54 protein-coding genes (1 of these 54 only partly in view) are annotated in these 56,880 nt (G+C 63.6%); 36 read left to right on the forward strand and 18 right to left on the reverse strand.

What is annotated here, in order from left to right:
• From GC162_05315 to GC162_05330, 4 genes are all read right to left on the reverse strand, one after another.
• The coding region (locus tag GC162_05315; protein MBI1368055.1) for a sulfatase-like hydrolase/transferase at window positions 1-631 on the reverse strand (631 nt) is incomplete at its 3' end.
• Window positions 632-637: 6 nt separating this feature from the next.
• Complete coding sequence (locus GC162_05320) at window positions 638-1,441, reverse strand: alpha/beta fold hydrolase (protein ID MBI1368056.1); 804 nt, start codon at window positions 1,439-1,441, stop codon at window positions 638-640.
• Between the two features lie 123 nt (window positions 1,442-1,564).
• On the reverse strand, window positions 1,565-1,915 hold the full coding sequence (locus tag GC162_05325; GenBank protein ID MBI1368057.1) for an RNA-binding protein: 351 nt from the start codon (window positions 1,913-1,915) through the stop codon (window positions 1,565-1,567).
• A gap of 349 nt (window positions 1,916-2,264) precedes the next feature.
• Window positions 2,265-2,480, reverse strand: coding sequence for a hypothetical protein (locus tag GC162_05330; protein ID MBI1368058.1), 216 nt, complete (start codon window positions 2,478-2,480; stop codon window positions 2,265-2,267).
• A gap of 145 nt (window positions 2,481-2,625) precedes the next feature.
• On the opposite strand from GC162_05330, the gene GC162_05335 reads away from it, so the two are divergent.
• Together GC162_05335 and xerD are read left to right on the forward strand one after the other, a co-directional pair.
• Complete coding sequence (locus GC162_05335; GenBank protein ID MBI1368059.1) at window positions 2,626-2,850, forward strand: hypothetical protein; 225 nt, start codon at window positions 2,626-2,628, stop codon at window positions 2,848-2,850.
• Entirely contained in the window at window positions 2,819-3,718 is a 900-nt protein-coding gene (xerD, locus tag GC162_05340) for a site-specific tyrosine recombinase XerD (protein ID MBI1368060.1), read from the forward strand. The genes GC162_05335 and xerD overlap by 32 nt, the downstream gene beginning before the upstream one ends.
• Before the next feature lie 6 nt (window positions 3,719-3,724).
• On the opposite strand, the gene GC162_05345 is transcribed toward xerD, so the two are convergent.
• Window positions 3,725-4,060: a hypothetical protein gene (locus GC162_05345; protein MBI1368061.1), complete on the reverse strand. Its 336-nt coding sequence runs from the start codon at window positions 4,058-4,060 to the stop codon at window positions 3,725-3,727.
• Window positions 4,061-4,423: 363 nt separating this feature from the next.
• On the opposite strand from GC162_05345, the gene GC162_05350 reads away from it, so the two are divergent.
• The 4 genes from GC162_05350 to GC162_05365 all read left to right on the forward strand — a co-directional run bounded on the left by GC162_05350 (window position 4,424) and on the right by GC162_05365 (window position 7,499).
• Window positions 4,424-5,152: a hypothetical protein gene (locus GC162_05350; protein ID MBI1368062.1), complete on the forward strand. Its 729-nt coding sequence runs from the start codon at window positions 4,424-4,426 to the stop codon at window positions 5,150-5,152.
• A 57-nt stretch (window positions 5,153-5,209) separates the two neighbouring features.
• Entirely contained in the window at window positions 5,210-6,082 is an 873-nt protein-coding gene (locus tag GC162_05355; GenBank protein MBI1368063.1) for a prepilin-type N-terminal cleavage/methylation domain-containing protein, read from the forward strand.
• Between the two features lie 24 nt (window positions 6,083-6,106).
• On the forward strand, window positions 6,107-6,340 hold the full coding sequence (locus GC162_05360) for a hypothetical protein (GenBank protein MBI1368064.1): 234 nt from the start codon (window positions 6,107-6,109) through the stop codon (window positions 6,338-6,340).
• Between the two features lie 196 nt (window positions 6,341-6,536).
• Complete coding sequence (locus tag GC162_05365; protein ID MBI1368065.1) at window positions 6,537-7,499, forward strand: hypothetical protein; 963 nt, start codon at window positions 6,537-6,539, stop codon at window positions 7,497-7,499.
• A 240-nt stretch (window positions 7,500-7,739) separates the two neighbouring features.
• Here GC162_05365 and GC162_05370 read toward each other — a convergent pair whose 3' ends face one another.
• The gene (locus GC162_05370; protein ID MBI1368066.1) at window positions 7,740-8,792 is read right to left on the reverse strand and encodes a M42 family peptidase; all 1,053 of its coding nucleotides are present in this window, start codon (window positions 8,790-8,792) and stop codon (window positions 7,740-7,742) included.
• A 135-nt stretch (window positions 8,793-8,927) separates the two neighbouring features.
• Between GC162_05370 and GC162_05375 the strand changes: the two genes are divergently transcribed.
• From GC162_05375 to GC162_05395, 5 genes are all read left to right on the forward strand, one after another.
• Window positions 8,928-10,751, forward strand: coding sequence for a CBS domain-containing protein (locus GC162_05375; protein ID MBI1368067.1), 1,824 nt, complete (start codon window positions 8,928-8,930; stop codon window positions 10,749-10,751).
• A complete protein-coding gene (locus GC162_05380) occupies window positions 10,751-12,655 on the forward strand; it encodes a CBS domain-containing protein (GenBank protein MBI1368068.1) in 1,905 nt (634 codons plus the stop codon). Before GC162_05375 ends, GC162_05380 begins: the two co-directional genes overlap by 1 nt.
• A 3-nt stretch (window positions 12,656-12,658) precedes the next feature.
• Window positions 12,659-13,030 (forward strand): ribonuclease P protein component, encoded by a 372-nt coding sequence (gene rnpA / locus GC162_05385; protein MBI1368069.1) that lies wholly within the window; start codon window positions 12,659-12,661, stop codon window positions 13,028-13,030.
• 95 nt (window positions 13,031-13,125) lie between these two features.
• Entirely contained in the window at window positions 13,126-13,338 is a 213-nt protein-coding gene (gene yidD, locus GC162_05390; protein ID MBI1368070.1) for a membrane protein insertion efficiency factor YidD, read from the forward strand.
• A gap of 52 nt (window positions 13,339-13,390) precedes the next feature.
• Complete coding sequence (locus GC162_05395; GenBank protein MBI1368071.1) at window positions 13,391-14,776, forward strand: YihY family inner membrane protein; 1,386 nt, start codon at window positions 13,391-13,393, stop codon at window positions 14,774-14,776.
• A 220-nt stretch (window positions 14,777-14,996) separates the two neighbouring features.
• On the opposite strand, the gene GC162_05400 is transcribed toward GC162_05395, so the two are convergent.
• Window positions 14,997-16,169 carry a tRNA-dihydrouridine synthase family protein gene (locus GC162_05400; protein MBI1368072.1) on the reverse strand — a complete coding sequence of 391 codons (1,173 nt, stop codon included), beginning with the start codon at window positions 16,167-16,169 and terminating at the stop codon, window positions 14,997-14,999.
• Between the two features lie 26 nt (window positions 16,170-16,195).
• Between GC162_05400 and GC162_05405 the strand changes: the two genes are divergently transcribed.
• Genes GC162_05405 through recG form a run of 3 tightly spaced genes read left to right on the forward strand, consistent with a single transcriptional unit; the run spans window position 16,196 to window position 19,332 of the window.
• Complete coding sequence (locus GC162_05405) at window positions 16,196-16,672, forward strand: hypothetical protein (GenBank protein MBI1368073.1); 477 nt, start codon at window positions 16,196-16,198, stop codon at window positions 16,670-16,672.
• A 48-nt stretch (window positions 16,673-16,720) separates the two neighbouring features.
• Window positions 16,721-17,164: an arsenate reductase ArsC gene (locus GC162_05410; protein MBI1368074.1), complete on the forward strand. Its 444-nt coding sequence runs from the start codon at window positions 16,721-16,723 to the stop codon at window positions 17,162-17,164.
• A 32-nt stretch (window positions 17,165-17,196) separates the two neighbouring features.
• Window positions 17,197-19,332, forward strand: coding sequence for an ATP-dependent DNA helicase RecG (gene recG / locus GC162_05415; GenBank protein MBI1368075.1), 2,136 nt, complete (start codon window positions 17,197-17,199; stop codon window positions 19,330-19,332).
• A gap of 80 nt (window positions 19,333-19,412) precedes the next feature.
• On the opposite strand, the gene GC162_05420 is transcribed toward recG, so the two are convergent.
• Window positions 19,413-19,751 carry a hypothetical protein gene (locus GC162_05420; GenBank protein MBI1368076.1) on the reverse strand — a complete coding sequence of 113 codons (339 nt, stop codon included), beginning with the start codon at window positions 19,749-19,751 and terminating at the stop codon, window positions 19,413-19,415.
• A 30-nt stretch (window positions 19,752-19,781) separates the two neighbouring features.
• Window positions 19,782-20,729, reverse strand: a complete 948-nt coding sequence (locus GC162_05425) for a hypothetical protein (protein MBI1368077.1) — start codon at window positions 20,727-20,729, stop codon at window positions 19,782-19,784.
• Between the two features lie 87 nt (window positions 20,730-20,816).
• On the opposite strand from GC162_05425, the gene polX reads away from it, so the two are divergent.
• Genes polX through GC162_05460 form a run of 7 tightly spaced genes read left to right on the forward strand, consistent with a single transcriptional unit; the run spans window position 20,817 to window position 27,326 of the window.
• A complete protein-coding gene (gene polX / locus GC162_05430; protein ID MBI1368078.1) occupies window positions 20,817-22,580 on the forward strand; it encodes a DNA polymerase/3'-5' exonuclease PolX in 1,764 nt (587 codons plus the stop codon).
• Window positions 22,581-22,617: 37 nt separating this feature from the next.
• Window positions 22,618-24,018, forward strand: coding sequence for a hypothetical protein (locus GC162_05435; GenBank protein ID MBI1368079.1), 1,401 nt, complete (start codon window positions 22,618-22,620; stop codon window positions 24,016-24,018).
• Window positions 24,019-24,073: 55 nt separating this feature from the next.
• Window positions 24,074-24,664 (forward strand): hypothetical protein, encoded by a 591-nt coding sequence (locus tag GC162_05440; GenBank protein ID MBI1368080.1) that lies wholly within the window; start codon window positions 24,074-24,076, stop codon window positions 24,662-24,664.
• Window positions 24,665-24,691: 27 nt separating this feature from the next.
• A complete protein-coding gene (acpS, locus tag GC162_05445) occupies window positions 24,692-25,075 on the forward strand; it encodes a holo-[acyl-carrier-protein] synthase (protein ID MBI1368081.1) in 384 nt (127 codons plus the stop codon).
• 26 nt (window positions 25,076-25,101) lie between these two features.
• Window positions 25,102-25,875 carry a hypothetical protein gene (locus tag GC162_05450; GenBank protein MBI1368082.1) on the forward strand — a complete coding sequence of 258 codons (774 nt, stop codon included), beginning with the start codon at window positions 25,102-25,104 and terminating at the stop codon, window positions 25,873-25,875.
• Window positions 25,876-25,895: 20 nt separating this feature from the next.
• Window positions 25,896-26,123 carry a small basic protein gene (locus GC162_05455; GenBank protein MBI1368083.1) on the forward strand — a complete coding sequence of 76 codons (228 nt, stop codon included), beginning with the start codon at window positions 25,896-25,898 and terminating at the stop codon, window positions 26,121-26,123.
• 57 nt (window positions 26,124-26,180) lie between these two features.
• Window positions 26,181-27,326: an aminotransferase class I/II-fold pyridoxal phosphate-dependent enzyme gene (locus GC162_05460; protein ID MBI1368084.1), complete on the forward strand. Its 1,146-nt coding sequence runs from the start codon at window positions 26,181-26,183 to the stop codon at window positions 27,324-27,326.
• Window positions 27,327-27,357: 31 nt separating this feature from the next.
• Here the strand turns inward: GC162_05460 and mgtE are convergent, their stop codons facing one another.
• On the reverse strand, window positions 27,358-28,737 hold the full coding sequence (gene mgtE / locus GC162_05465; protein MBI1368085.1) for a magnesium transporter: 1,380 nt from the start codon (window positions 28,735-28,737) through the stop codon (window positions 27,358-27,360).
• Between the two features lie 165 nt (window positions 28,738-28,902).
• On the opposite strand from mgtE, the gene carA reads away from it, so the two are divergent.
• From carA to GC162_05490, 5 genes are all read left to right on the forward strand, one after another.
• Window positions 28,903-30,117, forward strand: coding sequence for a glutamine-hydrolyzing carbamoyl-phosphate synthase small subunit (gene carA, locus GC162_05470; GenBank protein MBI1368086.1), 1,215 nt, complete (start codon window positions 28,903-28,905; stop codon window positions 30,115-30,117).
• A gap of 388 nt (window positions 30,118-30,505) precedes the next feature.
• Window positions 30,506-33,595, forward strand: coding sequence for a hypothetical protein (locus GC162_05475; GenBank protein MBI1368087.1), 3,090 nt, complete (start codon window positions 30,506-30,508; stop codon window positions 33,593-33,595).
• Between the two features lie 106 nt (window positions 33,596-33,701).
• Window positions 33,702-34,061: an STAS domain-containing protein gene (locus tag GC162_05480; protein ID MBI1368088.1), complete on the forward strand. Its 360-nt coding sequence runs from the start codon at window positions 33,702-33,704 to the stop codon at window positions 34,059-34,061.
• 61 nt (window positions 34,062-34,122) lie between these two features.
• On the forward strand, window positions 34,123-34,533 hold the full coding sequence (locus GC162_05485; protein ID MBI1368089.1) for an ATP-binding protein: 411 nt from the start codon (window positions 34,123-34,125) through the stop codon (window positions 34,531-34,533).
• 35 nt (window positions 34,534-34,568) lie between these two features.
• Window positions 34,569-34,910, forward strand: coding sequence for an anti-sigma factor antagonist (locus GC162_05490; protein ID MBI1368090.1), 342 nt, complete (start codon window positions 34,569-34,571; stop codon window positions 34,908-34,910).
• 15 nt (window positions 34,911-34,925) lie between these two features.
• Here the strand turns inward: GC162_05490 and argS are convergent, their stop codons facing one another.
• Window positions 34,926-36,686 (reverse strand): arginine--tRNA ligase, encoded by a 1,761-nt coding sequence (gene argS, locus GC162_05495; protein ID MBI1368091.1) that lies wholly within the window; start codon window positions 36,684-36,686, stop codon window positions 34,926-34,928.
• Between the two features lie 312 nt (window positions 36,687-36,998).
• Here argS and pilM point away from each other — a divergent pair, with 312 nt between their 5' ends.
• The 3 genes from pilM to GC162_05510 are packed head-to-tail and all read left to right on the forward strand — an operon-like array spanning window position 36,999 to window position 42,779.
• Window positions 36,999-39,245 (forward strand): type IV pilus assembly protein PilM, encoded by a 2,247-nt coding sequence (pilM, locus tag GC162_05500; GenBank protein ID MBI1368092.1) that lies wholly within the window; start codon window positions 36,999-37,001, stop codon window positions 39,243-39,245.
• Window position 39,246: 1 nt separating this feature from the next.
• The gene (locus tag GC162_05505; protein ID MBI1368093.1) at window positions 39,247-40,677 is read left to right on the forward strand and encodes a hypothetical protein; all 1,431 of its coding nucleotides are present in this window, start codon (window positions 39,247-39,249) and stop codon (window positions 40,675-40,677) included.
• Window positions 40,678-40,736: 59 nt separating this feature from the next.
• On the forward strand, window positions 40,737-42,779 hold the full coding sequence (locus GC162_05510; protein MBI1368094.1) for a hypothetical protein: 2,043 nt from the start codon (window positions 40,737-40,739) through the stop codon (window positions 42,777-42,779).
• Between the two features lie 15 nt (window positions 42,780-42,794).
• Here GC162_05510 and GC162_05515 read toward each other — a convergent pair whose 3' ends face one another.
• Window positions 42,795-43,211, reverse strand: coding sequence for a hypothetical protein (locus GC162_05515; protein ID MBI1368095.1), 417 nt, complete (start codon window positions 43,209-43,211; stop codon window positions 42,795-42,797).
• Window positions 43,208-45,118 carry a hypothetical protein gene (locus tag GC162_05520; GenBank protein MBI1368096.1) on the reverse strand — a complete coding sequence of 637 codons (1,911 nt, stop codon included), beginning with the start codon at window positions 45,116-45,118 and terminating at the stop codon, window positions 43,208-43,210. Before GC162_05520 ends, GC162_05515 begins: the two co-directional genes overlap by 4 nt.
• Before the next feature lie 320 nt (window positions 45,119-45,438).
• Here GC162_05520 and GC162_05525 point away from each other — a divergent pair, with 320 nt between their 5' ends.
• The 4 genes from GC162_05525 (at window position 45,439) to GC162_05540 (ending at window position 48,071) form a co-directional block, all read left to right on the forward strand.
• On the forward strand, window positions 45,439-45,843 hold the full coding sequence (locus GC162_05525; GenBank protein ID MBI1368097.1) for a hypothetical protein: 405 nt from the start codon (window positions 45,439-45,441) through the stop codon (window positions 45,841-45,843).
• Between the two features lie 16 nt (window positions 45,844-45,859).
• The gene (gene eda, locus GC162_05530) at window positions 45,860-46,507 is read left to right on the forward strand and encodes a bifunctional 4-hydroxy-2-oxoglutarate aldolase/2-dehydro-3-deoxy-phosphogluconate aldolase (GenBank protein MBI1368098.1); all 648 of its coding nucleotides are present in this window, start codon (window positions 45,860-45,862) and stop codon (window positions 46,505-46,507) included.
• A 68-nt stretch (window positions 46,508-46,575) separates the two neighbouring features.
• Window positions 46,576-47,220, forward strand: coding sequence for a hypothetical protein (locus GC162_05535; protein ID MBI1368099.1), 645 nt, complete (start codon window positions 46,576-46,578; stop codon window positions 47,218-47,220).
• A complete protein-coding gene (locus GC162_05540; protein ID MBI1368100.1) occupies window positions 47,217-48,071 on the forward strand; it encodes an acetyl-CoA carboxylase carboxyltransferase subunit beta in 855 nt (284 codons plus the stop codon). Before GC162_05535 ends, GC162_05540 begins: the two co-directional genes overlap by 4 nt.
• Before the next feature lie 27 nt (window positions 48,072-48,098).
• Here the strand turns inward: GC162_05540 and GC162_05545 are convergent, their stop codons facing one another.
• The 3 genes from GC162_05545 to alr form a co-directional block, all read right to left on the reverse strand.
• A complete protein-coding gene (locus GC162_05545) occupies window positions 48,099-48,800 on the reverse strand; it encodes a hypothetical protein (protein MBI1368101.1) in 702 nt (233 codons plus the stop codon).
• Window positions 48,801-48,858: 58 nt separating this feature from the next.
• Window positions 48,859-50,319, reverse strand: a complete 1,461-nt coding sequence (locus GC162_05550; GenBank protein ID MBI1368102.1) for a gfo/Idh/MocA family oxidoreductase — start codon at window positions 50,317-50,319, stop codon at window positions 48,859-48,861.
• Between the two features lie 178 nt (window positions 50,320-50,497).
• Window positions 50,498-51,691 (reverse strand): alanine racemase, encoded by a 1,194-nt coding sequence (alr, locus tag GC162_05555; GenBank protein MBI1368103.1) that lies wholly within the window; start codon window positions 51,689-51,691, stop codon window positions 50,498-50,500.
• Window positions 51,692-51,911: 220 nt separating this feature from the next.
• Between alr and GC162_05560 the strand changes: the two genes are divergently transcribed.
• Window positions 51,912-53,267: a DEAD/DEAH box helicase gene (locus GC162_05560; protein ID MBI1368104.1), complete on the forward strand. Its 1,356-nt coding sequence runs from the start codon at window positions 51,912-51,914 to the stop codon at window positions 53,265-53,267.
• Window positions 53,268-53,330: 63 nt separating this feature from the next.
• Window positions 53,331-54,491 (forward strand): hypothetical protein, encoded by a 1,161-nt coding sequence (locus GC162_05565; GenBank protein MBI1368105.1) that lies wholly within the window; start codon window positions 53,331-53,333, stop codon window positions 54,489-54,491.
• A gap of 404 nt (window positions 54,492-54,895) precedes the next feature.
• Here GC162_05565 and GC162_05570 read toward each other — a convergent pair whose 3' ends face one another.
• Together GC162_05570 and GC162_05575 are read right to left on the reverse strand one after the other, a co-directional pair.
• Window positions 54,896-55,861 carry a glucosamine-6-phosphate isomerase gene (locus GC162_05570; protein ID MBI1368106.1) on the reverse strand — a complete coding sequence of 322 codons (966 nt, stop codon included), beginning with the start codon at window positions 55,859-55,861 and terminating at the stop codon, window positions 54,896-54,898.
• A gap of 16 nt (window positions 55,862-55,877) precedes the next feature.
• A complete protein-coding gene (locus GC162_05575; protein ID MBI1368107.1) occupies window positions 55,878-56,657 on the reverse strand; it encodes a PIG-L family deacetylase in 780 nt (259 codons plus the stop codon).
• 141 nt (window positions 56,658-56,798) lie between these two features.
• On the opposite strand from GC162_05575, the gene GC162_05580 reads away from it, so the two are divergent.
• On the forward strand, window positions 56,799-56,880 hold the 5' portion of the coding sequence (locus tag GC162_05580; protein MBI1368108.1) for a hypothetical protein. It continues 620 nt past the right edge of the window; only the first 82 of its 702 coding nucleotides appear in the window; its start codon is at window positions 56,799-56,801; its stop codon lies off the right edge, out of view.

Here is a 56,880-nt window from a genome sequence, read left to right on the forward strand (position 1 = left end):
CGTTGTACGGCCCGTGCGGCGCATTCGTCGCCAGGTACACGAAAAACGGCTCGGCCTTGTGCTTGCCGATGTACTTGAGCGCCTCGCGGAACCACACATCCGTGCAGTATCCCTCGAACTTCTCGGGCTTGTCATTGCGGTAGTAGGTGTCGTCGAAGTAATCGTTGCCCCACCAGTCCGGGCCCTGTCCGTCGCCGCCGCCGCGGATGTGCAGCGTATCTTCAAAGCCCTGATCCTCCGGGCGGAGCGGATACGTGTCGCCGAGGTGCCATTTGCCGAACATCGCCGTGCGATAGCCCGCCGCCCGAAGCGACTCGGCGATAGTGATTTCGTTCGTACTCATCAGCGACCGGCCCATGATGGTGTGCCAGACGCCGGTGCGCGTCGAGTACCGCCCGCTCATCAGGGCCGACCGCGTCTCGGCACACGTCGGATCAACGTGAAAATTGGTGAATCGCACGGAGTGATCGTGCAGCGTGTCCATGTTGGGCGTGTGAATGATCGGATTGCCGTTGGCGTGAATGTCGCCGTAGCCCTGGTCGTCGGTGATGATGAGGATCACATTGGGCCGCTCGGCGGCTTGAACGATCGGAGCGAGAATCACGATCAGAGCGCACAACAACTTCTTCATGGATCATTACCTCGGCAGATGTTCGATGAGCAGGTCGGCCAGCGCCTGCGGGTTGTCGACGTTGAGCCAGTGTCCGCCTTCCACGTGATGCAGATGCACACGACCGTGGACGGACTTCGCCGCGGCGATCCGCTCACACGCCGCATCGGTCAGTAAGGATGAACGCGTCGCCTTCACCAGATGCACCTCGACCCCCTCCGGCGGTGCGTCAATCAGCGGCCAGAGGTCCGCCTGATAGAACCCCATCAGCAGATGTTCTATTGCGTCCAGATCGATGCGCCATGTGAACCGCCCCCCGTCATTGTGCAGATTCATTGCCATCCACTGCGCGATCGGCTCGCTGAGCCCGCGCTCGGCCAGACCGGCGACCGCCTCCGCGCGTGTGTCGAACGCATCGGGCAGCGCGCGAAGATGATGGAGCATCGTCCATGCCTCCCCCGCCGGTTCGCGCACGGCCGGGGTCGAGTCGATGACCCATACCTGCCGCAAACCCGGCGGTTTGCTCTGTGCGTATTGCATGGCGACCTTGCCGCCGAAGGAATGACCGAGCACCGCGTCGAAACGGCCCAGTGCGTACAGGTCCGCCGCGGTGCGGTCGAACGTCGGCTCACCAGGAAGATCGGTCGAACGCCCGTGTCCGCGCAAATCGACGAGCACGGCGGCGTAGTCGTGCCGGGCTTCGACGACCGGGCGCATCACGCCCATCCAGTTGCGCCCCGAACCAAACGCGCCATGCAGCACGCCCAGCCGCGCGATCGGCCGGGCGTGGTCGGCGTGAAACACATGATGATGCGGCTGGTCCGCGTGCACCGAATGTTTGTAACCCGGCGCTCCGCATTTCACAATCCGCGCCCATCAAAGAACGCACCCTCGGGATGAACCGAGGGTGCGTCGCGCGTGCTGAATGTTGTATGGCAAAAGACAGACTGGCGATTACCAGCGATCGCGGTCGCGACCACCGCCGCCGCCGCCATGACCACCGCGTCCCCCGCCGTAGCCGCCGCGACCGCCGCCGCCGCCACCGCCGCCGCCGCGTTCCTGACGCGGGCGCGCTTCGTTGACGGTCAGCGTGCGACCTTCCAGATCCTTGCCGTTGAGTTCTTCGATCGCGCGCTTCGCTTCGTCATCGTTGGCCATTTCGACGAAGGCGAAACCGCGCGGCCGACCCGTCTCGCGATCAGTGATCAGATTCACCCGATCGACCTGCCCGTATTGGCCGAAGGCGGCTTCGAGCGATTCCTGTGTGGTTTTGAAGTTGAGGTTACCGACGTAGATGTTAGCCATGGAGAGAACTCCGGTGCCGGGAGCTGGCGCCGGTTCGGCTGAGGAACTGAGGCGGAGCGAACCCAAGCAAGCAGGAACAATATATCTGATCGACCGATTCGATCAGCGTGTCGGATCGATTCTATCCCTCGTTTTTTTTCCGGGCCACTGAAAAGTCCGATGTTGTACGCACATGGCGCAGACGCATCGAATATGAGGATTGTCAGGGCGGTCGAGGAGGCCAGGCCGAAGACCGCCCCAACTTTCGTTTGCGGCGATGCCCATTGAATCGTAAATTCCATTGGAACGATGACGCTCGACGTTTCCCTCCCGCCCGAACCGGCGTCACGCACGCCGGAAATCCGATGACTCATGATTTTTGTGGGACGAACCATTTGTTGAATCCGAGGTGGATGACCATGCGTATCCGTTGTTCGATGCGGAAGCGATTGCAGTTTGTAGCCGCGGCGAGTTGGATCGTCGCCAGCGCGTACGGCTCGCCGGGCGAACCGATTGACGAACCGGACAATGGCGGCAAATTGATCCACGAAACTTGCGAGTTTGGAGCGATCATCGCCCGCAACATCCCTTCGTTCGTCCTGCCGGCTCATCAACCGCCCTCTGACCCCGCGCCGCCGTCCCAATAACCGCGACGGCGGCCGGGAAGATTCATGTCGCCTTCACGCGGCCGCCGATACTTGCCATGGAGCGGACCCGTCGGAGGCGTCACCTTGGCCGTACCCGATCGCGTGCATACGGATGATTGCCCGTTCATCGACGACGACGATGCACGTTGCCGCTCGCACTTTACATTGGATCATCTCAACGAGGCGCTGAGCGTCTGCATGGGTGGGTATCACGGATGCGCCACCTACTGGCGACTCCGCCGCGAACACCCCCAGCGACTCATCGCACTGACCGCCCATGGACAGCCGCTTCAACCAACCGGTTCGTGACTTCCTCGCTTACTTGCGGGTCGAATGCGGGCTGGCGGCCAACACGATCGTCAGTTATGAGCTGGACCTCAAGAAGCTTGAATCCTTCCTCGCACAGCGCGGCCGGGACGACCCGGCAACGCTCGACGCCCCGATTCTGATCGCGCATCTGCGCCAGCTTCGTGCGGCGGGCATGGCGTCCTCCTCCATCGCGCGACACCTTGCGACGATCCGCGCGTTCGGGCGATTCCTCGTCGCATACGAATACTGCGAGCATGATCCGGCGGAGCTTTTGGAGCGGCCGACGATGTGGAAGCGCTTGCCGCAGAGCATGCACACGCAGCAGATCGATAAGCTGCTCGCCGCCCCGCTGCCGTCAGACAAGCTTTATCTGCGCGATGTGGCGATTCTCGAAACACTCTACGCCACCGGCTGCCGCGCTTCGGAACTGGGCACGATGAGTCTACGCGATTTTCACAACGACGTCGGTGTCGTGAAGATCACCGGCAAAGGCAATCGCCAGCGCATCGTGCCCGTCGGGAAAAAAGCCGTCGAAGCGATTCGACAATACGTGGCGGACCTGCGGCCGAAACTGCTGCGGGCGGGCAAGCCCAATGACGCGCTGTTTCTGACGACGCGCGGGACGGCGGTGGACCGGTACATCATCTGGTCCATGATCAAAAAGCACGCCCGTCGCGCCGGCCTGCGCGGCATCCACCCCCACACGCTCCGCCACACCTTCGCCACCCACATGCTCGGCGGCGGGGCCGACCTGCGCGTCGTGCAGGAACTGCTCGGCCACGCCCGCGTCACCACCACGCAGATCTACACGCACGTCGATCAGTCACGCCTCAAAGCCGTGATCGCCAACCATCATCCCCGGCCGTGATGTGAATCAAAGCAGCCCGTGCGTCCGCGCCGTCAGCATCGACAGCGCGAGAATCACCGGCAGCGCATTGAGCGCCACCGCCCACGTCGCCACACGCCGACCCGACGCCGCGTTTCGCCGGCCGACGTATTCGCAGGCGAAAAGCACCAGGGTCACGACCAGGAATTTGAACGCGATCATGCCCCAGAGGCCGCCCAGATGAATGATCCATTGGGCGAGGAAGTTGACCTCCGCCCCGCCGAATTTGAGCACGATCCATGTACACATCACATCCAGGGCGGACAGAAAGACGAACCACGTGTAAAGGTCAGGGTAGCGCACGGATCGGCCGGCTGAACGCATGGCAGATACTCCCGGGGCCTGAACGCATCATACCGTGCTGACGGGGTTTGGGTAGGCCCATTTTGGCGGCGCGCCACGATTGTGCGCACCGGTTGACAAACGCGGGGGTCGTGCTACACTCTGCACATGTTGAGACTGAGTCTCAATTGCGTCGCGTGACGCAAAAAATGGCGGCCTGTCTATCCCTGGTAAGAGCGACAGGCCGCCGAGTGTGACATCACCGCGAGGGCGACGTCGCGGGCATTATTCAGCCCGGACCGGCCGATGGCAACTCCCTCGCGTGGTGGCGGCAAACCATGCTTGCCGACTGGGCGCGCGATTCACAAGCCGCGCGGGCGCCCTTCGGTCTGAAGGAGAACTGCCATGATCGGCAGGCCCTCGAAGTTCCGTTCGGCCGCGTTGTGCGCGGCGGCGGCGGTGTTGATGCTGGGCACGAGCGCCCGCGCCACGTTCCTGACCCCCAACGTCTGGGCGACCGGCTGGTCGCGCGGCGACGCCGACACGCTCTATGCCGAGTGGGATGCATTCCAATCCCTGACCGGCAACGCGCCCGACGTGGGCGTGTTCCATCCCCCCGCCGGCAACCCGACCCTCTCCGCCACCAACGCCGTCACCGCCTTCGTGACCGGCGGCGGAAGCGGCGGCAACATCTACAGCTTCTTCGATGACGCCCTGAACATCGAAGCCCTCGTCCCCAACGACGCCTCCGCCGGCAAGCTCACCACCGTCGTCGTGCAGATCGCCACGCTCGGCACCCCCTTCCTTCTCGACTCGCTGCGCGTCAACGGCGAAGCGCCCGTCTTCTACGGCGAGCTGTCGAAGGTGTTCGGCAACATCCCCGGGTTCGGCGACACGACCGACATCGAAGCGTGGGCGCTGTTCCACATCGACGGCACGCCGGACCTGACCCTCTCGCTCACCGCGGGCGGTCAGCACATGTCGCTGGATCGCGTGGCGATCGACGCCATCGTGACGGACGCCTCGGCCGGCTTCTTCAGTGTCGTGCCGCAGGGCACGTCCGTGCCGGAGCCGACTTCGGCGATGGTGATGGGCGCGATGACGCTGCTCACGCTCCGCCGACCCCGCCGCTGAACTTCGAAAGCTCAGGGATCGCCATCCCTGAGCTTTCCTTTCCTGAAAGATTCACCGATGTTTCGACGCGCTTTTACGTTGGTTGAATTGCTGGTCGTCATCGCCATCATCGCCCTGCTGATCGGCATTCTGATGCCGTCGCTGAGCCGGGCGCGGGCGGTGGCGCGGGATGTGGTGAGCACCGCCGGGTGCAAGCAGATGATGCAGGGCTACGCCGCTTACGCCGACGATCACAAGGGTCATTTTCTATTCGGCTACGCGCCGAAATTCGTCAACGGCGTGCCCATCACCGTCAACGTCGTCGGCCGCACGCTCGGGTATCCGCTTTCGGATCGTTACCCGTGGCGGCTGGCGCCGTATGTCGCCGGTCTGTGGCCCCTGATTCATCATCACGACGGCGTGCCCGAGGCGCCGCTCGCCTCCGATTCCGACACCGAAGTGTTCAACAAGGCGTACACGCTTTCGCTGGGCCCGACGTTCGGCATCAATTCGCTGTTCGTCGGCGGACACAAAGGGACCGTCGGATTCACGCAGATTTCCGGCGAAAACTACCGGCCCAACTACGCGAGTCCGACCGTGTTCTATCAGCACGACGTGAAGCGGCCGGGCGGGCTGATCGTGCTGGCCAACAGCCGCACGAACATGAACTTCTTCTCTCCCGACGGCTCGAACCTTCCGGCGGGCTCGGCGCTGAATTATCTGTCCGCGCCGATCAGCAACGGGCGCAACTGGTCCGTCGATGCGCAGGGCGAATTCGTCGGCCATAAGAGCGGCGTGCTGATGGGCTATCCGCGCGGCTGGTTCACCGAACGCACCGTCACCGGCTTCGCCGACACGCATGCGGAGCGACTGCTGCCCGCTGAATTGGACAACATGACGCTTTGGGCCAACAAGGCCGCGAGCACCACCTACGACCTGGCTTCGCCCTGATTCTTTTCCCGCAAGGAGCATCGCATGTGCGCCGACGGCCCCGAACTGACGAACGTCAAAATCACCCGCTGCGTTCACGGCCATTATCACGTCTACCTGGGCAAGCAGACGCTGCATCTGAGCGTGCGCGAACTGTTGCTTCTGGCGTGCGAACTCAATCGTGTGCTGGGCGTCGTCGAAGCGTGCGATGAAAACGAGCCGGAAGCGCCGCCGCTGCCGGAAGCCGGACCAAGCTCGGATCGCTGGCCGGCGAATTGATCTCTCTGGAAACCTCTCCCCCCGGGAGAGGTCGGCCCGACCCGCAGTCGGGCCGGGTGAGGGTGCGTCCAAACACTGACTGCGCACGTTGCGGCACGCGCCCCGATTCGGAGCCACCCTCACCCCAACCCTCTCCCGGAGGGAGAGGGGGAACAACGGTTCATCCTCAAACCCTTTTTTGATCAAGGAATCCGATATGTTTCGACACGCGTTTTTGTCCGCATCGTTGGTGATGGCCTTCGGGATCTTCGCCGTGGCTGCATCTTCCCGTCCTGACGCTGAACCGGCGCCGGCGGCGGATCGGGAGGCGATCAAGGCGATGGCGGGGACGTTCGAGATCACGTTCGATTTCCGCGAGACGTTGGCGCTGGCGCCGGGATATGAATTTCATCCGCCGTATCAGGAGAAGGCGTTGGAGTGGGTGAAGGTCATCGTCGACGAACCCCGCCGCATCGCGCTGCAGCATCTTCTGGTGACGGAGGACGGCGAAGTGATCAAGCACTGGCGTCAGGAATGGACGTACGAGCCGGCGATGATTCACGATTTCGTGGGCAATGACACATGGGAGGCGCGTCAGCTTTCGCCGACGGAAGCGCGGGGGATGTGGTCGCAGCAGGTGACGAGCGTGGACGACAGCCCGCGGTATCAGTCGATCGGGAAGTGGACGCATGCGGAGGGCGTGAGCTGTTGGGAGTCGCAGCGGACGGGGCGGCCCCTGCCGCGGCGGGAGTACACCAAGCGTCACGATTATCAGGTGCTCGTGGCGATCAATCGTCAGACGATCACGCCGACGGGTTGGGCGCTGGAGGAGGACAACGCGAAGCTGGTGCTTGATGCGTCGGGCAAGCCGGATCATCTATTAGTGCGCGAGGCGGGGATCAACACGTACCGGCGCGTGGACGAATCGCGCGGCGAGCCGGCGCGGCAATGGTGGGCGGCGCAGGGACGGTTCTGGACGGATGTGCAGGCGGTGTGGAGCGAACTGGATGCGCATCCCCGATCGATCACGCTCAAGGACAAGGTCGACAACCGTTCGCTGGCCGCGGCGCTGCGGGCGCTGAACGTCGAAGCGGACCGGGCGGGCGACAAGTACGAGTCCGATGACTTCCGCACGAAAATCCGCGAAGTGATCGCCCGCTATCAGTCAACCGCAAGCTGATTCACCTCACACAGTGAATCGCAACGCGCAGGAACCCCGTCATGACTCCCAAGGGTGGCGGGGTTCTTGTGTATCCGCCTTCGGTCCTACTTGACCGATGACAAATGCCTAATGCCTAATGATCAATGCATTGGTCATTAGGCATTAGGCATTTGTCAATTGTCATTGCAAGGCGCGATGCGGGCGCGGGCTCGACGGATGCGTGCCCTCACCCCAACCCTCTCCCGGAGGGAGAGGGGGTCAGAGCTGCTCGAGGTACGCGGTGAGCAACTGGTGGTAGCTGGCCAGGTCGTCTTTGTGGGACATTTCGGTGACGGTGTGGATGTATTTGACGGGGCAGGCGAAGACGGCGATGCGGACGCCGGCGCGGGTGCGCTGGATGATGCCGCCGTCCTGTCCGCCGCGGGGGAGGACGCCGCGCTGGTGCTTGATGCGTTTCTTTTTGGCGACGGCTTCGATGTCTTCGATGAGGCCGATGTCGGCGATGGCGGAGCCGTCCATGACCTTGATGCAGACGCCCTTGCCGAATTTGGTGACATGCTGCTCGGGCGCGACGCCGGGGACTTCGCAGCAGAGAGTCGTGTCACAGGAGAGCGCGATGTCGGGATCGACGGAGAAGGAGGCGGGGCCGGCGCCGCGGAGGCCGACTTCCTCCTGCACGGTCCAGACGGCGTGGATTTCGCAGTCGTGATGCTTGAGGTTTTCGATGGCGCGGACGACGGCCCAGCAGCCGACGCGGTTGTCCATGCACTGGCTGACGATGGTGGAGCCGATGTCATGGAACGGGCCGTCGAGGACGACCATGTCGCCGATCTTGACTTTGCGGCTGACCTGACCGGGGGGGAGCCCGAGGTCGATGAAGAACTCGCCGACGTCGGGGATTTTCTTGCGCTCTTCCTCGGAGGCGATATGGACGGGTTTGCCGGAGGGGTTCATCACGCCGGGCAGGTCGCCGGAGGCGGTGCAGACGCGGACGGTGCGGGCGAAGAGATTGCGTGTGTCGAACCCGCCGACGGGGTTGACGCGGATGGAGCCGTTGTCTTCGTTGACGTAGCTGACGAGGAAGCCGATCTGGTCCATGTGCGCGGCGAGCATGACCTTGAGGGGCTTTTTGGGCGCGGCGGACTTTTTGGCGGGTCGGGGTTTGCGGACGGCGATGAGCGAGCCCATGGCGTCGACGCGGATGTCGTCGAAGAGTTTGGCCTTGGTGATGTGGTCACGGATGACCTTGCGGATGCGGTCTTCGCGGCCGGGGACGGAGGGGGTCTGAGTGAGTTTGGCAAGCAAATCCATATCGAATCCTTTCGCAAAGGCGGGTCCGACACTTTACCACAGCGGCGGGCGGCGTCGAGTCGATAAAGAGCGAAGGCACTTGCGGTCGTGCGCCCAAGCCGTACATTAGTCGATTCCGCCTCGACTGGATGAGCTATGGAACTGACGAAAATCAAGATGCGGGCGGTCCGGCTGCTTCGGCAGATCGGGTTCTCCCGCGACTGGTATCTGATTCCGCTGGCGGCGGTGATCGGGTCGATGTCGGGCGTGGTGGCGCTGGGCTTCGGTAATCTCGTGCGCTTTTCCGAGACGTTCTTCTACGAGAATCTGGGGGGAAGGAATCTTCGGGCGGAGCACGTTTGGCTGCTGCTGGCGTTGCCGGCGGTGGGCGGATTGGCGGTCGGGCTCATCAAGAGCGCGTTCGAGTTGCCGATGGTCAGCCACGGGATTCCGGACGTGATGGAGTCGCTGGCGCGGCAGAGCGGGCGGATGAAGGCGCGCGGGGGATTCTTCACGGCGATCAACTCGGCGCTGACGCTCGGGTCGGGCGGCTCGACGGGGCAGGAAGGTCCGATCGTGCAGATCGGGTCGGTGCTCGGTTCGATCGCGGGGCAACTGCTGCGCGTCAACAAGGAGCACATGAGCACGCTGGTGGGCTGCGGCGCGGCGGCGGGATTGGCGGCGATCTTCAATGCGCCGATCGCGGGCGTGCTGTTGGTGCTGGAGGTCATGCTGCGCGACTTTTCGCTCAAGACTTTTCAGCCGGTCGTTGTGGCGACGGTTTTCGGGACGGTGACGTTTCAGGCAATCGCGGGGGACAATCAGGCGCTGTTTCATTTAAGCACGGAGATGCAGGCGTATCAGTTTCAGTTCTGGGAGATTTTGCCGTGCCTTGTGCTGGGCGTGTTGTGCGGGATGACGGGATGGGGATTCACGCGGGCGCTGTTTTCGATGGAGGGGTTGTGGGGGCAGTGGCGATGGAAGAAGCTGGTTTGGCTGCGGCCGGCGCTGGGGGGACTTTTTCTGGGGTGCATGGGGCTGCTGTTCGTGAAGATCAATCCGTACGCGGTGGGCCAGTATCGTCCGCCGGCGTTTTTCGCCAACGGCTACCCGGTGATCGAAACGCTGATGGACCCGGGTTCGTACGGGGCGGCGGGGCATGTGACGCTGCTGTTTTTAGTGATGGCGGCGGGGTTCAAGCTGCTGGGGACGAGTCTGACGCTCGGGTCGGGCGGGTCGGGGGGCATCTTCGCGCCGTCGCTGTTCATCGGGGCGACGGTCGGCGCGGCGTTCGGGATGGCGCTTCAGGCGACGGGGATCTATCCGCAGGCAAGCCCGGCGATGTACGCGCTGGCGGGGATGGCGGGCGTGCTCAGCGCGGCGGTGCACTGTCCATTGACGGCGTTCATTCTCGTGTTCGAGTTGACGCGGGATTACAAGGTGATTCTGCCGGTCATGCTGCTGGCGATCACGGCGACGGTGGTTTCGCAGCTTCTTTTGCGGGACAGCATCTACACGCTGGCGCTGCGGGAGATGGGCGTGAAGGTCGGGCTGATCAGCGAGGCGGCGGTGCTGCGGCGCTTGGTGGCGGCGCGCGTGCCGATGGCGAAGGCGGTCGTGGTGTACCCGGGGGACGCGGTCGAGTCGCTACTCACGCTGGCGGAGATTCACAATGTGGACGACTTTGTCGTGTGCGACAGCGACAACCAGTACATCGGGATGGTGCTGGGGGACGATCTGCGGACGGCGATGTTGCAGCGGGAGGCGCTGCCGTTGTTGATCGTGGCGGAGATGATGCGGACGGATTTGCCGCCGGTGCAGCCGGACGAGACGTTGGACATGGTGCTGGACAAGTTCGCGGAGTGCGATTGCGATTCGCTGACGGTGACGGATCCGATCGGGGCGGTGCGGTTGCGTGGCGTGATCACGCGAAGCCGGGTGATGCGCTACTACCACCACGCGCTGAATGAAGCATCATGATGACGACGCTCAAAGAGCTTGGCTTGAGTACGGTCAGTCAGCCGCGGCTTCGGTCGGTGGGTCGGAGCATTGCGCTGGCGGCGGCGGTCGGATTGGTGGCGGGTCTCGGAGCGATCATTTTTCATTTGATGAGCCAGGCGGTGCTGCATTACGCGCTGGCGTATTTGAGCGGGTACAACCAGGGGGGGCCGCTGGGCGAGGCGCATTTTTTCGCGGAGTCGGAGGGGCCGTTTCGGCCGTGGATGCTGCTGGTCGTGCCGACGATCGGGGGGCTGATCAGCGGGTGGCTGGTGTTCACGTTCGCGCCCGAGGCGGAGGGACACGGGACGGATGCGGCGATCGATGCGTATCACAACAAGCGCGGCGTCATCCGTCCGATCGTCCCGATCATCAAGATGCTCGCCTCCGCCATCACGCTCGGCACGGGCGGGTCCGGCGGGCGCGAAGGCCCCATCGCTCAGACCGGCGCGGGGTTCGGATCGTATCTGGCGACGTACCTGGGCCTGTCCGACATGGAGCGCCGCATTCTGCTTGCGGCGGGGCTCGGGGCCGGCATCGGCGCGATCTTTCACGCCCCCCTCGCCGGCGCGATCTTCGCCATCGAAGTCCTCTACCGCGAGCCGGACTTCGAAGCCGAGGCCCTGATCCCCGCGTTCATCGCCACGACGATCGCCTACTGCGTCTTCAACTTCCTCATCGGCGTCTCCTCCTCGTTCTTCCATCTGAATTTCGACGGGTTCGGACACCTCTTCGCCGTTCAGCCGGGCATCCGCTTTCGCGATCCCCTGCTGCTCATTCCGCTGACGGGGCTCGTGCTGGTCATGGTCGTCATGTCGCTCATTTACGTGCGGACTTTCTACGGGATACACTGGACATTCAAGCGCATGTCCGTCCGCCCCACGCTTCGCCCCGCCATCGGAGCCGCGCTGACCGGCGTCGTCGCGCTGGCGGCGTACTACGGCATGGCGCTGGCGACGCCCACCGCACAGCGCGATGTGCTGAGCGTGCTGTCCTACGGCTACGGCTACCTTCAGAAAATGCTCAATGCCCCCGACGGCGTCGGACTGTCCATGAGCGTGCTGCTGGCGATCGGACTGGGCAAGATTCTCACCACGTCCCTCACGATCGGCTCGGGCGGGTCCGGCGGCGTGTTCGGACCGAGCATGGTCATCGGCGGATGCTTCGGAGCGCTGACCGGACTGCTCTTTCAGAAGATCATGCCCGGCGTGGTGACCCGCATCGATGTGTTCGTCATCCTCGGCATGGCCGGCTTCTTCGCCGCCGCCGCCAAGACGCCCGTCAGCACGCTGATCATGGTCAGCGAGATGACCGGCAGCTACGAACTGCTGTTGCCGAGCATGTGGGTCTGTGCGCTGGCGTATCTGTTCAGCCGCGGATGGTCGATCTACTCGGAGCAGGTGCCGACGCGCCTCGACTCGCCCGCCCATCGCGGCGATTTCATCATCGACGTCATGCAGGGCCTCAAAGTCGCCGACGCCATCGACGCCGCATCGCGCCAGTTCATCACCATCCCCCTCGACATGACCCTCAGCCGCATCGTCCGCATCATCACCTCGGCGAAGCAGACGTGCTTCCCCGTCGTCGACGCCGACGGCAACTACTTCGGCATGTTCAGTCTTAACGATGTGCGGCAATTCCTCTATGACGCGGAGATGGGCGAACTCACCGTCGCGCACGATCTGGCGACGACGGGCGACCTGGCGCTCTCGCTGGACATGGACCTGGGCAGCGCGATCGGCAAGTTCGTGGAGCATCGCTTCGAGGAGCTGCCCGTCGTGGACCCGACGGAGCCGAAGCGCATCATCGCCATGTTGCGGCGTCAGGACGTCATCGCCGCGTACAATATCCGTCTCATGAAGCTGCGCACCAGTCAGGCGGACTGATTCATGTCCGATCGCCCCTTGAGCTTCGCCAAGCATCTGCACCTGCGCACCCCCGCGCAGTTCGCCGCCGTCTATGCCAACAAGCTCATCCGCCACGCCGGCCCCCTCCGCATCCACGCCATGGCCAACGGCCTGCCCCATCCGCGCCTCGGCCTCTCCGTCTCGGCGCGCGTCGGCAATGCCGTCCGGCGCAATCACATCAAGCGCCTCCTCCGCGAATCCTTTCGCCTCCTCCAGCACGACCTGCCGGCGGGCTATGATCTGGTGGTGGTTGTGTCGCGCCATGACCCGGCGACACTGGCGGCGTATCAGACGTGGCTCAGCGATGCGGCACGGAAGATCGACGCGGCGTGGCTCAAACGCCAGGCAAAATAAATAGTGAAGTGGTGATTTGGCGATGTGGCGATATGAGCCCCCCGCTTTTACATCGCCACTTCACCATATCACCACTTCACCATATACAATGCCCCATGCTCACCCGCCTCATCATCCTGCTGGTCCGTTTTTATCGGGCCACCCTCGGCCACTTCCTCGGCGGGCACTGCCGCTACACCCCTACATGCAGCCAGTACATGATCGACGCTGTGACGAAGTACGGCCCGATGCGCGGCACATGGCGCGGCCTCAAACGCATCGCCCGCTGCCACCCCTTCTCCAAACACGACGGATATGATCCTGCGTGACGGGACACTTCCCGCCCAATTGCCGATATAGTGTTCCATCGGAGCGGTGATCATGTTCGACAAGACGCTCAATAAATTGCCCATACCCGAGTGGCTGCGGCGCGTCCTGACAAGCCCGTCGGGCGAGCTGACGCGCTGGCAGTTCGCCGTGCGCTGGAGCATCGACCTGACGCGCCACTGCGCCGGCGAGCTGCGCCATGACAAGGCCGGGCAGATGGCCGCGGCGCTCACGTATCACACCTTGTTCTCCATGCTCCCCACGATCGCCCTCGCGCTTGTCGCCCTCAACATGTTCGTCGGCCCCAGCGAACGCAATGACTTCAAAGACAAGATGATCGACTGGACCGTCGAAGTCCTCCGCGGCGGGGCGCAGGTCAGCCAAGCCATTTCGCCGCCGACCACCACCGAAAAACAGGCCGAGTTCAATGACGTGCGCGAGCGCCTCGATGAGCAGTTCTCGTCCGTGCTCGGCAAGCTCGAACACATCAGCTTCGGCAGCATCGGCGTCGTCGGCGTCCTCGTCTTCATTTACGGCGCCACCGGCCTGCTCGCCACCGTCGAACGAAGCTTCAATTCAGTCTTCGGCGTCATGGGCGGACGCAAATGGTACATCCGCTTGCCGCTCTACTACACCGTCATCACGCTCGGCCCCATCGTCCTGCTCGCCGGCCAATGGATGCAGAATCGCTTCATCGATTTGCTCAGCTACGCCTCTTGGACCAACTGGCTCGTCGGCCCGGCGGTCGTCGCGGCGCCGATCGTCACGACCTGGCTGGTCATCTTCCTCATGTACATCCTCCTGCCGACCGCAGCCGTCGGAAAGCGCGCCGCTGCGATCGGATCGTTCGTCGCCGCCGTGCTCCTTGTGGGCGGACGCGAAGGGTTCCGCATTTATGTCTCCAAAGCTGGCGTCAGTTCGCTCTATGGTGCGATGGCGCTGTTGCCGCTTTTTCTGATGCTGCTGTGGCTGATGTGGTTGATGGTGCTGTTCGGTTTGGAATTGACCTACGCGCTGGGCGCGATGAAGGGCCGCAACTTCAAGTCCCAGCGCCATCGCACGCCGCAGGAGCAATTCATCGATACGACATGGATGGTCCCGGTGCTCGCGCGCATCGCCGCCGACTTCAACAATGGCAAGGCGTGCTCCGCCGAGGCGCTGGCGATTGATCTGCGCCTGCCCGGCCGGGCGGTGACCAAACTGCTCGAAGCCCTCGCCGCCGCCGAGTTGATCCACGCCACCGGCGCCGATCTGAAGACCGGCTACACCCTCTCCCGCCCCGCCGACCGCATCCCCCTGCCCGCCATCCTCGACGTCGGCTACAACCTCCTCGCCAACGGCGAATCCGCCTCCGGCAACCCCGGCTGGAAATACGTCCAGCAGTTGCACGAAGCCGACAAAGCCAAAGCCGAAGGCAAAACGCTCGCGGATTTGATGTGATGTGCAAGATCGAACTCGATCCGTCAATACAATCGCTCACGCAGCCCGATGAACGTCCATGCTCCTTAATTACCTCTCCCTCCGGGAGAGGTCGGTCCGTAGGACCGGGTGAGGGTGCGTCCAATTTCTGACATCTCTCGATGCGAAACGCGCCTGACTACGTCGCCACCCTCACCCCAGCCCTCTCCCGAAGGGAGAGGGAGTTTTTCGAACTTCAAGTTTACTTCCGCCATCCCATGTCCCGCCGTATTTGATCAAGGGCTTCGTCCGCCGGGACGACTTTCGCGTTGCCCGATCGAACCTCCGCGTATCGTCTGTCCGCTTCGTCAATCCAAGTAGCATCGATTTCGTCAGTCGTTTCGCCCATCGGGTAATGCGCATCGAGCGCCGCGTGCCAGTCGGCGAGGTTTTTGACGGCGATGAAGGCGTTTTTGACCGCATCGCCGTTCGGATGATGCTGGCTGAACTTGATGCCGAACTTGCGCATCATGCGACCGGCGTTTGATTCGCCGTGCAGGTCGACGGAGAGTTGAAAATGCTCGAGCAGCACCGCCCGCTGCTCGGCGAGCGTCGGGGGCGTCGGCGTCTGGCCCGCCATGATCTGCCGTGCCTGCCGGAAGATCCACGGATTGCCGATGCAGCCGCGCGCGACGGACGCCGCCTGCACGCCGGTCTGCTGGATCATGTCGAAAATCGCCTGCGGTGTGAACACGTCGCCGGAGCCGAAGATGTGGAACCCGTTGTCCATCGCGCTGCGGTAGCGGCGCGTCAGGTCCGTCAGAAACGGCCAGCGCGACGGGCCGATGTATTTCTGTTCGACGGTGCGCCCGTGTACGGTCGCCCCGGCGTAGCCGAACGCGATGACCTTCTCGAAAATGCGATGAAAATTCGCTTCCATCTCCGGCGTGTCGTCATAGGCGCGGCGAAGCTTGACCGTCAGCGGGACCGCATCGCCGATCGCATCGCGCACCGCATCGAGAATGTCGATCGCCTCCTGCGGCTCGGACAAGAGGTGACCCCCTCGGCACTTCTTTTTGATCTTCTTCACCGGGCACGCAAGGTTGATGTCGATCACGTCATACCCGAGCGTCAGAAGCACCTTCGCCCCCGCGGCGATGTCTTTCGGATGCGAGCCCATGAGCTGCCCGGCGATCGGGTGGTCCTCTTCGCAGATTTCGGCGGCTTTGAGGCCCTTGCCGCCGTTGATCAGAAACTGGTCGAGCATCGCTTCGGTGATGCAGTACCCGCAACCATGCCGGCGCGCGACGAGGCGCATGGCGGCGTCGGAGTAACCGGCCAGCCCCGCCTGAAAGAACGGACCGGCGGCGATCCAGTCGAAGGGTCCCTTGCTCAAAGCGATCATTGCCTGCATGATATGGCCCGGTTCAATCATTCCTCCACACGTGCCGGACCTCTCGCATGGGACTTCGCCTTTTGTGTCTGTTGATTGCCGCCGCCTGTCTGGGCGGGTGCAATTACGTCGATGAATTGAAGCTGCCCGTGCTGACCACCGAGGGCCGGGCGCTGGATGAGGACCATCCCGGCACGCCGGCCCCGCGATACTACCCCGACGCCGCGCCGATCGCCGAGCCGCTGGACATCGAGCTCATCCGCGTCGGCAACGCCATCGTGATCGACAACCGCACCGTGCATGAATACAAGAACGTGCAGCTCTGGCTCAACCACGCCTACGGCGGCGACCTGGAGGCGCTGCCCATCGGCCGGACCGACCCGATCGCCCTGACCAGCTTCATCAACGAGCACGCCGAGCCCTACCCCGTCGCCCGCTTCCTCGCCCCCGACGCCGACATGGCGCTCGTCCTCGCGGACCTGTACCTCGACGGCAAGATCCACAAACTGACCGTCCGGCTCCGCAACGACTGGCGACGGCCCTAACGCGATTCTCACAGGCGCCGCGCATCCGCCCACCTATCATCGCTGATCATGAATTCGAGCAAACTCAACGTGCTGTTCCTCTGCACCGGCAACAGTTGTCGCAGCCAGATGGCCGAGGGTTGGGCGCGCCATCTCAAGTCGGAGGCGATCAACGCGTACTCCGCCGGCATCGAGGCGCATGGTTTGAACCCCAACGCCGTGCGCGTCATGGGCGAAGTCGGCGTCGACATCAGCACGCAGAAGTCGCAGAAGGTCGATGAACTGCTCGACATCCCGTTCGACTACGTCGTGACCGTGTGCGGGCACGCCAATGAGCATTGCCCGATGTTTCCCGGGAAGGCGAAGATCATCCACGTCGGCTTCGACGATCCGCCGCGCCTCGCCAAAGACGTCGACGGCGAGGAGGCGAAACTGGCGATCTATCGGCGAGTGCGCGACGAGATTCGCGCGTTCGTCATGACGTTGCCGGCGGCGCTGACGGCTCACGCCTGACCAACCCGCCGCGTCGTTGTATCATCAGCCCGATGGGCGATCCGAATACCGCGCCTGACTCGACCGCCGCTTCGCCTTCGATCACGCTGGCGACGCCGATTCAGTATGCGCCGCTCGTCGGGCCCAAGCGTGCGGAGCTTTTCGCTCGGCTCGGCGTGCACACGGTGGCGGACCTCATCAAGCATCTGCCCCATCGCTACGAGTTTCAGGCCGGCCAGAAACCCATCGAACAGCTCCTCATCGGCGCGATCGGCACGGCGACGGGTGTCGTCGCCAACTGCCGATGGCAGCCCGGCCGGCGGGCGAACGGCGGGCGCTTCATCGCGATGCTCGAAGACGGCACGGGCACCGTCGAACTCGTCTTCTTCAACGCCCCGTATCTGCGCGATCGCGTCCATCCGGAAACGAAAATGATCGTCACGGGCAAGGTCGTCGTCTACAACGATCAGCGCCAGATGGTCAATCCGTCGATGCGCATCATTTACGACGACAACGTCGACGAACCGGCGCCGACGGAGGATCGCTATCGCCCGATTTACCCGGCGACGGAGGACCTTTCGAGCGTGCAGATCGATCGGATCGTGCGCGGCGTGCTGCCGATCGCCCTGCCGCAGATCGACGATCATTTTGATGAGGCGTATCGCCAGCCGCGCGGTCTGCCGACGCTGCGCGAGACGTATCGCATGTTGCACGCACCGGCCGGCGAAGACGAGGTCAAGTCCGCCCGGCGGCGTCTGGCGTATGACGAACTTCTGTTTCTGCAACTGGGCTTTTCCATCAAGCGCAAGTACACGCAGACGGAGCTGCACGCCGTGGCGCTGCGCTATTCCGACGCCATCGACCGGCACATCCGCGAGCGCTTTCCGTTTCCGCTCACGCCGGCGCAGGACAAGGTGGTGCGCCAGATCGCGCGCGACCTTGAGCGCGATCGGCCGATGAATCGGCTTTTGCAGGGCGACGTCGGGTCGGGCAAGACCGTCGTCGCGCTGTACGCCATGCTCATGGCCGTCGCATCCAACACGCAGGGCGCGCTCATGGCCCCGACGGAACTGCTCGCCGAGCAGCACTTTCTTTCAATCACCAACATGCTCCGCGGATCGACGGTGCGCCTCGCGCTATTGACCGGTTCGCAGACGAAGGCCGAGCGCACGGCGATGCTCCACCAGATCGAAACCGGCGACATCGACATCGTCGTGGGCACGCAGGCGCTCTTGTCCGAGTCCGTGCAGTTCGCCGATCTGGCGGTGGCGATCATCGACGAGCAGCATCGCTTCGGCGTCATGCAACGGGCGGTTTTCCGCACGAAAGTCGGCGATTTGAAGGCGACGCCGCACACGCTGGTCATGACCGCGACGCCGATCCCGCGCACGCTGAGTCTGACGATCTTCGGCGATCTGGACACATCGGTGATCGACGAACTGCCGCCGGGTCGTCAGCCGATCATCACGCGGGTCGTCGAGCCGCGCACGACGGACGAGGTCTACCGCTACATCGCCGGGCGCATCGCGGGCGGCGAGCAGGCGTACATCGTCGTGCCGGCGATCGACGAAAGCGACGCGGGCCTCAAGGCGGTGCGGACACATGCGGCGGAACTGGAGAAGACGTACTTCGCCGATCGTCGTGTCGCGCCGCTGCACGGGCAACTCAAGCCGGCGGCGCGCGAGCGGATCATGCAGAAGTTCCGCGACGGGCGGATCGACGTACTGGTGGCGACGACCGTCATCGAAGTCGGCGTCGATGTGCCGAACGCATCGATCATGGTGGTGGAGCACGCGGAGCGCTTCGGGCTGGCGCAGTTGCATCAGTTGCGCGGACGTGTCGGGCGCGGGAGCCGCAAGAGTCTTTGCGTGTTCATCGGCGACCCGACGACGGAAGATGCGCAGCAGCGACTGGCGGCGATCGCCAAGACGACCAATGGCTTTGAGATCGCCGAGGCGGACCTTGTGATACGCGGGATGGGCGAGTTCTTCGGCACGCGACAGGCGGGCCTGCCGCCGCTGCAGGTGGCGGATTTGTCGCTGCACATGGACCTCTTGCAACTGGCCCGGCGCGATGCGCAGGCGATCGTCGACAGCGACCCGAAACTCAAGGAGCCGGCGCACGACCTGCTCCGCAAGCGGCTCGTGAAGCAGTACGGCGAAGCGCTGGGACTGGGGGATGTGGCGTGAAAGGCGTCAGCGGTCCGGGATCAGCGGTCAGCAGGAAAAACGCTTTCCGGCTGATGGCTGACGCCTGGCGGCTGAAAGGTTCATCCGAACGGCGTCGTGCGAAGCGGGGTGCCGCAGTAGATGCACATTTCGTGGCGACGCGAATTGGGGCGGTTGCACTTGGGGCACTTCTGGGCGGGACGGGTGATCTTGCCGTCGGCGTTGCCATCGGACAGATCGAGTTCGAGAATCTTCGCCATCAGCGCTTCGTCCGACAGATTCGTCCGCTCGCGCAGCAGCGTCCACATCGCTTCGCAGATCATCTCCAGTCGATCGACCTGGCGCTGGAGCGTCTGCACCGCGCCGCTCGGCTCGGAACTGCCCGGGCGCGACGGCGGGAGCGGGTCGGGACCCTGATCGAAATAGAACCCCATCGACATGATGCGTCTCCGGAAAAAAGTTCAGCGATCTTACTGCGGGCGTATCGGCTGACCGCCCCGGCCCAGCGACAGGTCCAAATCATTGGCCTCGACGGTGATCTTCTTTTCGCGCGTGCGCGTCACGACGTCGAGCCGCAGCATCGCCGGCTCGCGACCTTCGTCGAGACGGAACTTGACGATCCCGTCGCCGCGCACCATGTCGTTCTCGCGGCGCGTATTGGGCAGACTCCATCCGCGCTGCGGCAGCGCCGCGCCCTTGTCATCAATGAGATTCACCCCCGCCACGAACGGCTCGACGTTCGGATTGAAGAACGGATTGATCTGATCCGATTCGTACGAGAATTCGATCGTCAGGTTGCTGCCGTCCTGCGTGACCTTGTTGATCTGCACGACGAGGCCGGAGGTGATCGTGATGAGCCCGCCGGGGCGGACGGGCTTGATGTCCTGCGTGACGCGCTTGTCGGCGAGAAGAATGGTGGCGCTGCCGCGGATGGCGGTGATCTTCTGCGGAAGATGCGTGAGCATCGGCAGCGAGGCGGTCAGCGGGAGCGTGCGGTTGGGGTTGTTGTCGTTGAGCAGATGTGCGACGGAGGTGAAGCCCTGCCGGACGTTGCCGGCGAAGACCTGCATGCGCGGATCGCCCTGCGGATCGGTAAGGATGTCGTGCTTGTTCTCATCGAGCAGGGCGCTGAGTTGGAGCTGGTAAGTCGCCCCGATGAGGTTGGAATCGGGCGGGATGGTGAGCTGGCCGCGGATGGCGAGGTTGTGATAGACCTTGCCGGTCTTGAGATTGATGGAGCTGGACACCGAAAGATTCATCAGGTCGATCGTCGGCTCCGGCGGCGCGGCGGGCGCTTCGGGTACGACGTTAAGCGGGATGCCCGGCCCGTTGGCCGCGCCGGACGCCGCCCACGCCGTCGCCGAACCGGCAAGCAGGCAAAGCGCGGCGATCGACGGGATGGTGCGTGCGAAAGGCATCGCGTCATTGTAATCGGCGGCAGGCGGGCATATCCAACCGGGCCGCGCGATTTGTCGGCAGGGATGCGGATGCGATAGTCTTTAGGCATGTCCATCAACACGCAGATCGCCGAGCAGTTCGAGAAGATGGCGGCGGCGCTGGAGCTGACCGGCGCCAACCGCTTCCGCACCGCGGCCTACCAGCGCGGGGCGCGCGTGCTGGACGAGATGGCCGAAGACATCGCCGAGCGGGCCACGGATGTGAAGAACCTCACCGCGCTCGACGGCATCGGCAAGGGCCTCGCCGAGCACATTCTCGAGTTCGTCCAGACCGGGCACATCAAGGAAATCGACGACACGGTCAAGCAGGTCCCGCCGGGCGTGATGGCGATGATGAACATCCCCGGCCTGGGCCCCAAGACGATCGCCATGCTCTGGAAAGACGCGGGCATCGAGTCCATCGCGAACCTCAAGAAGGCCCTCGAAGCCGGGAAGCTCGATGACCTGCCGCGCATGGGCGCCAAGACGATCGAGAACCTGCGCAAGTCGATCGCCTTCGCCGAGGCGTCGGGCGATCGCGTGAACATCGCCGACGCCATGAACGTGGCGGAACCGATCGTCGAGCACATGCGCAAAGTCAAAGGCGTCACGCAGGCCGACTACGCCGGCAGTCTGCGGCGCGGCCGCGAGACGATCGGCGACATCGATGTGCTCGTCGCCTGCAAAGACCCGCAAAAACAAGGCGAGTCCATCGGCGAGGCGTTCCGTGCGATGGACAAAGTTGAACAGGTCCTCGCGCAGGGCGCGACGAAAAGCTCCGTGCGCATCGAGGGCGGATTGCAGGTCGATCTGCGCATCGTCAGCGAGGACGAGTACGGTGCCGCCCTGCTGTATTTCACCGGTTCCAAGGAACACAACATCCGCCTGCGCGAGCGGGCGATCAAGCGCGGGCTCTCGCTCAACGAATACGGCCTGTGGCGCGAAGACGATGAGCAGAAGACCAAACCCGTCGCCGCCAAGACGGAGGAGTCGATCTACAAGAAGCTCGATCTGCAGTTCATCCCGCCGCGGATGCGCGAGGATCGCGGCGAGATCGACGCGGCGGACAAGGGGACGATTCCGACGCTCATCGAACTGTCCGACATCAAGGCCGAGCTGCACGCGCACACGACCGCGTCGGATGGACTCTGGTCGATCGAGGAACTGGCCGAAGCGGCGAAGCGGCGCGGGTTTCACACGGTCGCCGTGACGGATCATTCCGCTTCGAGCGTCATCGCCAACGGGCTCGACGCCAAACGACTTGAGAAGCACATCGAAGCCGTGCATGCCGCGAACAAGAACATCAAAGGCATCACGATTCTCGCCGGCTCCGAGGTGGACATTCTGGCGGACGGCAAGCTCGACTACCCCGATGAACTGCTCGCGGAACTGGACATCGTCGTGGCCAGCCCGCATGTCGCGCTGACGCAGGAGCCGAACAAGGCGACGGCCCGGCTGCTCGCGGCGATCGAGAATCCGTATGTGCACATTCTCGGTCACCCCACGGGCCGGCTGGTCGGACGCCGCGAGGGGCTTTCGCCGGACATGGCGAAGCTGATCAAAGCCGCGGCCGACACCGGCACCGCGCTGGAAATCAACGCCCATCATTACCGCCTGGACCTGCGCGACGTTCACGCCCGCGCCGCCATCGAAGCCGGCGTTAAACTCGCCATCGACTGCGATGCCCACGGCCCCGCCGACCTTGACGAACTGCGATATGGCATACTGACGGCGCAGCGGGCATGGGTCACCGCCGACGATGTCGTCAACTGTATGACCGCCGCCGCGCTGAAAAAATGGCTCACCGCCAAGCGCGACAAGATGGCCAAGTGAACTTTGCCGTCGCGACCGCGTCCATCATGAAAGTCGCATGAAACGACGCTGGATCATTTCGGGGATCATCATACTCGGCGCGATCGGGCTGCTCGTTCATCAATTGACGCGTATCGCCACGCCAGAAGAAGTGCTCGGCCCCGCCCCGCCGCCGCCCGCTGAGACGCACATCGCGGCGCTGGACAAGCTGGTCAGCGTCGACTTTCGCAAGACGCCGCTCAAAGACGCCTTGAGCGTCTTGTCGGATCGCATCGGCACTCCTCTGCAACTGGAGTTTTCACCGGACGCGGATAATGCGGCAAGCGAATCCGTCACGTTGCGGATGCATGACGTGTCCGCTGCTGAAACGATCAAATGGATGGCCGCACAGACAACGCTTGTTGATCTGACGCTTCGCCCGGAGGCGACATCCGATGGCATCATCCTTCTGCTCCAACGCCCCGGGCAACGGCCTGACGTGATCATTGCTAACGAATATGACCTCAATCGTCTCATCGACATCGTCGCGAGCCGGTCGGCGGAAAGTACGTTTCGGCGATGGTGGCGCGAGGCCAAGGAATGGATTCGCCCCAATGAGGTGCTGTTCTCCGATACGGAGTGGAGTTTGAGCCGCGAGGAGATCGAGAGAGAAATATCACAATTGGTGATGGACTCGATTGAGCCGGACGATTGGAAACAGACCGGCGGGGTGCTGTATGGTCTTGAAGTGAACAATGGCATGATGCAGGTGAACGCAACCGCGGAGATCCATGAGCGAATCTATCGGATGCTCTACGACCTCTACATGGCGCTGGAACACGGCGTCGACACGATCGTTACCGATAAGGAAGCGGACGAGCGATATGAAAAGCTCTTGGCGCGGATGCAACGCCCGGTGACGCTCGAGGGCGGTGAAATACCGATCGGTGATGCGTTTGAACGGGTGGCCGAGCAGATGGGTGTCAATATCATACTGAACACGTTTGCACTCGATCTGGACACACCTTACGCACTGAAGATTGACGCAGTCCCCGGCGAAGCTGCATTGAACGAGATTATTTTGCAGTACAGACCCGCGTCGATTGATCGGTCGGTATTGCGCGTCGAGCACATCGAGCCCGACACCATCGTGATTCGACGCGCAGATGCATGGCCCATATGCCCGTTGGTCAGAATGTATGTGATTGGCGATCTGGCCGACGCCATCGGGCGATCCAATCCGGATGCATTTGGAGGAGAACCCCGGCTCGAGGCGATCCAATACACCATGCAAGCTTTGCGCGAGGCATGTGAACCGGACGATTGGCGCATGAATGGCGGATTGCGAAGTTCGATGACGGCGATTGATGATGTGCTGATCATCAGCGCCCCGATGGAGGTGCATCGGCAGGTGCGGATGCTGCTGGCGAAATGGCGACGCGAAGGCGGAGTGCCGGCGCCCCTGCGGGGCGGCCGCTAATGGGGGGCGTTAGCGGCGGCCCCGCAGGGGCGCGGTTTGTGATAGATTTGCGGGCATGTCGATGCTCGCGGCGCATTTGATATTGACGGCGTATGGGTTCTGGCTACCGAATGATCCGCGGGGGTCGTGGTCGGCGTTCGTGCGGGCGTGGGAACTGCGGCGGTTCGGGGAGGCGACGACAGTACACACGCGGCGATCGGTGGCGGGTAAGCGACATGATGCGGCATTGCGGCGGGAGGCGAAGTTGGCGCTGGCGCGGCGGCCGGTCGTGTTCAATGGTGAACAGGCGCGAACAATTGCATTGGCGTTCGGCGGGCGGGCGGAGGGGTCGGGGTATCCGATATATGCGTGCGCGGTCATGCCGGAGCATGTGCATCTGGTGATCGGTACGCCACGGACTGGTGTTGAGAAGGCGGCGGAGCTGCTCAAGGGGGCGGCGACGGCGGCGATGATTCGAGAGGGTTTGCATCCGTTTGAGGATGTGTTTTATCGTAATGGGCGACGGCCGACGCCGTGGGCGCGGAAGTGCTGGAAGGTGTATTTGTATGAACGAGCGGACGTGGAGCGAGCGGTCAGGTATGTGGAGGAGAATCCGGTGAAGGAAGGGAAGCGACGGCAGAAGTGGTCGTTTGTTGAATCGTTTTGAGGGAGCGCCCCTTCGGGGCGGCCGCTAATGGTTGTGATTGGACATGGGATTGATTTAACCGAGACGGCGCGCATCGCGGAGATGGTGCGCAAACATGGGGAGCGCTTTTTGGAGCGGTGCTTCACGGAGGCGGAGCGCGCGTATGCGGCGGGGAGCACGAAGCGGGAGCATGAGCATCTGGCGGCTCGGTTCGCGGCGAAGGAGGCGGTGCTCAAGGCGTTGGGGACGGGGTGGCGGGATGGGATTGCGTGGACGGATATTGAGATTGTGCGCGAACCGTCGGGTCGGCCGATGGTAAAGCTCAGCGGGATGGCGGCGACCGTGGCTGCGGGGCTGGGGATTCGTGCGTGGCATGTGAGCTTGAGTCATACGCACACGCACGCCATGGCCAGCGCCATCGCCTGCGGGTGAGAAGACCGCTAGGATGAGGCACGTGTATGGTCAGTCCAAAGGATCCATCGCCGCCGTTTGAGATCGTCAATCGCCCCGGTGCGTCGAAGCGCCGGGGGATGGAGTTGCCCAAGTGGATGCGCCGGGAGGAGGAGCCCACGCAGGCGGCGGGTCCGGTGCGCGAAACGAGCGGCGGAAGCGGCGGCGGCGGGATGGTCGGGGAGGCCAAGCGGTGGTGGACGAAGCCCGTGGCGTTCCGGCTGCCGCAGGGCACGCTGGTCATGCTCGGGCTGGGGGCGCTGGTGCTCATCATCGTGGCATACCTGATCGGAGATCGGATGGGCAGGCGGAGCATTTCGGCGTTTGCACGCAATTATCAGGAGCAGCTTAAGCCGTTGGAGTCGATTCGGGAGGCCCCGCCGACGCGGATGATCCCCTCGACCATCACCGGTGCGGCGACCGACTCGGACGGCACCCCCCTGCCGAATCTGCCGGGGGCCGGCGGCGTCGAAGACGACCCCCGCCAGCCCGGGATGAACTATTTCCGCCTCATTTCCCTTCCCGCCAACGCGGACGAGGCCCAGAAGGCGGTCGCATTTTTAAAGGCCAACGGAGTTGACGCGGGGGCAATTCCGTTCAACAATGGTCGGTCCGTCAAATTGCTGGCCCTGCGGGGGTTTGAAAACCCCCTGTCCGACCCGGTCGCCCGGGACTTCGCTGACCGGCTCAAGATGCTCGGTCGCAAGTGGAAATCGCAGGAGCACGGCTCGTCGGACTGGAAAGACCTTTACCCGGAAAAATATCGTCCGGGACGCAACTGACTTTTAGACAGGATACGACCATGAGTCTCGACCGCAGTCTCAAATCCTCCGGATCCCTCTCCCAGCACCGCAACGTGCTCACGCGCCCCGAGCGGATCGCGAAGCTGACCGAACAGGGCCGCTTCAGCACCGAACGCCCCATCCATCTTGTCAAGGTCGCCAACCGCAAGGTCGCCGCCGGCAAGAAGTCGGGCAAGAAGGGCGCGGCTGAGGAAGGCGCCGAAGGCGCCGCCGCGGCCAAGAAGTGATTGGCTCCGTCGATTCGTCGGCAGCTTCTCGTTCATCCTTTTGATTGACGCACCCCCATGTTTGACCTGGGCCGCCTCATCACGCGCCGCGCCCGCGCCATCGACGCCAGCGGGATCCGCAAGGTGTTCGATCTGGCGGCGAGCGTCAAGGACCCGATCAATCTCTCGATCGGTCAGCCGGACTTCGACGTGCCCGAGCCGATTCAGGACGCGGCGATCGAAGCGATCCGTCATGGCCGCAACACCTACACCGTCACGCAGGGCATCGCCGAGCTTCGACAGAAGGTCACCGATGCGTTCACGGGTCGCTTCAAGAGCGAGGGCCGCTGGGCGGAGCCGGGCTGCGTGATCACCAGCGGCGTCAGCGGCGCACTGGTGCTGGCCCTGATGAGCTGCGTCGAAGCGGGCGACGAAGTGATCGTGCCGGACCCGTATTTCGTGATGTACAAGCATCTGGTGACGCTCGCTGGCGGCAAGGCGGTGTTCGTCGATACGTACCCCGACTTTCAATTGACCGCCGAGCGCGTCGAACCGCTGATCACGGAGCGGACGAAGTTGCTGCTGGTGTCCAGTCCGTCGAATCCGACGGGGGTGGTGACGAGCGACGACACATGGAAGAAGCTCGTGGCGCTGTGCGAATCGCGCGGCGTGCTTTTGGTGAGCGACGAGATTTACGATGTGTTTCACTACAGCGGGCTGTGCCCTTCGCCCGCGGCGTTCGGGGATTCGATGCTTGTGCTGCGCGGGTTCAGCAAGACATACGGCATGACGGGATGGCGGCTCGGTTACGCCATCGGGCCCAAGCCGATCATCGAGCAGATGACGAAGCTTCAGCAGTACACGTTCGTGTGCGCACCGAGCATGGTGCAGTATGCGGGGGCGAAGGCGCTGGACATCGACATGAGCGACGCGGTCGAAGCGTACAGCCGCAAGCGCGATCGGGTCGTGGAGATGCTCAGCCCGCACTACGATCTGACGATCCCCGGCGGGGCTTTCTACGCCTTCCCGCAAATCCGCACCGGCGAAAGCGCCACCGAATTCGTCAAGCGCGCCATCGAAAAGAAACTGCTGATCATCCCCGGCAGCGTGTTCAGCGAGCGCGATACGCACTTCCGTTTGTCGTATGCGTGCGACGATGCGAAGCTTCAGCGCGGGCTGGAGATTCTTGTGGAGATGGCGAAGAAGCAGCAAGGGGAAAGCTGAGGCATGGCCATGCCTCAGCTTTCGTTTCACATCACAGCAGCGTGCCGCGGAGGAAAAGGATCGCCATCGTGAAGTAGATGACGAGGCCGGTGACGTCGACGAGCGTCGCCACGAAGGGGGCGCTGGCGGTGGCGGGGTCGAGGCCGACGCGGCGGAGGACGAAGGGGAGCATGCCGCCGACGAGCGTGCCGAAGGTGACGACGCCGACGAGCGTCGACGCGACGGTCAGACTGATGAGTAAAAAGTGCGAGGTGTAGTCGGCGAGCCCGACCTGCTGCCATGCGATCACGCGCACCAGCCCGACGACACCGAGCAGAATCCCCAGCAAAAGCCCGCACGCCAGCTCGCGCCACAGCACCTTCCACCACATCTTGAGCGTCACCTCCCCCAGCGCCATCGCGCGGATGATCAAGGACGTGGCCTGCGACCCGCTGTTGCCTCCGCTGGAGATGATCAGCGGAATGAACAGAGCGAGGACGACGGCCTTTTGAATCTGCACTTCGAAGTAGCTCATCGCGCTGGCGGTGAAGGTTTCGCCGACGAAGAGAATGATGAGCCAGATGCCGCGCTTGTGGACGAGACTGGCGAGCGTGGCGGTCATGTAGGGTTCATCGAGCGCCTCCATGCCGCCCATTTTCTGCATGTCCTCCGTCGCTTCCTCCTCCGCCACGTCGGCGACGTCGTCGAACGTCACGATGCCGACGAGTTCATCGGACTTATCCACGACCGGCAGCACGGGCAGGTCATAGCGTTCCATGACGCGCACCGCTTTCTCGCGGTCGTCATCCGCACGCAGCGAGACCACCTGACCCTCCCGCAGCGTCTCGCAGCGGACGGCGGGGTCCGCCAGCAGCAGTTTGCGAAGCTTGATGAAGTCGAGCAGTTTCCCCTGCTCATCGACGACGTACATGATGTTGAGACTTTCCGCTTCGTCGCCATGCTCACGAATATGTCGCAGCGCCTCGGCGACGGTCCACTCGGGCCGCACCGTCAGGTACTCGGGCGTCATCTCACGGCCGATCGATTCTTCGGGATATTCGAGAATCTTCTCGGTTTCCGCCCGCTCCTCCGGCTGCATCAGGGCGAGCAGGTTTTTGGCCAGCTCGTCCGGCGCGTCTTCGAGGAAGTCGACGCGGTCGTCGGGGTCCATTTCGTTGATGATCTGGGCCGCCTGCTCGTTGGTCAGATTGCCGACGATGCGTTCCTGATCGTCCTGGTCAAAATAGCTGAACACCTCGGCGGCGCGCTGGCGCGGGAGGAGCCGCAGGGCGATGGCCTGATGCTTGGGTTCGAGGCAGATGAGCACGTCGGCGATTTCCGGTTCGCGCAGCTCGATGAGCGCAGCGCGTGCCTGGCCGGTCTGTCGGTGGTCGATCAGGTCGGCGATCTCGGGGGCGAGCAGTTCGCCCATGGCGTGATCGGCGTCAAGACGGGGCATGGTTCGTATCCGTGGTCGCTGTCCATCAGTTGCGATCAAACTAACAGGTTCACGCGATCAAGGCCAGATGCATGTTCCGCCGTGAGCGGCGTCAGCGGATGGCAAGCGCCTCCGTGATTGCATACACTACGCCCAATCATGACCAGCCCCACCACTCCCACGCGTATCGCCAAGCTCGCCCTCGAAGACGGCACCGTCTTCACAGGCGTCGCCTTCGGCGCCGTCGATCGCCCCGAGCCGCTGGCCGGCGAAGTCGTCTTCAACACCTCGATGACCGGCTATCAGGAAATCCTCACCGATCCGTCCTACACCGGGCAGATCGTCACGATGACGTATCCGCACATCGGCAACTACGGCGTGAACGTGCAGGATCTTGAGTCGACGAAGGTGCAGCCCGCGGGGTTCATCGTGCGCGAGCTTGCGAACCGGGCGAGCAACTACCGTTCGACGCAACAGCTCGAAGACTGGCTGGCGGCGCAGGGCGTATTGGGCATCAGCGGGATCGACACGCGGGCGCTGACCCGCAAGCTGCGCATCACCGGCGCGATGCGCGGCGTTCTGAGCGCGACGCAGCTCGATGACGCCAAGCTCGTCGCCGCGGCGAAGGCGAGCCCCGTGATGGACGGGCAGAACCTCGCCGAGGTCGTCAGCCCGCATGACACATGCACATGGAGCGAATCGCTGGGCGACTGGCGACCGATTCAGGGTCAGCTTCCGCCGGGGCAAATGAAGCGGCGCATCGTCGCCATCGACTGCGGCGCGAAGTCCAATATCCTGCGCAATCTCGCGGACACGGGCAACGAAGTGATCGTGGTTCCGCATGATGTGAAGCCCGAACAGATTCTCGAGTACAAGCCCGATGGTTTGTTCGTGAGCAACGGCCCGGGCGATCCGGCGGCGGTGGCGGTGACCATCGATACGCTCCGCAAGCTGCACGGCCAACTGCCGATCTTCGGCATCTGCCTCGGACATCAGATGCTCGGCCTGTCGCTCGGCGCCAAGACGTTCAAACTCAAGTTCGGCCATCGCGGCGGCAATCAGCCCGTGCAGAATCTCGCCACGCGCAAAGTCGAAATCACCAGCCAGAACCACGGGTTCGCCGTCGAAGTCGAATCGCTCAAAAAAGTCGGCGGCCTTCCCACGCACATCAACCTCAACGATCAGACCCTCGAGGGTTTTCGCCATCGCGACCTGCCGATTTTCGCCGTCCAGTACCACCCCGAGGCCTCCCCGGGCCCGCATGACGCCAGTTATCTGTTCGATTGCTTCATCGACATGATGAACACGGGGCTCAGTCCGTCGGCCGAGGCGATGGACGCGGCGCAGCGCCGGCGCAACAAGGTGGCGGGGTGACGGATTGCCATTGACAAAGTAATAGCCGGGATTTAAGCTGTTTTGCGTCGGCTCGGGACACGCGCGAATCCATCCGCAGGCAAGGTTCACACCGGCCATGATCGAGGCAAAAAACGGCACTTTCAAGGCGGTTGCGACGATGGTCAGGCGCGGGCTCCCGAGCGCGGGGCCGTGGGCGGCAACGGTACAGGTAACTGTAAAACCTACGGCAGGTTAACGGGCGAAAGCGCGAAATTTTTTTCGCATGCGGCCCTTGCATCGGCGGCTCAGACGTTTTATCTTGTCGGGCCTACAGATACGAGGGATCGCCCGAAGTTGGGATAGGGGCAACGGGCAGGCGCGGCCGCAGACCCGCCGCTCTCTTGACACGAGCCACTGGAGGTTCACGTTGGCATCACGTCACATCGTCTTCGCGTTCGCCTGTGCAGCAATTCTTGTCAGCACATGCATGGTCATCCATGCAACGGCGGACGACCATCCGACCGCTGCGCAGCTCCTTGAGCAAGGTGAGGCACAGATCAAGAGCGGCAAGCTCGAAGATGCGCAGAACACGCTCAATCGCATCGACCCGATTCAATTGACCAAGGAGCAGCGCGTCGAGCTTCAGGCGGCGCTTCAGTCCGTGCGCGATCAGCGCCGCGCGGCCGAGCCGATGCCCAAGCCCGCGCCCACGCCCACGACGCCCGAACCGACGAAGACCCAAGCGCCCAAGCCCGAACCCGCACCGGCCAAGCCCGAACCCAAGCCGATGCCCAAGCCCGCACCGGCGCCCGCCGTCGAGAAGCCCGCGCCGGCCCCTGCTCCCGCGCCCGCACCCAAGGCGGAGCCCAAGCCCGAACCCAAAGCCGAGACCAAGCCCGCGCCGGCGCCCGCGCCCGCACCCGTGGTGGAAACCAAACCCGACGCCAAGGAACGCCCCGTCGCGGCGAGCAAGCCCGCTGCCGCCAAGCAGCCCGCCGCCGAGATGAAGCCCGCCGCTCCGGTCGTCTCCGAAGGCGAGAAGCTCATGGAGAAGGCCGTCAAGCTCCAGACGCAGCAGCTCACCGCCGAAGCCGATCAGGCCGCCAAGGATGGACAGTACAACCGTGCCGCGCAGCTCTACACGCAGGCGATCTCGCTCGACCCGGCCAACGAAGACGCCAAGAAGGGCCTGGAAACCGTGCGTGCCCTGCTCGGCCGCGACAACAGCGGATCGAAGCTGGTGGAGGATTACGCCAACGTCGTGAAGCTTCGCCGCGAGCAGGCGCTGGCCCGCTACGACGAAGCGATGAAGCAGGCCAAGGCCTCCGTCGCCGCCGGCAATCCCAACGAGGCGCTCGACGCGGTGTCGCTGGGCAAGGCGATTCTCGACACGAACCGTCAGTACCTCTCCGAAGCCGAGTACAACCAGCTCAGCAAGTCCGCGATGGACTTCACCTCGCAGATTCAGGTCGCCGCCGAGCAGCAGCGCGTGCGGGCCCTTGGCGAGCAGGAGATGAAGGTCAAGAACGAGCAGGTCAAGCGCCGCATGGCCGCCGAGGAGGAGCGCGAGCGCAAGGTGCAGGAACTGCTCCGCCGCGCCGCCGATCTTCGCCGCGAACTCAACTATGAAGAGTCGCTGGATGTGCTCGAGCAGCTTCTGTTCATCGACCCGCACAACGTCGCCGCGCAGGCGATGAAGGAAATGATCGAAGACTCGATCATCTACCGCAACACGAAGAATCTTCTCCGCGAGCGCGAGCTCAAGCGTTCGCAGCATTCGGTGGACAACCTCGAGGCGGCGATTCCGGTCACCGAGATCATTCAGTATCCGCCCGACTGGCCCCAGCTCACCGCCACCCGTCAGGCCGCCCTCGGCTCCGCCGGCGGCGAAAGCGAAGCCAACCGTCGCGTCATGGAGAAGCTCAAGCAGTCGATCCCGGTGACCTTCGACGGCAACCGTCTCGAAAACGTCGTCGAGTACCTGCGCAACGTGACGGGCGTGAACTTCTTCGTCAACTGGCGCGCTCTGGAAGGCGCCGGCATCGAGCCCGGCACGACCGTCACGCTCAACCTCGCCTCCGTCCCCGCGGATAAAGCCCTGCGCCTCATCCTCGATCAGGTCGGCGGCGACCTGGTCCCGCTGGGCTTCACCATCGACGAAGGCGTCGTGACCATCTCGACCGTCGAAAACCTCGGCAAAAACACCACGATCCGCACCTACGATATCCGCGACCTGGTCGTGCAGGCCCCCTCCTTCGATCAGGCCCCCGACTTCGACCTGACGTCGATCACCAACAGCTCCGGCGGCGGCAGCGGCGGCGGCGGCGGACAGAGCGGCGACCTGTTCTCCGACACCCAGTCGGACCGACAGACCGGCACACGCAACGAACTCATTCAGCAGATCTCCCAGCTCATTCGCGACACCGTCGATCCCGACGGCTGGCGTCAGAGCGGCGGCCTGGTCAGCTCCATGAGCGAACTCAACGGCTCGCTCATCGTCAACACCACCAGCGAGAACCACCGCGCCATCCTGAGTCTGCTCGCCCAGCTCCGCGAGAGCCGCGCCCTGCAGATCAACGTCGAAGCGCGATTCCTCCTCGTCGATCAGAACTACCTCGACGAAGTCGGCGTCGACATGGACCTGACCATCAACAACATCGGCTCCGACTTCACGCCGATCACCATCAACACCGAGTCGGCCTCGATCGCCGATCGTCAGAACACGAACCTCAACGGCTCGTTCGGCGGATCGGACTCGGGCTCGGGCCCGATCGACGGCTCGTTCCGTCGCGGACTGAGCATCAGCGGCGGATTCATGAATGACGTGCAGGTCAACCTGCTCGTCAAGGCCACGCAGGCCAACCGCCGTTCGACCCAGTTGTCCGCCCCGCGCGTGACCTTCTTCAACGGCCAGCGCGCTTACGTGCTCATCGCGACGCAGCTTTCGTACATCAGCGACCTGAACCCCGTCGTCGGCACGCGGTCCGCCGCCTTCGACCCCGAGATCAGCGTCGTCTCCAGCGGTGTGATTCTCGACGTGGAAGGCACCGTCTCGGCCGACCGCCGTTACGTCACCCTCACCGCCCGTCCCTCGCTGGCCCGCGTCGTGCGTCTGCGTCAGCTTCAGGTCGTCGGCGCCACCATCGACAACACCGGCGACGATGACAACGCCGGCGGCACCGCAGGCGTCCCCGACGTCTCGACCGGCGTCATCGAAGCGCCCGAACTCGAACTCACCACCGTCCGCACCACCGTCAGCGTCCCCGACAAGGGAACGCTCCTTTTGGGCGGTCAGCGGCTCTTCGCCGACGTGGAGATCGAAGCCGGCGTCCCGGTCATCTCCAAGGTCCCGATCCTCAACCGCCTCTTCACCAACCGTTCGACCGTCAAGGACGAACGCACCCTGCTGATGCTCATCAAGCCGACCATCCTGATCCAGAGCGAGAAGGAAAACGACCTGTTCCCGGGTCTGAACCAGTCGGCGGGCATCTTCAGCGGCGGAACCACGACCAAGTGATCGCCCGGCCCGGGCGTCGGTCGAATCGACCCGATCAGGCCTGAGGCGCATTGAACGCCTCAGGGCGAACGGCCCGCAAGAAAGCGCGGCCCTGGAGCGAATGGACATGGCAGGCACGGATTCAAGACTCTCGATCTCGACCGACGGACCGGTCACGCTCGTCGAATTCCTCGACCGCAACATCCTCGACGAAGCGAGCATTCAGCAGATCGGCGACGAGATCCTCCGCATCGTCGAAACCTCCGAGTCGCCCAAACTGCTCATCAACTTCCGCAATGTCGACCACCTGTCCTCCGCCGCGCTGGGCACGCTGATCACCATCAACAACAAGGTTCGCCAGAAGGATGGGCAGCTTCGTCTTTCGGACATCGACGCGCAGATTTACGAAGTCTTTGTCATCACGAAGCTCAACAAGCTCTTCCACATTCACAAGACCGCCGGTGAAGCCCTGGCCAGCTTCAAGTAATGGAATCTGGTTGGGGATCGTTGAGAGGAACCCCGTGGCATCACCCCCGATTGCACGCACAATGCGCTTTCCAAGCCGGCTCGAGGAAGTGAGCCGCGTGGAGGAAGTGCTCATGGCGGCGGCGGCGGAGCGCGGCTACAACGGGCACGATCAGTTCGCCGTCAAGCTCGCCCTCGAAGAAGCCCTCGCCAACGCCATCAAGCACGGCAATCAATCCGATCCGACCAAGCAGGTCACCCTCGAGTTCACCATCGACGAGCAGCAGATTTCGATCTCCATTTCCGATGAAGGTCCGGGTTTCAACCCCGCGGACGTGCCCGACCCGACGCTCGACGAAAATCTCGAAAAGCCCTACGGACGGGGCGTCATGCTCATGAACACCTACATGAACGAAGTCCGCTACAACAAGCGGGGCAACAAGGTGACGCTCGTTCGGCGGCGCACCGAATCCCCCGCTCACCGCGGCGAATAACCCGCCGCCACGTCCTCATCCGCGAGGGTTCCGCCATGACGCAATTCAACGTCGATATCGCCAATCATGATCAGGGCGTGATCATCCGCCTGCATGGCGACGCGACGCTCTCGGCGACCACCGCCCTGCGCGACGCCCTTCAGCCCGTTGTCGAACGCAAACCCAAGCGCGTCGTGCTCGATCTCGCCCAGCTTGTCTTCATCAATAGTCTGGGCCTCGGCGCCCTGCTCGAATTCCGGCAGGCGCTCAATGCCCATGGCGCCCGGCTTCGTATGGCCGGCGCAAGCGATCGCGTGGCGGACATCTTCATGAAGACCCGGCTCGCCGAGCTGTTCCCGATGTATCCGACCGCCGAGGAAGCCATCGCCGCTGTCTGAGCCCCCGCCCCGCCGCTACATCCGATCCAGCACTTCAATGCCCAAAAGGTTCAGCCCCGCGCGCAGCGTCCGCGCCGTCAGGTCGCAAAGCACGAGTCGGCTCCTCCGCGTCGCATCGTCCTCCGCCTTGAGCACCGGGCAGTTCTCGTAGAACGCGCTGAACATGGTCGCCAGTTCGTACAGATAGGTGCATAGCCGATGTGGCTCCAGCGACGCCGCCACCGCCTTGACCACGGGGCCGAACTGCATCAGCTTCAGCACCAGCGCCCGCTCGGCCACATGCTCGACGCGCACCGCCGCCGAAAGCTCGGGCATGGCCATGCCCGAGCTTTCCTCGCCCGCCTTGCGAAAGATTGAGCGGATGCGTGCGTACGCGTATTGCAGATACGGGGCCGTGTTGCCCTCCATCGCAAGCATGCGGTCCCAACTGAAAACGTAATCCTTGACGCGATCCCCCGATAAATCCGCGTATTTCACCGCCCCGATGCCGACCACGCGCGCCACTTCGCGCTGCGCTTCCGCATCGAGGTCCGTGTTCTTTGCCTTGACGATGCCCGCGGCGCGATCCACCGCTTCGCTCAGCAGCGCCGCCAGCTTGACCGTCCCCCCTTCGCGTGTCTTGAACGGCGTGCCGTCCTCACCGAGGATTGTTCCGAAGCGAACGTGTTCCGCGGTGTGCGCCGCATCGAGCCAGCCCGCCTGTTGGGCCGTCCAGAACACCTGCTCGAAGTGATCCTTCTGCCGGGCATCGACGACATACACGATGCGATTGGCGGATAGTTCGCCGACGCGATACCGGATCGCCGCCAGGTCCGTGGCCGCATATCCGAAGCCCCCGTCGCTCTTGCGCACGATCAGCGGCACCGGCTCGCCGTCCTTGCCGGCAAACCCCGGCACGAACACGCAAACCGCGCCATCGCTTTCGACCGCCAGCTTCTTTTGCTGTAGCGACTCGACCACCGCCGCGAGTTTGTCGTTGTAAAAGCTCTCGCCTCGGATGTCGTCGTCGCTGAGCGTCACGCCCAGCCGGCTGTACGCCTCATTGAAATGCTGCTTCGACTCATTGACGAGATGGCGCCAGAGCGTATTGGTCTGCGCATCGCCCGCCTGAAGCGCGACGACGCGCTTGCGGGCGCGCGTGGCGAAGTCGGCGTCGGCGTCGAATTTCTGTTTGGCCTTCTGATAAAACGCGTTGAGGTCCGCGATGTGCATTTGGCCTTCCGCCCCGCCGGCCGACTCGAGCAGATACTCGATGAGCATGCCGAACTGCGTGCCCCAGTCGCCGACGTGGTTCTGGCGGATGACTGTATGGCCCAGATGTTCAAGCGTGCGGGCCAGCGCGTCGCCGATGACCGTCGATCGCAGGTGCCCGACGTGCATCTCCTTGGCGACGTTGGGGCTCGAATAGTCGACGACGACGGTCTGCGGATGATCGACTTTGCGAATGCCGAGCCGCTCATCCGATGCGAACGCGCCGGCGAGTTTCGCGAGATAGTCGGCACTGAGCGTGAGGTTGATGAACCCGGGACCGGCAATGTCGGGGGCTTTGTCGCAGAGGTCGTCCCATCGGAGGTTGGAGACGATGGCCATCGCGACGTCGCGCGGCTTCTGACCGAGCTTCTTGGCCAGCGACATGGCGATATTGGCCTGGTAGTCGCCGAATTTGGTGTTCTGCGCCGGCGCGAGGATGGGGTCGGTGCTCGCATGCTCGGGGCCGAAGGCGGCTCCGAGCGCGGCGGCGAAACGTTCGGACAAGATGGTGATCGGATCGTGCATGGAGGGCGTATGGTCGGACGCGAGGGGCTGCGCGTCAAGCGCGGAAAACCCGCGTGCGTATCAATCGGACTTACGGCGCGGCGATCGAGCTTGTGAAATTGGTAACTTATTCGCCGCAATAGCACTTGTGACTTGACCGGACGGCGAGCGTCCGATTTAATGAGATGACTGCCCCGCCCGGATCGGCGGACATCGAAGCTCCGCTCGATAACGCACTTTAGGCACCTTATGCAAAGACGCTTTCAATCATCGTCGCAACGACGCTCCCTTCGGGCGTCGAGGCGCGCCCTTGCTTTGATGGAGGACTAAGCCATGCCCAGTTCAAGCGACTGTTGGGGAATTGAAATCGGCGCGCATGCGATCAAGGCGCTGCGGCTTCAGAAGGCGGGTCAGAAATTCTCGGTGACCGAGTTCGACGTGATCCCCTACAAGAAGGTGCTCACCACGCCGGACATCGACGTCGATGAGCAGATCCGACTCGGCATGGATCAGCTTCTGGCGCGACACACGATCGGCAACGCCACGATCGTCGTCAGCGTGCCCGGACATATGGCGTTCGCGCGCTTCGCCAAGCTCCCGCCGGTCGAGCCCAAGAAGGTTCCCGACATCGTGAAGTTCGAGGCGGTGCAGCAGATTCCCTTCCCGATCGAGCAGGTCGAATGGGACTATCAGACGTTCCAGCACGCCGACTCGCCGGACGTGGAGGTCGGCATCTTCGCGATCACGAAGGAGCGCGTCGCCAACTGGCTCAACAATTTCCACGCGGTCGGTCTGCACGTGCATGCCATGACGCTCTCGCCGCTGGCCGTGTACAACGCGATCGCGTACGACGAGCAATGGGCCGACGCCGCGCCGGGCACGATTCTCATGGACATCGGCACCAGCGCGACCGACCTGATCATCATCGAAGGCGGACGCCTCTGGCTCCGCACGATTCCCATCGGCGGGCACCATTTCACCGAAGCGCTCGTGCGCGGCTTCAAGCTCAGCTACTCCAAGGCCGAGAAGATCAAGAAGGAAGCCGCCACCAGCAAATACGCCCGGCAGATTTTCCAGGCGATGCGCCCCGTGTTCGTCGACCTCGTGGGCGAGGTGCAGAAGTCGCTGGGCTATTACCAGTCGCTCAATCGCGACGCGGACCTGAAGCAGCTCATCGGCATGGGCTCAACTTTCCGTCTGCCCGGCCTGCAGAAGTTCCTCAAGCAGCAGCTTCAGCTTGAAGTCATCCGCCACGATGAATTCAAGTCCATCGAAATCGACGGTCGCGATGCGGCCTCGTTCGCCGAGAACGCGCTGTCGATGGCGCCGGCGTACGGATTGGCGCTGCAGGGATTGGAGCAGGATCGGGTGACGTGCAACGTGCTGCCGTCGGTGCTGATCCGCCAGCAGGTCTGGAAGTCGAAGGTGCCGTACAACATCGCCGCCGCCGTGCTGTTCTCGGCCGCGGCGGTCATCGGGTACTCGAACCTGTGGATCGATCGGCAGACCTACGCCGCCAATTCCTCCGCGCGTCAGCAGGCGCAGGCGATCATCTCAACCGCGCAGGCGAAGCAGACGGAGTGGAAGGCGATCGAAGGCGGTTCGGACCCGCGCTCGAAGATCGAGAACCTTCGCCGCATTCTGGACTATCGCAATGTCTGGCCGTCGATCTTGACGGACATTGATGCGGCGCTGGCGAGCACCAAGCCGCAGGAGGAAGTCGTCAGCGCCGACCCGGAGGCGATCAAGACGATCCCGCGGCAGTTGCGCAAGCAGGTCACGATCGACCTGATCAACTACGGCTATGAGAGCAAGAAGCAGGACACGCTTCAGATCTTCGGCGAGCGCAGCGCGATTCAGGGCGGGATGTACGAGGGTTTCATGACCAACGAGGAAATGGAAGCCCGCCGCAGCGCCCAGGCGACAGCGACGCCGACCACGACCGGCGAAGCGCAGCCCGTGCAGGATCCGCCGTCGTTCACCATCACGATCAGCGGCACGACGACGCGCGAAAGCGCCCCCAAGTTCCTCAACGACACGCTGGTCAAATATTTCAACGACAAGGAAGCGGAGATGGACGAGGCGGACAAGTCCCACGCGGCCGACCCCGCCAAGAACCCCATCGGTCGCGACCGGCCGTATCGGATCACGAACGTGAAGATCGACAAAATTACGCCGCTGCTGACGCTTGAGAATCGCCCCGCCGCGGAGATTCCGGGCAATCCCCGGATTCCGGGCGCGGCGGAGGAAGCGCCGGCTCCGCTGCCGGGCGTGCGCGGTCTTCCCGGCGCGGTGCGTCCGCTGCCGGGCGTGCGCGGCCTGCCGGGCGCGGTGCCGGGGCCGGGCATCGAAGGCGAATTCCCGGGCGAAGGCGGACGCGCAAACTCCGGCACGACGACGGACGTCGCATCGCTGCTGCCCGGTGATCCCCTTGCCAAAGAGGATCACACCAGCGACTGGAGTTTCGTGATGACGTTCCGGATCGAACTGATTCGTCCGGAGGAAGCGCGTAAGGCGGAACAGGACGAACACAATACAACGACGCCGGCCCAGCCCGTCGCCAGTGTGGAGGGCCGTTGACATGGGACGCGTACTGACTTGGATCAAAGGCAATCCGCTGACCGTCGCATGTCTGGCGGTCATTCTCATCGCGACGCTTTCGTTCTACTACCCGACGTACGTTCAGGGCAGCGCGTTCCGGCGTGAAATGTCGGCCCGTCAGAGCGACATCGACACGATCAACCAATACAAGCGCTCGCAGATGCAGATTCCGCCCAGCAAGCCCGACGATCCGCCGACGGTGATTCAGGGCGTGATCAACGACGAGGCGATCGCGAAGCTCAAGGGCGTGTATGACGTGATGGAGAAGGAGTACGTCAACATCTATCGCCTCGCGTCGGGCCGGAATCTGCTCGGGCATGATGTGATGCTCAAGGGCATCTTCCCGACGCCGCTCGACGAAGCCAAGCCGTTCGATGCGCAGCGCGAGTACACGCGGTCGTTCGAGATGCTCTATCAGCTTCTTCACGCCGGCTCGCCGCCGAGCGCGACGGAGATCGAGCAGATGATGAAGGACGAAGAGGAGGCGTACAAGCGTAAGATCTTCCCGATTCCGCAGCAGTTGTCGACGCAGCAGCAGGACGAGATCAAGAAGAATCAGGCCAAGCGGCTTTTTGAGGTTTATCAGAAGACGGCGGCGAAGTATCACGTTTACGCCGCACCGGTCGTGATCAATGTGCAGCGCGGCGAATGGAACCGGGGCATCTTCCAGATCGGCGACTGGGCCAAGCCCGGTCCCAAGCCGGATATGTTCGACATCTGGGAAGGCCAGATGCAGCTTTGGATTCAGCAGGACCTGGTGGCGGCGATCCGCATCGCCAACGACATGGACGATGCGAGCAAGAACCTGACCACGCTGCCGATCAAGCGCATCCTCGCGATGTTCGTCAAGCCCGGCTACGTCGGCGTGCCCTCCAGCGGGTACACCGCACCGCAGGATCAGGGCACGGCCCAGCGGCTTGCCGACGACTTTTCCGTCAGCCCGACGGGTCGTCACAGCAATCCGATCTACGATGTGCGTCACGCCGTCCTGTCCGTCATCGTCGACTCCAAGCAGATTCCCAAGCTGCTCAACGCCATCAGCCAGGTCAACTTCATGACGGTCATCGGCATGAGCGTCAGGGATGTCGACGGCTACGAGGCCCTGAAGCAGGGCTACTTCTACGGGAACAAAGTCGATGTGGTGCAGCTCGATCTGACGATCGAGACGATCTGGCTGCGCTCGTGGACCGCGGGGCATCTCAACGAGGCGGAGGCGGCGGCGCGCAACGAGCCGTTCAACGCCGGTCTAATGCCCGACGACGTGCGCTACTACCTGGGCCTGCCCACGCGCACGCCGGCCGACAAATACATCCCCCCCGCCAGCCGTTCAAGCACGGGCGGCGGTAATGCACCGACTCCCGGCGCCGGCGGCGAGTTCGCTCCCCCGCCCGGCGGCGGCGGACTGCCCTGATCCGGTCCGATCCTAAACGTCATCCGCACGGCTCGCTCTGATCAACGGAGGCCTCGGCCATGAAACTCAAGAACATCGGCTTCTTCGAGCTGCACTTCGAAAAATTCCTCGGCGGACTCGCCGTCATCGTGATTCTCTTCGCCGTCTATCGCTACGGCATGAACACGCCCAACGTCGTCGAACTCAACGGGCAGCAGGTCACGGCCAAGGACGTCGACCCGCTCGTGCTCGGCGAGGCCAAGCGGCTCAGCGGCGTGCTGAACTCCAATGAGGTGCATCAGGCGCTGCGCGATCTGACCGTGCCATCGTACACGGAGAACTTCGCCGCCAAGATCAAACAGCCGCCCGTGCCCGATTCCAACTACGCGCTGGCGTTCAGCAGCGTCACGGTGTTTGATAACATCAAGGACACCGGCGTTGATCTGAAGAATCCGATGTGGGAGCCGGTGATTCCCGCGCCGTCGATTGTCGCGGTTCGGGCGGATCTGGGAACGTTCGCGCCGGAAGAGGTGCAGAACAACACCGCGCTGCGGACCGCGCTGAAGATGACCGAAGCGCCGTACGACACTTCGTGGGTCTCGGTCGCGGGTCAGTATGACATGAAGGCGCTCAAGGATGAATTGAATAAGAAGGAAGACGAACAGCACCGCGCCATTCCTCAGACGTACATTGACAACACGTTTGCCTTCGCGGATGTGCAGATCGCCCGGCAGCAGATGAACCCGGACGGGACCTGGCCGGCGGATGACAAGTACGAAATCGTGCCGGCGATGCCCAGCGACGGCATCGTCAGTTTCCGTGATGTGCCGCGGAAGGTGGACGGGCAGGCCGCGGGGCAGTACCTGGCGGCGATGCGGCAGTACCAGAGCGTGGTGATGCAGCCGCCGTTCCCGGAGGTGGTCGGCACGCCGTGGGCGCCGCCGGAGGCGCAGGTGGATGTGGGCGTCGGAGGCGGGGACAACGCCACGCAATTGTCGGAACTTAAGCGGCAGATGCGCGTGACTTCCGCGCGGATGCAGATGACGCTTCAGAACATCGACCGGCTCCGCAATCCCAAGCGCGCGGTGGTGCGCCCGCCCGCGGGCGGCGTGCGTCCGCCTGCCGGCGGCGGGGAGTTCGAAGGCGGGCCCGGCGAGTTCGGTCCGCCGCCAACCGTCGCGCCCGGCGGCTCGGGGACGAATGTGCTGCTCGAAAAACGCATTGCACGCCTCAATGAGCAAGTCGACAAGTACAAAGTTGAGCTTCAGCAGCTACAGGACAAGGTCGATCTGCTGAGCGGCAAGAAGCCCGGCACGACGGCGACGCCCGCGCCCGGCGCGCCGCGGTTGCCCGTTGCGCCCGGCGGCGAGTTCCCAGGACCGGGTGTGCCCGGCGGGCCCGACGGTTTCGCGGCCCAGCGTGAAATGATGATGCGCGAAGGCGGGTTGCTGGGCGGGGGCGAATTCGGCGAGTTCGGCGCTGCGGCGCCGGCGCCCGGCGCACCGGCCGGCGGCGCGGGGGCGAACATGGACATCTTCCATGTGGACAAGATTTCGATCTGGTCCAGCGATCTGAACGCCAAGCCGGGCAAGACCTACCGCTACAAGATGCGCGTGGTCGTGACGAATGTGCTCTTCAACAAGCCCGACCTGCCCGAGGATCAGAAGAAGGCCAACGCGGACAAGTTCCTTGTCGAAAGCACGTGGAGCGCCTGGTCGAAGCCCGTGAAGGTGGAGCAGACGCGTTACTACTTCGCCACCAATGCCTCGCCGCAGCCGGCGCCGGGTCAGGCGACGCTCGAAGTCTGGCGCTTCTACAACGGGCAGTGGCGAAGCCAGGAATTCGCCGTGCGGCCCGGCGGGCCGATCGGCGCGACGATCCCCGTCGCGATGGAGGACGGCGCCAAGCATGACGTGAACTTCTTCACCGGCGATTACGTCGTCGACATGGACTTCAACTATCAGGTGCCCGCACGCCTGGGCAATCTCCCCCGCCGCACACAACTGGTGCTCGTTTTGTCCGACGACATGGTGACGCAGCATCGCGTGGACATGGACCGCGACTCGAACAAGCGCGAACAGCTCAAGAATCAGCCGACCGGCGGCGTGGCGGCGGCCAGATAAGAGGCTTGCTCGCGATCAGGCATTGAACAGCCGCGCTTCGATCGCGTCGATGCGCTTCTCGAATTTCGCGATCGCCGAGGCGGGCAGCTTGCGACCGAACGCGCGGGCGTGCTCATCGAGCGTGCCCGCGCTGAACATGAGCGCCAGCGGGCTGGGCAACTGGCCGGCCCGGGCGATGCGCCAAAGCAGAATCCGCTGATCGCCCGCCAGCCCCATCTGTGCCGCCAACCGCCAATAAATCCGCAGTGGTTCGGACCATTTGTAAAACCGCTTCCAGTAAATCCACGCCATTCGCCCGGCGAGAAAGACCGCCAGCGCCCCCACGAAATAAAACAGCAACGTCAGCGAAATCGACGAGCGTCCGTTCGATCCGGGCCACCAGCTCGGATCCCATCCGTAAACGCGGTCGGCCTGCAACAGCGGTCCGATCATGACGAGGCCTCCTGCGTCGGAGCGTCCGCGCGTGCGGGGGCCGGATTCAGATGGTCCTGCGCCATGCGGCGGAACACATTGACCGCGCGCCGGCGTACATTCGGATCGGCATCGTGCTGAGCCATCGACGCCACGTCGTACGCCACCTGATCGATCCCCATCTGCTCCACGACCCACAAGGCGCTGATGCGATGCCTGGCGTCCGTATCCGCGAGCATGCGGCGCAGCGCCGGCAGCGCGTTGATGACCGGCAGCTCCATCAGCGCCTTGATGGCGTTGGCCCGGCTTCGATTGCCCTCGCCGTCGGTCAACTGGATCAGCGACGCGCGCGCGTCCTCGACGGCGTCAAGCTGCTGAAGCGACTCGACGGCGTTGGCGCGCACGCGGTCATCCGGATGCTCCAGCGCCTCGGTGAGGCGCGTGACGGCTTTGGACGAGGCGGGCACGTGCCCGAGCGCCGCCGCGGCCGTGGAGGCGATGCGCGAAACGGGATCGTGAACGAGCTGCACAAGCTGATTCTCGAAGTAGCTTTCCTGGCTCAGATGACGCGCCACCATCACGGCGCGGAAGCGATCGTCGGCCCGATCGCTGGCCATGCGCGCCGCGAGCTGGTGATGGAAATGCGCATCAATCTTCATCAGCGCCCGTCCCGCCGCCAATCGCACCGAGGGGGCGAGCTGATCCCAATGCTCCCAGAAACGCGCGAAACCCACCGGCTGAAACTGCGATTCGGCGAGCGTCGCCACATCGTGATGCGGCGAGGTGATGAGCCGCACGAGCAGGTCGTTGAGCCCCGACCAGCGCCGGGCGATCAGATGGCGCAGCGCAATGCGCGCGATCACCGGCTCGCCGTCGAAGCACATGTTGGCGATCGCATCATCCGCCTGAATCTTGTGCATCTTGATCAGCGCCCGGAGCACCAGCATGCGCGTGACGCGGTCCGCCGAGTGCATCAACGGGTCCATCGCCTTGATCTTCGACTCCGTGCGCGTGTTGAGGCAGCGGACCCAGCGCGGCACATTCCGAAGCACCGGCGCGGGAAAACCGTCGACCATTTCCGCGTCCGGCAGAAGATGGTCGCATTGGGCAACCTTGCGGATCGCCGAGCGGATCGGCCGGGCGGCCAGAAGATGCGACTGCGCGATGACGCGATCGAGATAGGGGACGATGGCGCGCAGACGCAAACCCTCCGCCACGGCGGGCATCAGTTCCTCGGTGGCCGCGAAGCTCAACATCGCATGCGCGATCGGCGCGCTGTCGGGATGGCGGAGCATCTTTGAGAGCCCGATGTGCGCCGGTGCGTGCACATCCTTGAAGTGCGCGAGCAGATGACTGGAGCGGCGCGGCGCCAAAAGCGCGACGGCCGTCAGCACATCGTGACGCCCGTGACGCTGATAGCACGCGCACGCTTCCGCCAGCGCGAGCGTCATCCACGCCACGCGCCGCATCGGCGTAGGCGCGGCCGCACCGTGCGTCTCGGGCGGCGGACCGGCAGCGAGCAACTGCGACAGATCCAAAAGCCCCGCCGCCCCGGCGCGCGTCAACCGCGCATCATCCGCGTGAAGCTGCGCCGCCAACAGGTACGCCAGCCGCAAGCTGCCTGAGCGCGCGATGAGTTGCACGGCGTTGAGCCGCGTGGTGACGTCGGCGTCGCTCGCCGCGGCGCGCAACACGCTGTCGAGCTGCGGCACGTGATCAACGACGAGCCGCTGAAGTTCGGGTTTGAAGCGGTCGAAGCATCGGACGAGCCCGATCTGGGCCGCCTCGTGCCGGCGTTCAAGCAGCAAATGCACCAACCTGGGCACATCCGCCTCCGATGCGCTCGACAGCGCCCCCGCGATGGCATGGTCCACCACCGGGTGCGCCACATGCTCAATCAAGTCGAATATGCTTCGTTTGGGCGCCATTCACATTCCGGCCAAGTTTGGGGCGATTCCATCATGTTTATCGGCCGCTACCGGCGATGAACATGACGATGGCGCAACACGTAAAAAATCCGTTCTGATCGTTGAAAAATTGGTATTTTTCGAGTGACTTCCCATTTTACCCTTGCTACCATACACGCCTTACAACCGGTCCAGGGGCCTAATTTATGAGCATCAACAAGTCTCCCAGTGTCCAAACATACCGCCTTTTGCTATATCGGCGGGCACTGCACCCCGAGCTTTTCGGCATTCAAGACCGCCGGGCAATCGTCCAAAGTGGTTATGAATTCGAGAGTTGGATCATGCCCGGCGGACATGTCCTGCGCTTTCAGGTCGGCGGCGAGTGCGTCAGCGAAGCGGTCATCGATCATGACACGCAGCTTCCGCAGCGCGGCCTGATCCTCGCCCTGCCCTGCCTGGGCGAGAAGGAAATGGACCAAAAGATCGAAAACGCAGTGACTTACGTCACCAGCGTCCAGACCGAGCAGCTTTCGGACAATCTTTTCACCGCTTCGTACAACGAGATGAAGGATTTCGCCGCGGAAACGGAAGCCATGCGCTACGAATGGCTCGACGTGGAAGGCGGGCAGAACCTGTCCGTGCTCGATGTGCAGCGGTACAAGCGTGAGATTCACGCCCAGAGCTACCACCTGATCGGCTCCGCCGGGTTCATCCTCCGGACGCAGACGATCTTCGAGGTCGCTTAAGCGACGCGCCATGGTCATGCTTGATCGCGCTGCCACGGTTCAATTCATTGAAAAGCACACGCTCATCGCCGTGATCCGCAGCGACTCGGCCCAGCAGGCGGTCGATACCGCCAAGGCCCTCGCCGACGGCGGCGTCCTCGTCCATGAAATCGCCATGACCACGCCCGATGGACTTCGCGCCATCGAGTCGGCGGCATCCCAACTCGGCGGTGATTGCGTCGTCGGCGTCGGCACGGTACTGGATCCGCAGACCGCCCGCGATGCGGTGGCGGCGGGTGCGGCGTTCGTGTTCGCACCCAACGTCAATCTGCACGTGATCGAAGCGGTCAACCAGATGAACCGCCCCATCGTTCCGGGGGCGTTGACGCCGACGGAGATTGTCACGGCCTGGTCGGCGGGCGTGGACATGGTCAAGCTTTTTCCCGCCAATCACTTCGGCCCCAAATACATTCAGGACATTCACGGCCCCCTGCCGCACGTCAAAATCACGCCCACCGGCGGCGTCGATCTGACGACGATCAAGGCCTGGCTCGACGCGGGGGCGGCGGCGCTGGGCGTCGGGTCGGCACTGGTGAAAAAAGATCTGATGCGCCGCGGCGATTGGAAGGCCCTGTCCGCACTGGCGCTACAATATGTGCAGGCGGTGCGCGACGCCCGCCGCTGACCCCGATTTCACGGGTTTTCCCGCCCCCTTGTCTAAATCCGGCCGATCGCGAATAATACCCCCTAGCTATGTCCACCCCCACCACCCCCGCACAGACGGTATACCTGATCACGTCCAGTTCGACCGCCTGGCAGGCGGCGGACCGGATGCAGGGCGATACGGACTTGCCCGCCACGGAATCGGGGTTGGCGGTCGTGCGGGCCGGTGCGTCGGTCGCCCCGCCCGAGTCGCCGGTCGGCACGATCTGGTGCGCCGAGGACGAGGCGAGCCGGCAGACGGCGGAGCTGGTCGCTCGCGTGTGGGGCGAAGCGAAGGTCAAGCATAACGCCGCCCTGGCGGAGATGAACCTGGGCCTGTGGCAGGGCTTGACCACGAAGGATCTGACGACGCGCTATCCGACGGCCTTCAACCAGTGGTTGTCGGACCCGGCGAACGTGTCCCCGCCGCAGGGCGAGTCGCTTGAGTCGGCGGAGCAGCGGCTGATGGTCGGGCTGGGCCGACTCCTCAATCGCGCGGCGGGCGATCCGACGGCGATCGTGCTGCGGCCGATGATGCTCGCCATCACGCGCTCCGTGCTTCTGGAGCTGCCCATCACCGAATCCCTCAATCACGCGCAGCGCCCCGTCGTCGAGCGCATCGATCTGGCGTCGAGTCTGCTGCGCCACCTCCGCTCCGGCAAGCGGCCCAAATCCGCCGGGAGGATCTCCGCATGACACAGGTCCCCGGTCGTAGCTGGCAGGAACTCGTGGACACCACCAACGAACGCCCCGGCGTGCCGGAGGGGCTTTGGATGCGCTGCCCCGCCTGCGAGGCGATGGTGTATCGCAAGCAGGTGGAGATGAATCTTTGGGTCTGCCCCGAAGCCGACTGCTCCCATCACTACCGCATCAGCGCCAGGCAGCGTGCGCTTCAGCTTTGCGACCCCGACAGCTTCGAGCCCAAGTGGACCGATGTCTCGCCGACCGACCCGCTCAAGTTCGTCGATCTCAAACCCTACAAGGATCGCCTCAAGAGCGAGCAGGACAAGATTCAGCAGCCCGATGCGATCGTCGCCGGGACCGGCTACATCAAGGGCCGCCGCGTCGTCCTCGCCTGCCTCGATCCGACGTTCATGATGGGCTCGATGGGCAGCGTCGTGGGCGAAGTGCTCACGCGCAGCATCGAGTACGCTCAGGAACACGACTGGCCGCTCATCATCGTCTCCTGCTCCGGCGGCGCCCGCATGCAGGAGTCGTCGCTGAGTCTGATGCAGATGGCCAAGACTTCCGCCGCCCTCGCCCGCCTCGACGAAGCCGGCGGCCTGTTCATCTCCGTCCTCGTCGACCCGACCACCGGCGGCGTCACCGCCTCGTTCGCTATGCTCGGCGACATCATCCTCGCCGAACCCAAAGCCCTCATCGGCTTCGCCGGCCCCCGCGTCATCGCCAACACCGTCCGCCAGGAACTGCCCCCCGGCTTCCAACGAGCCGAATTCCTCGTGGAAAAGGGCTTCGTCGACCGCATCGTCGACCGCAAGAACCTCCGCAGCGAAATCTCCCGCATCATCGACTACGCCGGAAAATGAGTCATTTTCCAAAGTTGATGGAATGCGTCAGTCGGCGTGCTTGAAGAACTCGATCGGCGTCGATTCCGATGAAGGCGCCAGCAGTTTGATGTTGTCGACGCGGCCGGTGTCGTCGAACGAGCCCACGCCGACGTAGCCGGCGTCGAACGTCTTGTCCTCGGCCTCCATGATGGGCTTTTCCATGTCGTCGGCGTAGACGGCGATGCGGCCGGTCTTCGCATCGCGGACGAGTCGCATGTGATGCCATGCATCGTGGCCCCAGTCGAAGCCCTCGGTGCCGGTCTTGGTGATGGCGAGGCGCGGGGCGCTATTCACGATGAAGATGTTGTGCGCGTGCGGGTCGCGCTTGGTGGCGATGTGCACATAGTAAAAGTGCGCGGGGTCCTGAAAGTTGAAGAACAGGCACATGTCGCGATGACCGTATTCCTTGCCGGTCTGCCGCAGGTCGATGTCCAGGACGAAGTCGGCGACTTTCACCTTATCGATCAGCGCGATGTTGAACGGCGAGCGCACCGCCGGCTCGTACTTGCTCTTGCCGAAAAGCTCCATGTATCCGTTGTCGCTTTCCTTGTCATGCTTCCACGCGGTCGGATCGGTGAAGACAAAACGATGAATCGCATCCGCCGAGTCGAACGACTCTTCAAACACGCTCTTGTATCCCTGCGGCGCATCGGCGGCGAAAGCGACGGCGGTCATGACCAGTACGAGCAACATCACGATGCGGGACATGCGCGGCTCCTTGCGAAGTCTTGGTGACCATTCATGCGGGAACAAATCGCCCTTAATTTCAGGCCTTGATTTCCTCGACGACGAATCCCTTGCGGTATTCGCGCTTCAGGAGCTTGTTGGCGTCGTCGTTGTTGGTGAACCGCTCGGTGGCGGGGTCCATGTTGAGCCAGGGGCCCATCGTCAGCGTGGGTTTGTCGACGCTGATGTCGAGCTTGCCGAGCTGTTCGACCATGCGGCCGTACGATTCGGTCGCCATCGCATCGGACTTGATGGCTTCCTTGATGGCGTCGCCGGCGGTAAGTTTGCCGAGCTTGTAGGAAATGTTGCCGGTGTGGCAGAGGGCGGAGGAGATGTGGCCGTCTTCGATCTCGGCGTTCTGCCCGTCGCGCTGGCGCGAGCGGATGGCTTCGACGAAGTTGGCGTAGTGATTGCCGCCGCCGGAGAAGGCCTTGACCTTCTTGCCATCGTTGTCGTAGGCGACGCCGGAGGAGTAGCTTCCGACGACGAGGAGGCCGCCTTCGCAGTGGACGAGCACGCCGATCGTCGTGTTGTTGAGGCGGGGCATGTCCTTATCGCTCCACTTGCCGGCCTTGAGCTTGTCCGCGCTGTCGGGCAGGCCGCGCACTTCGAAGATCAGCGGCGCGCCGGGGTAGTCGTGGTACACGATCTGCGTGTTGGGCGTGTTGCCGGCGTCGTCGTACCCGAGCCGCCCGCCCATGCTCATCACGCGCGGCGAGAGCTTGGGCTGATTGAGGAACCAGCGGCCCAGGTCCATCTGGTGAATGCCCTGATTACCCAAGTCGCCGGCGCCGGTGTTGAAATCCCAGTGCCAGTCGTAGTGGAGCTGATTACGGAACAGGTCCACTTTCGCGGCCGGTCCGCACCAAAGGTCGTAGTCGATGTAGCTGGGAATCTCCAGCGGCGTGTCGCGCTTGCCGATCGAGGGGCGCGGCTTGTAGCAGGTGCCGACGACGTACTTGATCTTGCCGAGGTTGCCTTCGTGGATGAAGTCGATCATCTGACGCATGCCGTGCATGGAGCGGCTTTGCGTGCCGGTCTGGCAAATGCGGTTGTACTTGCGCGAGGCGTTGACGAGCTGCCGGCCCTCCCAGACGTTGTGCGACACGGGCTTTTCGCAGTAGACATCCTTGCCGGCGGCCATCGCTTCGATGCCGATGATCGAATGCAGATGGTTGGGCGTGGCGATGGAGATGATGTCGATGTCCTTGCGCTCGAGCAGACGACGCCAGTTCGTCTCCTTCTCGGTCTTCCACTTGTAGTTCTTCTCGGTCCATGCGACGCGCTTGTCCAGCTCCTGCTGATCGACATCGCAGAGCACGGTGACCCGGCAGCCGGGCACGTCGTTGACATAGTCGATATGCGTCCCGCCTCGACCGCGCACGCCCACGACCGCGACGCGCAATTCTTCGTTAGCTCCCAATACTTTCGTGCCGCCCAGCGCGATGGCGGTCGCGGCGGTCATGGTTCCTTGAACGAAACTCCGGCGGGAAATCGACATGGCATGCCTCCTGGCGGGTGAGAGAAATACGAAAGGCCTCGCATTATCTTAACGCCCGACCAAAACGCACGCCTGTCCCAATTTGTGGTTTTTTTCTTCCTGATTTTTCGTCATTGACGGCGAACGACGACCCTCACCGGTTAGCGGCGGGGCAACGCCCCGCGCTTCCGATTGAACATCACACCGTCGCGACGAGGCCGACGCGGCCGGTCGCGGCGTCGGTGGTGACGAAGCGGCGCAAAATGCGCGGCGAGAGACGGCAGAGCATTTCGTAGGTGTTGACGCCCGCCAGTTTCGCCAGCTTCGGCATCGCATTGGGCGCAGCCGGATCCTGCGCGATCAGTTCGACCTCCGAGCCGATGCCGATCGAATCCGGCAGGCCGGTCAGGTCGACGCTGATCTGGTCCATGTTGATCTGCCCGCGCACCGGCGCCGGATCGAGATTCGCACCGACGCGCACCATGCTCTGATTGCTCAGCGACAGCGGATACCCGTCCGCATAGCCGACCGGCACGACGCCCAGGCGCGTCGGGCGATCGGTGACGAAGCGGCCGTGATACCCGACCGGGGCGTTCGCGCCGGTCTGCACGACATGCACGATATGGCTGGTCCATCGCACGACCGGCTTAAGCGCGAGCTTCTCATCAATGCGCGGCTCGCCGACGAGGTCTTCCACACCGTACCCGAGCATGCCCAGCCCGAGGCGCACCGTGTTCTTGTGGTATCGGCGATCGCGCATCGTCGCATACGTGTTGGCGAAATGGATCATCACCTCGCGGCCAATGTGGTCGGCGTGACGCTCGAGCACCGCGTCGAAGCGGGCGAGCTGTTCGTCGGTGAACGCCACATCGTCGTCGGCCGCGGCGGGGTGCGTAAAGATCCCCGCGAGCTTGATGTACCGGCGGCCGGCGAGCGAGGGAATGACGCGGTCGGCTTCGTCGGCGCTCATGCCGACGCGCCCCATGCCCGTATCGATCTCGATGTGAATCGGAATGGGGCAACCGAAGTGAAGCCCGATCGCTTCGATGCGGTCGAGCTGATCGGCACTGTGCACGGTCAGATGGAGCCGACCGGAAACGGTCGAGCGGTAGAGCACATCGGTGCGGTTGAGCTGATCGACGGGCATGAGCACCAGCAGCGGCGTGGTCAGCCCGGCGGCGGCGATCTGCGTGGCCTGCGCCATGTTGTACACCGCCAGCAGCTTGACGCCCCTGGCCGCCAGCCGCCGCGCGATCGGCACGGCGCCCAGCCCGTATCCATCCGCCTTCACCACGGCGCAGACCTTCACCGCCGGGCCGACGAGCCGCTGCCACGCGGCCATGTTTTCATCAAGGCGGCTCAGATCGACTTCGATACAGCTTGTGGGGGTCATGCTCCGGTCATCCTAACCCGAAGATTTTTGTCCTTGTCCAGCCCTGCGAGCCGACATACGATTAATAATAACGGTTGTCTCGGTCCCGCAAACACACATTTTTCAAAGGATTCGCGGGAAACGGGCAATTGGCGGTACGCAGATCACGTCAGAACTGACTTCTACCCATCAGTTTTCACGCCATCCGCGTAGGGCCTTTTGCCCTGCTCCCCAACATGACATGAGCAGTGATATCTTCAACGACGACATCAAGTTCGCCGATCTGGGTCTGCGCCAGGAAGTGATGCAGGGACTGGAAAAGTGCGGATTTGTCCACCCGACGCACATTCAGGCCGCCCTGATCCCCTACATCCTCTCCGGCAAGGACGTGCTGGGGCAGGCCAAGACCGGCTCAGGCAAGACGGCGACGTTCGGGCTGCCGATCCTGCACGCCGCCGACCCGGCGATTCCCTCGCAGGCGCTGATTCTCGCCCCGACGCGCGAGCTGGCCGTGCAGATCGTGCGCGAGCTCGAAAAGCTCGGCGAGTTCACGGAAATTCATTCCGTCCCCGTCGTCGGCGGCGAATCGTACGGCAAACAGATTCAGGCGATGCGCCGAGGCGCTCAGATCATCGTCGGCACGCCCGGCCGCGTCATGGACATGCACATGAAGGGCGAGCTGACGTTCGACAACCTCCGCTGGGTCGTGCTCGACGAAGTGGACCGCATGCTCGACATCGGCTTCCGCGAAGACATCCGCAAGATTCTCTCGAAGGTCAAGACCGATCATCAGACGATCTTCGTCTCCGCCACGATCGCCGGCGAAATCGAGCGGCTCGGCCGCCGGTACATGAAGAGCGACGCGGAGAAGATCACGACCGTCGCCGATTCGCTGACGGTGTCGCTGGTGACGCAGCATTACGTGCCGGTGCGGGCGTGGGACAAGCAGCGCATGATCGTGCATCTTCTGACGCACGAGGAAGCGGCGCTGACGGTCGTGTTCTGCCGGACGAAGCGCACGGTGTCGCGCGTGGCGAAGCTGCTTCAGACCAAGAATATCGACGCCTTCGAGATTCACGGCGACCTGCCGCAGGGCAAGCGCAACAAGATCATGGAGCGCCTCCGCAGCGGGAAGCTCGAAGTGCTCGTCGCCTCGGACCTGGCCAGCCGCGGCATCGACGTCGAAGGCATCACGCACATCATCAACTACGATCTGCCCGACGATCCGGAAGTGTACGTGCACCGCATCGGGCGCACCGCCCGCGCGGGCCGGACCGGCATCGCTTGGTCGTTCGTCACGCCCGATCAGGGTCAGCTTCTTTCGGAAATCGAAAAGCTTACGAACGTGCACATCCTTCCGCTTGAGTATGGCGACTTCACGCCGTCGGAGAAACCGGAGAACTGGACGGACGAGCCGCGCGGCGGATGGCGCGGGCCTGAGGCGCCGACCGTCAAGGAGCCGCCCAAGTCGCGCTACGAAGTGGAGATCGTCGACGCCGAGTCGGCCGATCCGAACCTGTTCCCCGGCGGAATCGTGCCCAAGAGCATGCCCCGCAAGAGCATCGGTTCGCGCTTCAAGACGCGCCGCGGCCGCTGATCGCCGCCCCTGTCCTTCACATGACGCTGACACGCCGCCGCAATGGGCTGCTATGATATGTGCATGAAATTCCTTCCGGCGACGATGTTGGCGTTGAGTCTGCTCACTTCGGCGGTTGTGGCGGATGACGCTGACCGCATCATTCGCGAACGATTCGGCACGCGTATCTCCCAGGCCGTCGGCACGGCGGACACCGCCGACGACGCCGCGCTGGCTGCGGACCTCTACAAGGCGGCGGCGGCCGAAACCGGCAATCCCGCCGTGGCGATCGCGTTATGCGACAAGGCGTGGACGATGGGTTCGCTCGATCCGGTCGGTTACGACGCGGCCTGCCAGGCGATGAACCACATCGCCGTCCTCTCGCCGGAGCGCGAGGCGGAGGCGCGGCAGAATGTCGTCGATCTGCGTCAGAAGCAGTACAACGCCGCACGCGGCTCCGACAAGCGCGACTGTGCCGAGGCGCTCATCAACGCCAATGTGGCGATGGGCGAAATGCAGGAGCAGTCCAACGATTACCTGCACGCCCTGCTCAGTTACCGCCGTGCCGGGGCCGTCGCTCTCGCCGTCCAGTCGCCGCGCGTCAAGATCATTCAGGCCGGCATCAACGCCGCCGCCAACCGCCAGCGCAAGTACAACGACCTGACCAAGCTCATCGAGCGCTACGAGAAGGACCCGGACAACCGTTCGCTCGCCACGCAGCTTGCCCGCGTCTATCTCTACGAAATGGACGATCCCCAGACGGCCGCGAAGTTTGCCGACAAATGCGATGACCCGACCATTGCCCAAAACGCAAAGCTGGCGCAGATGCCCGTCAAAACGCTCTCGCTCGAACAGTCGATGCAGCTTGGCGAATGGTACAGCGGGATCGCCATGCTCTCGGACCCGGCGATGCGCGGCGCCCTGCACCTGCGGGCCCATCGCTACTACACCGCCGCCTTCGACAAAGCCGACGCCAATGACAAGGTGAAGCGCCAGATCGTCGGCTCGCTGGACATCATCAATCTGTCCCTGCGCGAGGTCGGCATCGAGCCGCCCGCCACGCCGCAGCTCGCTGTCGCCGCTCCGCCCAAGCCCGTCGAAACCCAACCCACGAAGCCCGCCGAGCCCGCCATCGCCGAGCGGCCCAATCGCCCGTCGCGCCCCGTCACCGCCGCCGCCCCCGAACCCCCGCCCGCCAAATCCACCCGCGGCCGACCGACTTTCTTCGGCGTCCCGACCGATTGATCAAGTGCTGATGACCGATCGCCGCCAAGCCCCGGATCATGCGTCATCCCTATTTCCCGCGCGCATCGGCGCAACCCCTCCGCGCCGATTTCGACACGGCGACGCCCCCTCACGTTTTCCTCGATATCCCGCGAAAATCAGCGATTTTACGCCCTCCGCCGCGCGCACAGGCGCGCCCGTGCGCACGACCATGGAAGCGAACGACGCGCCCATGCGCGTCTCCACTGAACTTACATCCCCCCTGGCCGCGCCGGTGCGCGCTTTGGACATCCCCGTGCGCCAATGGCGAACGCCCTGTGCGCCGATTGACGCAAATCAACAGCCCTCACAAAAATTCACGTCGCGCCCCACCACGCCCGGATGGCCTTCACTCCTCACTCCCCGCTCCCCACTCCTCACATCCTTCAATGCGCCTCCGCCCCCAGCGGTCCCGCCAGTTCGCGCATGAAGTACAGCCGCCCCGCCATCGTCGGCATCCAGCTTGACGCGATCCAGCGCGACGGCCCGTACCCCAGCGTGACGCACAGACTCATCCCCTGCCACATCGCCCCGCGCTCCGGATACGCTCCGTCCGCACCGCCGATGCAATAGTCGGACTCAAGGAACAACCCCGGGCCGATCGTGTTGGCGAAACAGGGAATGAGCGTGAAGCGGCTGTTGAAGCTGTGCAATGCGTTCTGTTCGATCGTCAAGGGATGCAGCGGCTGACCGAGCCGGTGCGTCTGCTTTCTCCATGCCGCGTCGCTCTTGTACTCCCCGCCGATCTGCGGTTCCCAGAAAGCGACGTGACACGCCCGCCCGATCCCGTACACCGTCACCAGCTCCCCGCCGTCCTTGCGAATCGCCGCGATCTTCTTCGCATACGTCGGCAGATTCTTCCTCGTGGCGAAGTTCCGCTGCGACGGGGGCACCGTGTACTTGCCCAGCGGTCCGAACAGCGCCTCGCTCATCGCATGTTCAAATCCCCCCGGCTGATGGCCCGGCATCGTGTTCCCGTCCCGGTCCGACCATTCGTCCATGTTGAACGTCGTCACATGCGAACACTTCGTCTTGCTCGCACGCAGCCGCTTGACCACCTGCTTGTACATCCCCATCGGCCCGACCGGCAGAATCATCGCCATTCGGATCTTCTTCCGCTTCGCCCGCTCGATCCGATCGGCGATGGCGTCGCCCATCTTTTTGTCCATTTCCTGGACGCTTTCAACCGGTTTGGCCTTAAAGTCCTTGTGCCAGTGCCTGGCGCCCTTGAGCAGCTTGCCCGGCCCCATCGCGCAGCAGGCGTCGATCTTCTTCAGGTCCCACCCCTTCGGGTAAAACCCTTCGAGCAGCGAACCTTTGACCGTCGACATGAAATCGAGCTTCCGGGCCATGAGACCTCCATTGCGCTCAGCCGAATAATTCGGCGAGCAGATCGTTGCGGGGGTAAGCGTGGCCGCGATGCTGCACGAAGGCCTCGGCGGCGCGGACGCCGAGCTTTTCGCCGCGCATCGCATCGTGCCGCTTCATCGCGTCGATGTATTCGTCCATGCCGTGATGCGCGCGGAGCCATTCGCGCTGCGACGCATGGCACGCGAGCATGTCCGCCTTGCGGTCGGCCTGAGACGTAATATCGACCCACGTCGTCGGCTCTGCCCCCCGACCGTACGGATCGATGCCTTCCAACGGATCGCAGTAATACAGATGCGGCACGCACGACCCCGGCGCGACCGGCCGGGCTGACACGTTCGGCGCCCCATAAATAAAACTCGCCGCGCGCGTCAATAACGCCGTCATCTCATGGTCCATCATGTAGTCCGCCAGCGCGTGCGTGAACACCAGCGTCGGCGCGACCTGACGAAACAGCTCGATCATCTTCGCGAGCGTCGGCTTGTCGTACACGACCCGGCCGTCCAGTTCGTGAAGGCAGTGATACGTCGCTTTGATCATGGCGGCGGCGGTCCGCGCTTCGCCGGTGCGGATGCGCGAAATTTCGTCGGCGGTGTGCTGCGTCGTGCCGCAGTCGCCGGCCGTGCTGGTGGCGATGTGCACTTCCCAGCCGGCCTCGGCGAGGCGGATCAGCGTCCCGGCACAGAGAATCTCCGCATCGTCCGGATGGGCCAGCATCGCCATCGCTGTGCGTCGCAAATGAGTCGGCAATGGGCAACTCCCGAGCAAAAGTTGGTGCATCATACCGGTTTCACCCCCCGGCGGGGCAAGAATTTACGCTTGCGTAGCGTTTGAAAAATGTGGTATCATGGACGCCTCGCCTGTGGGCCACGCGGCCCGATTGTGGATCCCTTTTTTCAGCACGACATTGTGGAGAAAACAATGCTGAATCGCACCCATCTTCTTGCCGTCGCCTGCCTCGCCATCGTTTCCATGACGCGCCCCGGCTTCGCCGTCCCGCTGA

Source organism: Planctomycetota bacterium (assembly GCA_016125255.1).
Lineage (GTDB): Bacteria > Planctomycetota > Phycisphaerae > Phycisphaerales > Zrk34 > RI-421.

Excerpts from the sequence above, each read along its gene's own strand:
- GC162_05325 (MBI1368057.1), bottom strand. The coding sequence starts at position 1,915 with ATGGCTAACATCTACGTCGGTAACCTCAACTTCAAAACCACACAGGAA.
- GC162_05330 (MBI1368058.1), bottom strand. The coding sequence starts at position 2,480 with ATGTTGCGGGCGATGATCGCTCCAAACTCGCAAGTTTCGTGGATCAAT.
- xerD (MBI1368060.1), top strand. The coding sequence starts at position 2,819 with ATGGACAGCCGCTTCAACCAACCGGTTCGTGACTTCCTCGCTTACTTG.
- GC162_05345 (MBI1368061.1), bottom strand. The coding sequence starts at position 4,060 with ATGCGTTCAGCCGGCCGATCCGTGCGCTACCCTGACCTTTACACGTGG.
- GC162_05350 (MBI1368062.1), top strand. The coding sequence starts at position 4,424 with ATGATCGGCAGGCCCTCGAAGTTCCGTTCGGCCGCGTTGTGCGCGGCG.
- GC162_05355 (MBI1368063.1), top strand. The coding sequence starts at position 5,210 with ATGTTTCGACGCGCTTTTACGTTGGTTGAATTGCTGGTCGTCATCGCC.
- GC162_05360 (MBI1368064.1), top strand. The coding sequence starts at position 6,107 with ATGTGCGCCGACGGCCCCGAACTGACGAACGTCAAAATCACCCGCTGC.
- GC162_05365 (MBI1368065.1), top strand. The coding sequence starts at position 6,537 with ATGTTTCGACACGCGTTTTTGTCCGCATCGTTGGTGATGGCCTTCGGG.
- GC162_05370 (MBI1368066.1), bottom strand. The coding sequence starts at position 8,792 with ATGGATTTGCTTGCCAAACTCACTCAGACCCCCTCCGTCCCCGGCCGC.
- GC162_05375 (MBI1368067.1), top strand. The coding sequence starts at position 8,928 with ATGGAACTGACGAAAATCAAGATGCGGGCGGTCCGGCTGCTTCGGCAG.
- GC162_05380 (MBI1368068.1), top strand. The coding sequence starts at position 10,751 with ATGACGACGCTCAAAGAGCTTGGCTTGAGTACGGTCAGTCAGCCGCGG.
- rnpA (MBI1368069.1), top strand. The coding sequence starts at position 12,659 with ATGTCCGATCGCCCCTTGAGCTTCGCCAAGCATCTGCACCTGCGCACC.
- yidD (MBI1368070.1), top strand. The coding sequence starts at position 13,126 with ATGCTCACCCGCCTCATCATCCTGCTGGTCCGTTTTTATCGGGCCACC.
- GC162_05395 (MBI1368071.1), top strand. The coding sequence starts at position 13,391 with ATGTTCGACAAGACGCTCAATAAATTGCCCATACCCGAGTGGCTGCGG.
- GC162_05400 (MBI1368072.1), bottom strand. The coding sequence starts at position 16,169 with ATGATTGAACCGGGCCATATCATGCAGGCAATGATCGCTTTGAGCAAG.
- GC162_05405 (MBI1368073.1), top strand. The coding sequence starts at position 16,196 with ATGGGACTTCGCCTTTTGTGTCTGTTGATTGCCGCCGCCTGTCTGGGC.
- GC162_05410 (MBI1368074.1), top strand. The coding sequence starts at position 16,721 with ATGAATTCGAGCAAACTCAACGTGCTGTTCCTCTGCACCGGCAACAGT.
- recG (MBI1368075.1), top strand. The coding sequence starts at position 17,197 with ATGGGCGATCCGAATACCGCGCCTGACTCGACCGCCGCTTCGCCTTCG.
- GC162_05420 (MBI1368076.1), bottom strand. The coding sequence starts at position 19,751 with ATGTCGATGGGGTTCTATTTCGATCAGGGTCCCGACCCGCTCCCGCCG.
- GC162_05425 (MBI1368077.1), bottom strand. The coding sequence starts at position 20,729 with ATGCCTTTCGCACGCACCATCCCGTCGATCGCCGCGCTTTGCCTGCTT.
- polX (MBI1368078.1), top strand. The coding sequence starts at position 20,817 with ATGTCCATCAACACGCAGATCGCCGAGCAGTTCGAGAAGATGGCGGCG.
- GC162_05435 (MBI1368079.1), top strand. The coding sequence starts at position 22,618 with ATGAAACGACGCTGGATCATTTCGGGGATCATCATACTCGGCGCGATC.
- GC162_05440 (MBI1368080.1), top strand. The coding sequence starts at position 24,074 with ATGTCGATGCTCGCGGCGCATTTGATATTGACGGCGTATGGGTTCTGG.
- acpS (MBI1368081.1), top strand. The coding sequence starts at position 24,692 with ATGGTTGTGATTGGACATGGGATTGATTTAACCGAGACGGCGCGCATC.
- GC162_05450 (MBI1368082.1), top strand. The coding sequence starts at position 25,102 with ATGGTCAGTCCAAAGGATCCATCGCCGCCGTTTGAGATCGTCAATCGC.
- GC162_05455 (MBI1368083.1), top strand. The coding sequence starts at position 25,896 with ATGAGTCTCGACCGCAGTCTCAAATCCTCCGGATCCCTCTCCCAGCAC.
- GC162_05460 (MBI1368084.1), top strand. The coding sequence starts at position 26,181 with ATGTTTGACCTGGGCCGCCTCATCACGCGCCGCGCCCGCGCCATCGAC.
- mgtE (MBI1368085.1), bottom strand. The coding sequence starts at position 28,737 with ATGGGCGAACTGCTCGCCCCCGAGATCGCCGACCTGATCGACCACCGA.
- carA (MBI1368086.1), top strand. The coding sequence starts at position 28,903 with ATGACCAGCCCCACCACTCCCACGCGTATCGCCAAGCTCGCCCTCGAA.
- GC162_05480 (MBI1368088.1), top strand. The coding sequence starts at position 33,702 with ATGGCAGGCACGGATTCAAGACTCTCGATCTCGACCGACGGACCGGTC.
- GC162_05485 (MBI1368089.1), top strand. The coding sequence starts at position 34,123 with ATGCGCTTTCCAAGCCGGCTCGAGGAAGTGAGCCGCGTGGAGGAAGTG.
- GC162_05490 (MBI1368090.1), top strand. The coding sequence starts at position 34,569 with ATGACGCAATTCAACGTCGATATCGCCAATCATGATCAGGGCGTGATC.
- argS (MBI1368091.1), bottom strand. The coding sequence starts at position 36,686 with ATGCACGATCCGATCACCATCTTGTCCGAACGTTTCGCCGCCGCGCTC.
- pilM (MBI1368092.1), top strand. The coding sequence starts at position 36,999 with ATGCCCAGTTCAAGCGACTGTTGGGGAATTGAAATCGGCGCGCATGCG.
- GC162_05505 (MBI1368093.1), top strand. The coding sequence starts at position 39,247 with ATGGGACGCGTACTGACTTGGATCAAAGGCAATCCGCTGACCGTCGCA.
- GC162_05510 (MBI1368094.1), top strand. The coding sequence starts at position 40,737 with ATGAAACTCAAGAACATCGGCTTCTTCGAGCTGCACTTCGAAAAATTC.
- GC162_05515 (MBI1368095.1), bottom strand. The coding sequence starts at position 43,211 with ATGATCGGACCGCTGTTGCAGGCCGACCGCGTTTACGGATGGGATCCG.
- GC162_05520 (MBI1368096.1), bottom strand. The coding sequence starts at position 45,118 with ATGGCGCCCAAACGAAGCATATTCGACTTGATTGAGCATGTGGCGCAC.
- GC162_05525 (MBI1368097.1), top strand. The coding sequence starts at position 45,439 with ATGCCCGGCGGACATGTCCTGCGCTTTCAGGTCGGCGGCGAGTGCGTC.
- eda (MBI1368098.1), top strand. The coding sequence starts at position 45,860 with ATGCTTGATCGCGCTGCCACGGTTCAATTCATTGAAAAGCACACGCTC.
- GC162_05535 (MBI1368099.1), top strand. The coding sequence starts at position 46,576 with ATGTCCACCCCCACCACCCCCGCACAGACGGTATACCTGATCACGTCC.
- GC162_05540 (MBI1368100.1), top strand. The coding sequence starts at position 47,217 with ATGACACAGGTCCCCGGTCGTAGCTGGCAGGAACTCGTGGACACCACC.
- GC162_05545 (MBI1368101.1), bottom strand. The coding sequence starts at position 48,800 with ATGTCCCGCATCGTGATGTTGCTCGTACTGGTCATGACCGCCGTCGCT.
- GC162_05550 (MBI1368102.1), bottom strand. The coding sequence starts at position 50,319 with ATGTCGATTTCCCGCCGGAGTTTCGTTCAAGGAACCATGACCGCCGCG.
- alr (MBI1368103.1), bottom strand. The coding sequence starts at position 51,691 with ATGACCCCCACAAGCTGTATCGAAGTCGATCTGAGCCGCCTTGATGAA.
- GC162_05560 (MBI1368104.1), top strand. The coding sequence starts at position 51,912 with ATGAGCAGTGATATCTTCAACGACGACATCAAGTTCGCCGATCTGGGT.
- GC162_05565 (MBI1368105.1), top strand. The coding sequence starts at position 53,331 with ATGAAATTCCTTCCGGCGACGATGTTGGCGTTGAGTCTGCTCACTTCG.
- GC162_05570 (MBI1368106.1), bottom strand. The coding sequence starts at position 55,861 with ATGGCCCGGAAGCTCGATTTCATGTCGACGGTCAAAGGTTCGCTGCTC.
- GC162_05575 (MBI1368107.1), bottom strand. The coding sequence starts at position 56,657 with ATGCACCAACTTTTGCTCGGGAGTTGCCCATTGCCGACTCATTTGCGA.